49 protein-coding genes and 1 pseudogene (1 of these 50 running past the window's edge) are annotated in these 52,033 nt (G+C 37.2%); 15 read left to right on the top strand and 35 right to left on the bottom strand.

The genetic code is table 11. The annotated features are described in order from the left end of the window. The first annotated feature begins 133 nt into the window (after positions 1-133). Positions 134-1,039, top strand: coding sequence for a DUF6427 family protein (locus tag ACGHIN_RS04180; RefSeq protein ID WP_390451069.1), 906 nt, complete (start codon positions 134-136; stop codon positions 1,037-1,039). Between the two features lie 4 nt (positions 1,040-1,043). Continuing rightward, positions 1,044-1,628, top strand: a complete 585-nt coding sequence (locus ACGHIN_RS04175; RefSeq protein WP_390451068.1) for a DUF3109 family protein — start codon at positions 1,044-1,046, stop codon at positions 1,626-1,628. A 37-nt stretch (positions 1,629-1,665) separates the two neighbouring features. Here ACGHIN_RS04175 and ACGHIN_RS04170 read toward each other — a convergent pair whose 3' ends face one another. From ACGHIN_RS04170 to ACGHIN_RS04090, 17 genes are all read right to left on the bottom strand, one after another. Continuing rightward, entirely contained in the window at positions 1,666-2,499 is an 834-nt protein-coding gene (locus tag ACGHIN_RS04170) for a GLPGLI family protein (RefSeq protein WP_390451066.1), read from the bottom strand. Positions 2,500-2,503: 4 nt separating this feature from the next. Further along, positions 2,504-3,652 (bottom strand): carboxypeptidase-like regulatory domain-containing protein, encoded by a 1,149-nt coding sequence (locus ACGHIN_RS04165; RefSeq protein WP_390451064.1) that lies wholly within the window; start codon positions 3,650-3,652, stop codon positions 2,504-2,506. Positions 3,653-3,847: 195 nt separating this feature from the next. Then, entirely contained in the window at positions 3,848-6,703 is a 2,856-nt protein-coding gene (locus ACGHIN_RS04160; RefSeq protein WP_390451063.1) for a M16 family metallopeptidase, read from the bottom strand. 155 nt (positions 6,704-6,858) lie between these two features. Continuing rightward, on the bottom strand, positions 6,859-7,545 hold the full coding sequence (locus ACGHIN_RS04155) for a hypothetical protein (RefSeq protein WP_390451062.1): 687 nt from the start codon (positions 7,543-7,545) through the stop codon (positions 6,859-6,861). Positions 7,546-7,663: 118 nt separating this feature from the next. Next, on the bottom strand, positions 7,664-8,998 hold the full coding sequence (locus ACGHIN_RS04150; RefSeq protein WP_390451060.1) for a trigger factor: 1,335 nt from the start codon (positions 8,996-8,998) through the stop codon (positions 7,664-7,666). Between the two features lie 163 nt (positions 8,999-9,161). Next, complete coding sequence (locus ACGHIN_RS04145; RefSeq protein WP_390451058.1) at positions 9,162-9,725, bottom strand: hypothetical protein; 564 nt, start codon at positions 9,723-9,725, stop codon at positions 9,162-9,164. Positions 9,726-9,752: 27 nt separating this feature from the next. Next, entirely contained in the window at positions 9,753-12,137 is a 2,385-nt protein-coding gene (locus ACGHIN_RS04140; protein WP_390451056.1) for a TonB-dependent receptor, read from the bottom strand. 225 nt (positions 12,138-12,362) lie between these two features. After that, on the bottom strand, positions 12,363-12,695 hold the full coding sequence (locus tag ACGHIN_RS04135) for a hypothetical protein (protein ID WP_390451054.1): 333 nt from the start codon (positions 12,693-12,695) through the stop codon (positions 12,363-12,365). A 256-nt stretch (positions 12,696-12,951) separates the two neighbouring features. Next, positions 12,952-14,886 (bottom strand): ABC-F family ATP-binding cassette domain-containing protein, encoded by a 1,935-nt coding sequence (locus ACGHIN_RS04130; protein WP_390451053.1) that lies wholly within the window; start codon positions 14,884-14,886, stop codon positions 12,952-12,954. A gap of 146 nt (positions 14,887-15,032) precedes the next feature. Further along, positions 15,033-15,950: a hypothetical protein gene (locus ACGHIN_RS04125; protein WP_390451051.1), complete on the bottom strand. Its 918-nt coding sequence runs from the start codon at positions 15,948-15,950 to the stop codon at positions 15,033-15,035. Positions 15,951-15,988: 38 nt separating this feature from the next. Continuing rightward, entirely contained in the window at positions 15,989-16,237 is a 249-nt protein-coding gene (locus tag ACGHIN_RS04120) for a hypothetical protein (protein WP_390451049.1), read from the bottom strand. 210 nt (positions 16,238-16,447) lie between these two features. After that, a complete protein-coding gene (locus tag ACGHIN_RS04115) occupies positions 16,448-17,776 on the bottom strand; it encodes a T6SS phospholipase effector Tle1-like catalytic domain-containing protein (RefSeq protein WP_390451047.1) in 1,329 nt (442 codons plus the stop codon). Positions 17,777-17,929: 153 nt separating this feature from the next. Continuing rightward, positions 17,930-18,607, bottom strand: a complete 678-nt coding sequence (locus tag ACGHIN_RS04110) for a response regulator (protein WP_390451046.1) — start codon at positions 18,605-18,607, stop codon at positions 17,930-17,932. Continuing rightward, complete coding sequence (locus tag ACGHIN_RS04105; protein WP_390451044.1) at positions 18,576-19,205, bottom strand: sensor histidine kinase; 630 nt, start codon at positions 19,203-19,205, stop codon at positions 18,576-18,578. Before ACGHIN_RS04105 ends, ACGHIN_RS04110 begins: the two co-directional genes overlap by 32 nt. Before the next feature lie 149 nt (positions 19,206-19,354). Next, on the bottom strand, positions 19,355-19,972 hold the full coding sequence (locus ACGHIN_RS04100) for a hypothetical protein (RefSeq protein ID WP_390451043.1): 618 nt from the start codon (positions 19,970-19,972) through the stop codon (positions 19,355-19,357). A gap of 5 nt (positions 19,973-19,977) precedes the next feature. Continuing rightward, complete coding sequence (locus ACGHIN_RS04095) at positions 19,978-20,706, bottom strand: hypothetical protein (protein ID WP_390451041.1); 729 nt, start codon at positions 20,704-20,706, stop codon at positions 19,978-19,980. 82 nt (positions 20,707-20,788) lie between these two features. Next, positions 20,789-21,409, bottom strand: a complete 621-nt coding sequence (locus ACGHIN_RS04090; RefSeq protein ID WP_390451039.1) for a DUF5715 family protein — start codon at positions 21,407-21,409, stop codon at positions 20,789-20,791. Positions 21,410-21,626: 217 nt separating this feature from the next. On the opposite strand from ACGHIN_RS04090, the gene aqpZ reads away from it, so the two are divergent. Continuing rightward, the gene (gene aqpZ, locus ACGHIN_RS04085; protein WP_390451075.1) at positions 21,627-22,343 is read left to right on the top strand and encodes an aquaporin Z; all 717 of its coding nucleotides are present in this window, start codon (positions 21,627-21,629) and stop codon (positions 22,341-22,343) included. Positions 22,344-22,379: 36 nt separating this feature from the next. Here the strand turns inward: aqpZ and ACGHIN_RS04080 are convergent, their stop codons facing one another. The 7 genes from ACGHIN_RS04080 to aceB form a co-directional block, all read right to left on the bottom strand. After that, positions 22,380-22,925 (bottom strand): hypothetical protein, encoded by a 546-nt coding sequence (locus ACGHIN_RS04080; RefSeq protein ID WP_390451037.1) that lies wholly within the window; start codon positions 22,923-22,925, stop codon positions 22,380-22,382. 64 nt (positions 22,926-22,989) lie between these two features. Next, positions 22,990-23,979, bottom strand: coding sequence for a LuxE/PaaK family acyltransferase (locus ACGHIN_RS04075; protein WP_390451036.1), 990 nt, complete (start codon positions 23,977-23,979; stop codon positions 22,990-22,992). Positions 23,980-24,147: 168 nt separating this feature from the next. After that, positions 24,148-24,939 carry a UDP-2,3-diacylglucosamine diphosphatase gene (locus ACGHIN_RS04070; protein WP_390451034.1) on the bottom strand — a complete coding sequence of 264 codons (792 nt, stop codon included), beginning with the start codon at positions 24,937-24,939 and terminating at the stop codon, positions 24,148-24,150. Between the two features lie 24 nt (positions 24,940-24,963). Next, the gene (locus ACGHIN_RS04065) at positions 24,964-25,410 is read right to left on the bottom strand and encodes a 6-pyruvoyl trahydropterin synthase family protein (protein ID WP_390451033.1); all 447 of its coding nucleotides are present in this window, start codon (positions 25,408-25,410) and stop codon (positions 24,964-24,966) included. An 85-nt stretch (positions 25,411-25,495) separates the two neighbouring features. Further along, the gene (locus tag ACGHIN_RS04060) at positions 25,496-25,882 is read right to left on the bottom strand and encodes an acyl-CoA thioesterase (RefSeq protein WP_390451031.1); all 387 of its coding nucleotides are present in this window, start codon (positions 25,880-25,882) and stop codon (positions 25,496-25,498) included. Between the two features lie 88 nt (positions 25,883-25,970). Further along, entirely contained in the window at positions 25,971-27,251 is a 1,281-nt protein-coding gene (gene aceA, locus ACGHIN_RS04055) for an isocitrate lyase (RefSeq protein WP_390451030.1), read from the bottom strand. A gap of 95 nt (positions 27,252-27,346) precedes the next feature. Beyond that, on the bottom strand, positions 27,347-28,921 hold the full coding sequence (gene aceB, locus ACGHIN_RS04050; RefSeq protein WP_390451028.1) for a malate synthase A: 1,575 nt from the start codon (positions 28,919-28,921) through the stop codon (positions 27,347-27,349). Positions 28,922-29,047: 126 nt separating this feature from the next. Here aceB and ACGHIN_RS04045 point away from each other — a divergent pair, with 126 nt between their 5' ends. The 3 genes from ACGHIN_RS04045 (at position 29,048) to ACGHIN_RS04035 (ending at position 32,109) form a co-directional block, all read left to right on the top strand. Beyond that, positions 29,048-30,532 carry a helix-turn-helix domain-containing protein gene (locus ACGHIN_RS04045; RefSeq protein ID WP_390451027.1) on the top strand — a complete coding sequence of 495 codons (1,485 nt, stop codon included), beginning with the start codon at positions 29,048-29,050 and terminating at the stop codon, positions 30,530-30,532. Positions 30,533-30,597: 65 nt separating this feature from the next. Then, entirely contained in the window at positions 30,598-31,251 is a 654-nt protein-coding gene (locus tag ACGHIN_RS04040; protein ID WP_390451025.1) for a ComF family protein, read from the top strand. Positions 31,252-31,419: 168 nt separating this feature from the next. After that, the gene (locus ACGHIN_RS04035; protein WP_390451023.1) at positions 31,420-32,109 is read left to right on the top strand and encodes an alpha/beta fold hydrolase; all 690 of its coding nucleotides are present in this window, start codon (positions 31,420-31,422) and stop codon (positions 32,107-32,109) included. 2 nt (positions 32,110-32,111) lie between these two features. On the opposite strand, the gene upp is transcribed toward ACGHIN_RS04035, so the two are convergent. From upp to katG, 5 genes and pseudogenes are all read right to left on the bottom strand, one after another. Beyond that, positions 32,112-32,762: a uracil phosphoribosyltransferase gene (upp, locus tag ACGHIN_RS04030; RefSeq protein ID WP_390451022.1), complete on the bottom strand. Its 651-nt coding sequence runs from the start codon at positions 32,760-32,762 to the stop codon at positions 32,112-32,114. 52 nt (positions 32,763-32,814) lie between these two features. Then, positions 32,815-33,158: pseudogene (locus ACGHIN_RS04025) on the bottom strand (four helix bundle protein). 47 nt (positions 33,159-33,205) lie between these two features. Beyond that, positions 33,206-34,516: a ribosome biogenesis GTPase Der gene (gene der / locus ACGHIN_RS04020; RefSeq protein ID WP_390451020.1), complete on the bottom strand. Its 1,311-nt coding sequence runs from the start codon at positions 34,514-34,516 to the stop codon at positions 33,206-33,208. 209 nt (positions 34,517-34,725) lie between these two features. After that, the gene (locus tag ACGHIN_RS04015) at positions 34,726-35,979 is read right to left on the bottom strand and encodes a hypothetical protein (RefSeq protein ID WP_390451018.1); all 1,254 of its coding nucleotides are present in this window, start codon (positions 35,977-35,979) and stop codon (positions 34,726-34,728) included. Between the two features lie 143 nt (positions 35,980-36,122). After that, positions 36,123-38,402, bottom strand: a complete 2,280-nt coding sequence (gene katG, locus ACGHIN_RS04010; RefSeq protein WP_390451017.1) for a catalase/peroxidase HPI — start codon at positions 38,400-38,402, stop codon at positions 36,123-36,125. 262 nt (positions 38,403-38,664) lie between these two features. Between katG and ACGHIN_RS04005 the strand changes: the two genes are divergently transcribed. Beyond that, the gene (locus ACGHIN_RS04005; protein WP_390451016.1) at positions 38,665-39,126 is read left to right on the top strand and encodes a heme-binding domain-containing protein; all 462 of its coding nucleotides are present in this window, start codon (positions 38,665-38,667) and stop codon (positions 39,124-39,126) included. 12 nt (positions 39,127-39,138) lie between these two features. Further along, complete coding sequence (locus ACGHIN_RS04000; protein WP_390451014.1) at positions 39,139-39,555, top strand: thiol-disulfide oxidoreductase DCC family protein; 417 nt, start codon at positions 39,139-39,141, stop codon at positions 39,553-39,555. 31 nt (positions 39,556-39,586) lie between these two features. On the opposite strand, the gene ACGHIN_RS03995 is transcribed toward ACGHIN_RS04000, so the two are convergent. Next, complete coding sequence (locus tag ACGHIN_RS03995; protein WP_390451012.1) at positions 39,587-41,020, bottom strand: alpha-amylase; 1,434 nt, start codon at positions 41,018-41,020, stop codon at positions 39,587-39,589. A gap of 188 nt (positions 41,021-41,208) precedes the next feature. Here ACGHIN_RS03995 and ACGHIN_RS03990 point away from each other — a divergent pair, with 188 nt between their 5' ends. After that, positions 41,209-41,841: a DUF4290 domain-containing protein gene (locus tag ACGHIN_RS03990; RefSeq protein ID WP_390451010.1), complete on the top strand. Its 633-nt coding sequence runs from the start codon at positions 41,209-41,211 to the stop codon at positions 41,839-41,841. Next, positions 41,842-43,149: a UDP-N-acetylglucosamine 1-carboxyvinyltransferase gene (gene murA, locus ACGHIN_RS03985; RefSeq protein WP_121460155.1), complete on the top strand. Its 1,308-nt coding sequence runs from the start codon at positions 41,842-41,844 to the stop codon at positions 43,147-43,149. 78 nt (positions 43,150-43,227) lie between these two features. On the opposite strand, the gene ACGHIN_RS03980 is transcribed toward murA, so the two are convergent. From ACGHIN_RS03980 to ACGHIN_RS03965, 4 genes are all read right to left on the bottom strand, one after another. Further along, positions 43,228-43,539, bottom strand: coding sequence for an NIL domain-containing protein (locus ACGHIN_RS03980; protein WP_390451008.1), 312 nt, complete (start codon positions 43,537-43,539; stop codon positions 43,228-43,230). 150 nt (positions 43,540-43,689) lie between these two features. Beyond that, positions 43,690-44,337 carry a YiiX/YebB-like N1pC/P60 family cysteine hydrolase gene (locus tag ACGHIN_RS03975; RefSeq protein ID WP_390451006.1) on the bottom strand — a complete coding sequence of 216 codons (648 nt, stop codon included), beginning with the start codon at positions 44,335-44,337 and terminating at the stop codon, positions 43,690-43,692. Next, positions 44,315-44,770, bottom strand: a complete 456-nt coding sequence (locus ACGHIN_RS03970; protein ID WP_390451004.1) for a DUF1801 domain-containing protein — start codon at positions 44,768-44,770, stop codon at positions 44,315-44,317. Before ACGHIN_RS03970 ends, ACGHIN_RS03975 begins: the two co-directional genes overlap by 23 nt. A 121-nt stretch (positions 44,771-44,891) precedes the next feature. Further along, positions 44,892-47,483: a fibronectin type III domain-containing protein gene (locus ACGHIN_RS03965; RefSeq protein WP_390451002.1), complete on the bottom strand. Its 2,592-nt coding sequence runs from the start codon at positions 47,481-47,483 to the stop codon at positions 44,892-44,894. Positions 47,484-47,772: 289 nt separating this feature from the next. Between ACGHIN_RS03965 and ACGHIN_RS03960 the strand changes: the two genes are divergently transcribed. From ACGHIN_RS03960 to proC, 5 genes are all read left to right on the top strand, one after another. Further along, entirely contained in the window at positions 47,773-48,978 is a 1,206-nt protein-coding gene (locus tag ACGHIN_RS03960) for a pyridoxal phosphate-dependent aminotransferase (RefSeq protein ID WP_390451000.1), read from the top strand. 9 nt (positions 48,979-48,987) lie between these two features. After that, a complete protein-coding gene (locus ACGHIN_RS03955; RefSeq protein ID WP_390450998.1) occupies positions 48,988-49,470 on the top strand; it encodes a hypothetical protein in 483 nt (160 codons plus the stop codon). A gap of 3 nt (positions 49,471-49,473) precedes the next feature. Further along, entirely contained in the window at positions 49,474-50,487 is a 1,014-nt protein-coding gene (gene murB, locus ACGHIN_RS03950) for a UDP-N-acetylmuramate dehydrogenase (protein WP_390450997.1), read from the top strand. Positions 50,488-50,579: 92 nt separating this feature from the next. Then, on the top strand, positions 50,580-51,143 hold the full coding sequence (locus ACGHIN_RS03945) for a hypothetical protein (protein WP_390450995.1): 564 nt from the start codon (positions 50,580-50,582) through the stop codon (positions 51,141-51,143). A gap of 13 nt (positions 51,144-51,156) precedes the next feature. Next, the gene (gene proC / locus ACGHIN_RS03940) at positions 51,157-51,960 is read left to right on the top strand and encodes a pyrroline-5-carboxylate reductase (RefSeq protein ID WP_390450993.1); all 804 of its coding nucleotides are present in this window, start codon (positions 51,157-51,159) and stop codon (positions 51,958-51,960) included. Here proC and ACGHIN_RS03935 read toward each other — a convergent pair. Beyond that, on the bottom strand, positions 51,949-52,033 hold the 3' portion of the coding sequence (locus ACGHIN_RS03935; protein WP_390450991.1) for a VanZ family protein. The gene runs 332 nt beyond the window's last position; 85 of the gene's 417 nt are visible here — the last part of the coding sequence; its start codon lies off the right edge, out of view — the gene reads right to left on this strand; its stop codon occupies positions 51,949-51,951. The two genes, proC and ACGHIN_RS03935, sit on opposite strands and share 12 nt — an antisense overlap.

The following is a 52,033-nucleotide window of genomic DNA, read 5'->3' as shown; positions in this document are numbered from 1 at the left end:
ATAAAATCCAGTTTAGAACATTTCCAAAGGTATCAAAAAACCCGAAAGACCATTTGAAAACTTTACTTAAGAATAACCAGAAAGACGTCATTATTTTCCTTTTTTAAATTAACTTTGCACAAATTTATAAAAAATGTTTAAATTACTTTCAAAAGAAAGCAATATTTTTTCAATTCCTGTTTATATTGGTTTTCTTCTTTTAGTAGTTATAATATTTAACATACTGAATTTCAATACCTATGAAGCCATTATTGCCGGAATTACCTTTCTGGGAATTGCTTTGGCTTATTTTTGTTTTCACACCATAGCGCTTAATTATCAGACTCACCTGCCTTTGTTCTTATATACTGTTTTTGTATTTGGACTTTATCCCGGACATCTGGATATAGGTATCGCTGTGGCACTTCTCACCAATTCTTTTCTTTTGTTGATGTTAACAAGCACCAATGAAGACATTCGTAAGAAATCGTATGTATTGGTAGGTTCCATCGTAGCATTGAATTTTATTTTTCTTCCCACGACCTGGCCTATGGCCCTTTTTGTGATTATTCACGTAATTGCTACTTCAGAAAAAATCGCATTGAACCTTTTCAGATTCTTTTTAGGAATTATTCTCATCGCACTCAGCTATTTTTCTGTAATGTTCTTCCTAGGATTTACTTCTTGGAATTCTGACTACTTCCCGTTTGGGAAAATGGGCTTCGTTATGGATTACCGCAATATTTTTCCTTTAATCCCGATCGCTCTGATGTTGATTTATGCTGTTTATGACCATTTCAGAAATTACAATAAAAAAAGTCCGATAAGCCGATATAAATATACCTTTTTGCTTGTTTTTTCATTAGCTCAGCTGGTGATTATTATTCTTTACATGAATAAAAGTTATGAATATTTGCTGCTGTTGGCTTTTCCTTCAAGCATCATACTGAGCAGAATGCTGAGGTTTTTACCCAGATACTGGATGCAGGAAGTAAGCTTATGGCTGATTATTATTAGTTTAGTTACCTTTAAAGCAGGTACTTATTTTCAATTATTTTAAGATTATGATTCAGATAGATGATAAATTGATCTCTGAGGATATTTTTTCCGAAGAGTTTGTATGTAACCTTACAAAATGTAAGGGAGCGTGTTGTGTGGAAGGAGACGTAGGGGCCCCGCTGGATAAAGAGGAGCTTGAAATTTTAGATAATATTTTTGATAAAATAAAGCCCTATCTTACTCAGGAAGGCATTAAAGCTTTGGAAGAGCAGGGAACATGGACTACTGATCCTTCTGATGGAATGTATGTAACTCCTATGGTAGAAGACCGTGAATGCGCGTATGTAACTTTCGATGAAAAAGGAATTACCAAATGTGGTATTGAAAAGGCCTATGAAGATGGTGCGGTCGATTGGCAAAAACCAATTTCCTGCCACCTCTACCCGATCCGTGTTACAGAGTATTCTTCATTTACAGCTTTAAATTATCATGAATGGAATGTGTGCAGTGATGCTTGTACCTTAGGTAAAGAATTGCAGGTTCCGGTTTATAAATTCCTGAAAACCCCATTGATAAGAAAATACGGAGAAGAGTTTTATACTGTATTGAGCGAAGCCGCCGGGGAATGGAAAAAAGAATATGGCTCCTAAAAAGATAAAACCGAGGATTTCCCCGGTTTTTTTATTTTCAAAGTGGATAATGGATCGCCCTGTTCAGTTCAATAGGATTATTGTAGCGGATAATTGCATTCCTTAACCGTTCATTAATCTCACGGCTGTTCGACTGTTTAACCACCGTACCGTCATTGAGATAAAAATCATCACTTGACTTTAAACCACCATTCATATTCCTCAAAAAGCTGACAGGGGATTCAAAATATGTGAGTTTCGTGGATTGATATTTCTCCCAATTCACCGCCACACTCATCTCTCTGCTCATTTGTATAAACTGATTATGATAAGGCTCATTCATTTTCTGTGATTTTACGAGCTCAAATCTGTAATTATTTTTATCATCATACAGTTCAACAATCAACCCAGGAAGACCATGAAACTTATATGGTCCTTCCTGAAAAAGAATATCTGTCGTAAACCAGGCAATCCAGTTTCTGCCTCCCCAGTTTGTTGTCGCTTTCTGAAGATGAATCCCTTTTATAACCTTCTTTTCCTCACTTAAACTCCATTTCTGGGAATCTTTGGTCTGAAGTTTCAGAACCGTGCTTTCCATAATATCGTATTCCTCAAAATTATCAGTCCCTGTCGTATGAACTATGATGTTGGAAGTATTCAGTTTTCCTCCTTTCGGAAAAGGGAGGCGATTATTAATCAGGGAGTCTGCAATGAAAAAGTCTCTTGTGTAATATTGAGTTTCCTTAGCCCCAATATCCAGATGATAATTTTCTTTAGTAGTATTATTCTGGGTAGAATCTTTTTTATACGCTACGTCATAAATAAACCTGTGGATCTGAGATTCTGCATTAGTGGCAAAGAAACAGAACAGAGCAAAAAGTATAATTTTCATACTATTATTTTTGATTAAGGAATTCCTGTTCATCTGCCGAAAGAAGCAGTGTTATGTCTTTAGTTTCTTTTACCGGAACATTTTCCCATATGTCTTTGTTGAAATCCACTTTAGACTCAAGTCCTTTTTTATCTGATCTGGCAAATGTATTATACACCAATTCTCTATAGAATTTTTTTACATGTTTCTTACCATTATAATAAATAATAAAATTATCACCTTCTATTCTGTTCAGAGCAGGTATATATCCTTCATCTTTTTTGTAAAAATCGAACATAAGTGTTGCATCACCTAACTTAAATTCATACTCCCGTCCGTCTGTCGTTTTTCTTTTCATAAGTGGAAAATCAGTTTGAAGATAAGTTATCTCAAAATAAGTAATTACTTTATCAGCTTTATTGTATTTAAATGTCCCTTTCATCTTTGATGCGTTGTTGGTATTGATTTTAAAACTGATAACTTGTTCGTTTTTATTTTCAAAAACCAGCAGTCCGGAATATTTGGAATCTTTAACTTTCATATTAGCTAGAATCCTGTTAAGCTCAAAATTGAAAAAAAAGTTTCCTATATATTCATGAGAAAATTCATTGGAACGTCCTGTAAAAATACTGTCAGACTCTAGTGTTTTCAGATATTTTACATTATTAAGCTGCATCTGGATGATGTTGTCATACTTCTTATGATATCCGTCTTTAAAATTATATTGATTTGATTTACTCCAAAGCTTAGCTTCTGCAATCGTAAGGAAATGGAGCTTATTATTATCAATTTTTTTTTCTTTATATACCACATCATATAATGATGGCTGATTAAAATACCTCTTATCGTAGTTTTTGTCTATGTCTTCAAAAATCTTTCTGATGTCTACGCTCATCATGCTTACTTCCTCAATTTCTTTATAGACAGGAGCAAGTTTTATTAAAGATGTAAAGCTGTTTAACTTTTGAGTTTGAAAGCCTGAAGCCGAAACTTCAAAGTTGGCTTTGCCATGTTCTACCGGTGCAATTCCATCATCATTTGTATAGAGAATTTGATCGGATAAGACAATTCTGGCTCCTGAGATTGGGTCCCCATTTTCTGCATCAACAACTTTTATCTGTTGGGCTTGGAGAATGCCACTAAAAAAAAGGAGAAAGAAGTAGTAAATTTTCATAGTTTAATTTTATCGCAAATATATACTGAGAACATATACAATTCAATATGCTTTGAATTATTTAATACTATTTAAATGTTTTTAACTTTTCAAGATAAATTTTAGTAAAGTCCAATAAAAACTGGGAAATTTTAACAATTGGAAGAAAAAAAACCGCAGACTTCTCTGCGGTTTTTTTTAAGTTCAAACTTTTTACTAATTCGTAGCTCCTGCTTTAATAACGGCGGGTTTTGCTTCTTCTTTTTTAGCATTTTCCCATCCGTCTTCCGGCATTAAAGTCGCTACAATTCTTCCTTTTGTAAGGTATTTTTTAGCCACATCCTGAAGATCTTTCACGGTAAGTGCTTTTACCTTTTCCTCGTAGTTCAGGATTTCATACTTATCACTTCCATCCAATTGATTTTTAGCAATGGCATTCATCCAGTACATATTATCTTTCAGGCTTGTTTTGTGATCGTTATATTCTCCTTCCTTATATTTATCAAGATCTTTTTGTTCAGGGCCATTGGCAATTAACTTCTGAAGCTCAGCGATGGCACTTTTCGTTAGCTTTTCAGCATTTTCCGGTCCGCAAGGGAAGTTGATGCTGAAGCTGTATCCGCTGTAAGGTACTTTAGACATTCCTCCTCTTGCTCCACCGCCGTAAATTCCGCTTTCATCTTCTCTCAGTTTCTCGATTACTTTGATGGTTGCCACTTCTCCCAAAGCTTCCAGAGCTAATGCTTCTTTTTCATTATAAGGCGCTTCTCCGGTGTAAGAGATCGTTACCATACTTTTAGGATCTTTTCCTTTCTTGTAAATTTTAGTATAATCTCCCATAATCTGTCTGTAACCCGTATCTTTAAACGTAGAGGTTTTTCCGGTTGACGGAAGGCTTGCGATATATTGAAGAACCTCATTCTTGAATTTGGCTTCGTCAATATTTCCTACAAAATAAAAGTGGAAGTTTCCTGCGTTGGCAAATTTCTCTTTATAGATGTCATACGCTTTCTTATAATCGGTATTTGCCCACTCTTTTTCTAAAGGTACAATCCCAATGAATCTAGGATTCTTTTGGTTCATGAATTTAGCATGTTCGCTTGAAAAATAGAACTGTGGATTCGACAGCAGGTTATTCGTCATGGCAGACTGCTTCGTTTTATAAGCATTGAATGCTTCAGGGCTGTAATTTAACCCTGTGAAGTATGCGTTTACAAGTTCCAATGCCGTTCCCAAGTCTTTTTGAGTGGTTCTTCCGGAAATCCCCTCAGTCAATCCACCGATAAATGGGTTCACGCTTACCTGTTTTCCGGCAAGATAATTGGTCAGGTCAGATTTTGAGAAACCGTTCACTCCTGCTTCTGTCAACGCGGGGAAAGCAAATTGGGTTTTGTTAAAATCTGCATCAGGAATGATGGAATTTCCGCCTAAGCTTCTTGCAGTAAAGACAATTTCATCATCCTTATAATCCGTTTTCTTGAAAGTAACTTTCGCTCCGTTACTCAACGTCCAGGTGGTCGTTCCCAGTTTAGCATCTGTTTCTGTTTTGGCAATTTTACCTTCAGATTTGAAAGGCTTCACTAAGTTTTTAATGGTTGCTTTTTCTTCATAAGGCTTAAGGTCAGCCATTTTCACGCCCTCAAACGTATTTAAAACCATTGCTTCCGTAGGCATGGTTACATTATCTTTTTTAGGACCTGTAATGATTACTACTCTGCTGTCATCTTTTACAAATTTCTTAATGATTTCATTGGTCTGAGCTAACGTTACGGTAGGCAGGAATTTTTTTGCATCTTCATATTCCCAAGCAATTCCAGGCATCGGCTCATGCTCTAAGAAGTTTCTCACATACTCATCCACCAGCATCCCACTTTCCGTTTTGTCGCGGTTGTTGTATGACCTTTCATAATTAGATAAAATCTGAGCTTTTGCCCTGTCTAATTCCGTTTGGGTAAATCCGAATTTCTTAGCTCGTTCTGTTTCTTCCAAAAGAACTTTCAAAGCATTAAGCTGATCTCCTTCTTTAGTCATCGCAAACCCCTGGAAGGCTTCTTTACTTCTAGCATACGTTCCGCCATGGTAAACAGATCCGAATGTGAAAGGAGGATTATTAGAGTTGATCAATTCTCTTAATCTGTTATTCAACATGGTTGTAGCAAGACTTTTAACAAGGCTCTCATTATACTGTTCAATAGTGACATCCGGCTGATAGGCCTCAGAATCTTTCATAATGAACTGCACCATAGAATTGGTAGCATCAGGATCTGTTTCAATCGCTACCAGTGTTTCTTTGTGGTTTGGCAGATCAAAAGATTTTCTTTCCCTTGGCTTTGCCGGGTTTTTATATTTGCTGAAGTTATCTTTGATTTTCTTTTCAACTTCATCCACATTAATATCCCCTACTACCACAATAGCCATCAGATCCGGCCTGTACCAGTCCTGATGGAATTTTCTGATAACGTCCGGCTTGAAGTTCTGAAGGACCTCTTTGGTTCCAATAGGCAATCTGTTTGCATATTGTGAGTTATAAAGCATTTTAGGCAAATATTTATCCATCATTCTTTTATCCGCCCCTAATCCTAATCTTAATTCTTCCAGAACGACACCTCTTTCTTTATTGATCTGCTCATCAGAAAGTGTAGCATTAAATGCCCAGTCTTCCATCACCTTCAGACCTGCATCCAGATTTCCCGGTTTATCTAAAGGAACAGGAAGCATGTATACGGTTTCATCAAAGCTTGTATAGGCGTTAAGGTGTTGCCCGAATTTCACCCCGATCGACTGTAAAAAATCTACCAGTTTATTATCCGGGAAATTCTTGGTTCCGTTGAAGTTCATATGTTCCATAAAGTGAGCCAAACCTCTCTGGTTTTCATCTTCAAGGATGGATCCGGCATTAATAGCCAGTCTAAAGTCTACTTTTTTTTCAGGTAATGAGTTTTTTTTGATGTAGTACTTCATTCCGTTGGAAAGTGTACCCGTTCTTACAGAAGGATCCATTGGGATATTCTGTGCGAAAGCATTTGCTGATACTAAGAAGATCACTGCAAATGAGGATAGAATTTTTCTCATGTAATTTGATTTTATTTCCGGAACTAAAAATATCAATTATTCACCAAGCGTAGAAATGAAATCATTCACATTTTAGTTAAAATTGAGTTAAATTTATCACCAAACAAAAAACCGGGGCAATTGCCCCGGTTCTTTATCATTTAAAAAGATTTACATTATTTAAAATCAGCATCCGTAACTCCTGAATTCATCACTACTTTGCTCGTTTTGATCACTAGTTTCTGCCCGCTTCCCTCCGCTTCAATTTCAGATGGAAATTTGATTCCGTCTACCGTCATATAACTTTTAACGATGGCTGTTCCTTCTGGTGAATCAGACTTATACAATAACCCTGTAGAAGCATCAAAATAAAACTTTCCTTTATCCGATGATAATACATTATAATCTTTCCCGTCTACTTTTTCCACCGTTACTGTTTTAAAATTCGCTGCATCGTACCCTAGAGCGTCAATTACCTGGCTTTTTTTCAAATCAGCAATTTTATCGGCAGGAATATCCATTTTCTGTCCCATCTGGTCAAAATATCCTTTCTCACCGTCAAAAACCTGAACCATCTTTTGTCCCATAACAGATTGTTCGGATTTGAATTTATTTCCCATTTTTTTAGTGGTCATGGCAACCTGCATTCCCTGTACTTCTACTGTGTTATCAATAACAGTAGATTTCACAGCCTGTAATTTATCTTTTCCTCCTAAAGCTTTAAGATAATTATCAATCACCTCTTTAGGCGTTAGTTTCGATTGTGTAGCTTCCGTCTTTACTGAAGCTGCTGTTGTTTTCTGCGCAGCTACTGAACCAGTCAACAATACGACACAGAAAAATGGAAGGATGAACTTTTTCATATATTTAGTTTAGTTCGTAAATATAGGAATATTGGCCGATATATAATCCAGGAATATAATAATAAAAAAACCGCCAGTAAACTGGCGGTTTTCCTCAATATCCGATAAGAGAATATTGTTATTTTTTAAGCTCTTCTAAAAATTCGTCGTGAGAAATTTTAGTTTCTTTTTTGCTTGCTTTTTCAAGAATTACATCTTTCAATTTAGTCATCGCAACTTCTGAAGAGATTTGTCTTACCTGCTCCTGGTCTTTCAACATTTCAACCGCATATTTCTGGATTTCCTCATCCCCTAAGTGGTGGATTCCATAGATTGCCAATTGGTTTCTTACCAACTGCTCAGCTTGACCTAAAACATCAGCATAGTCTAAACTGATTTCGTTATCCGTCATTAATTTACCTTCAATGATCTGATATTTCAATTGGTTTTTCTCTGCTTCAAGGATTTCTTTAGCCTGCTCTTCAGACTGGATATTCTGGTTAGAGAATAGTAACCACTTCACCAGGAAAGATTCCGGAAGTTTTACTTCTTCTTTTTCAGAAACCTGCTCCAATACTTTATTCACAAAGTGAACATCAGCATTTTGCTGGAAATATTCATCTAATTCTGACTTTACTTTTTCTTTAAGCTCTTCTTCAGACTTGATATTTCCTTCTCCATATACTTTATCGAAAAGCTCCTGGTTAAGTTCAGCAAGGTTTAAAGAATAGAAATCTTTTACTTTCACCTCAACTTCAGCATGGTGTAAGTGCTCCACCTCTTCTTTGCTGAATCCTAATTCTTTAGCTAAATTTTCATCACCGGCAAGAGTTTCTTTAGATACTCTTACAGTTCCGTCCATTTTCAAAGATTTCACCAATTTGAAAGCATCTTTGTTTTCAGCTGTGATGGTAACGTTCTTTGGATGGTGGTGGTGCTCTCCTTCAGCATCTTCTTCCACTACCTGAGAAACTTCTAGGGCAATGTAAGAATCTTTAGTGATTTTATCCTGAGGAACCTGCTCAGCAAAACGCTTCTGCATGTTTTCGATGCTTTTGCTGATCTCTTTTTCAGAAGCTTCCACCTTATAGTGCGGTCCTTCATATTTAGCTAAATCTATAGTAAATTCAGGCTCGTATCCTACTTCAAAAGCAACTGACAATTGATCAGCATTGTAATCGAATTCGTTTACTGGCTGAGGAACAGGCTGACCAACTAATCTTAATTTATTCTCATTTACGTAGTTGTTCAAAGCATCAGAGACCTGCTTATTGATTTCTTCGAACGCAATACCTGCTTCATATTGTTTTCTAACCATACTTAAAGGCACTTTCCCTTTTCTGAAACCAGGAACTTGCGCATTTTTAGCATAATTAATCAATTGCTTCTCTACTTTGTCTTTGTAGTCAGATTTTTCCAATGTCACTGTAAGCAATGCACTTACATCATCATGGTTTTGTGCGGTAACCTTCATTATTGATTAAAATTTTAGGTTGCAAAAATATGAAATTTTTATGAAAATCACTCATTTAAAGTTAACTTAAAAGCTAAATAATGTTAAATAAAAAACCACCGGAAATTCCGGTGGTTTTTTTCTGAAAATTCGGAAATAACAGTACATTTCCTTTAGATATATATTATTGTACATCAATTAATGCGTCTACATCACTTTCTCCTCCGGTTACAGTACCCAACTGATTGGTAGCTGACGGAGAATTATCATTTACAGAAGTAGGAGCATGGATGAGTTTAATATTCACTTTGGCAGCGGCCGGTGCAGAGGTAACGCTCCATTCGGTTTTAAGACCTACTTTTTTCCCATCAGTTCTTACCAAATCATCAGCAGTTCTTATAACATTAACATTAACTCCTGCAAAATTGTAGGTAATGAAATGTTCATCCTTCTCTTCTGCAATTTCATCATTGGCACTGTGATAGTGATCATCATGCTTTACCTGGAAATCTAAACTTACCACATAGGTCTTTCCGTTCGCCAAAAGGATTTTTTTATCTGCCACTCCACCTATATAATTGATGATCTGCTCATCAGCCGGATTATTTTTATCCGAAACTTTCACTACGAGCTTTTCAATTTCTTCATGCTCATGGATATCTTCAGGAATATCATTATCATCATTTCTACAAGAGAATAATAAAATTGCTGCAAAAAGAACCAGTGTTATGTTGAATATTTTTTTCATGTTAAATTAAATTTGAATAATTAATAATTAAAAATTGTATTTAAGAGTAATGATAAAGTTTCTACCGGACTCCGGCATATAATATCTCAGTCTGTTAAGATATTCACGATACTCTGTATTAAAAATGTTATTGACTCTGAAATTCAGATTCAGTTTTTTGAAAAGGTCTGCTCCTATAGAAGCATTGAAAATAGAATAAGCGGCAGGAGTAGAACTGAAATCTATTTCTCTTGTCACCATTTCCCCATCCTGTATAAAATCTATATTCTGGTTTCGTACCGGGAATCGGTTTTGCTTGAATACATTCATATTTTCAAAGCTGATATAAAAGTTTTTAGGCTTATCAAGCTTTATTTCCAATGTATTCCTCAAATTGGCAGGCATCATTAGAATCAAAGGCTCATCATGAGTAAGATCATCACCTCTCAGTATACTGAAACCTGTATTCCATTTTATATTGTCCAGAATTTTAAGCTCCGCATCTGCATCAATTCCAAAAATCCTGGCCTTGATCTGCTGGTAATTCCAAACAGGGAAAACACCTCTGTTGGTAGATTGTATACCTACAGGAACCTGGTTGATAAAGCTATTGGAAAACATGATATACGGATTTGCTTCTATATGTAGTCCTTTCAGGATATTGAAGTGAGCGGACAAGGAAAGATTAGCATTATAAACCTCTTCTTTTTTGATCGTTAGGTCTCCTTTTTCCATTACTGCCGCTGAGTGGTGAAGACCATCTGCAAAAAGCTCTGCAGGATTAGGACTTCTGTCTGATCTCGACAGGTTCAATTTAAGCTCGAGGTTACTGACCGGCTTATAATTCAAACCGATATTTGCTGAAAAATTATGATAATCCAAAATAGGACGGGTTAGAACCCTGCTGTCATTTTTTTGGATGAAGAATTCGGGGAAAATTGTTGCATATTTATCATTCCACTCATCTTCGTCATAATATTTATAAGCATCATATCTGCTGAAATCATACCTGATTCCTGCTTCTGCATTCAGCTTTGAATTAAAATGATATTTGAATACGGAGAATGCTCCCGCATCGTATCGGTAATAATCCGGAATGAGACGTCTTGCTTTGGTGTCCGGATTAGGATAGTTATCCTGAAACGCTCCGGAAATACCACTTTCCAAACTCCAGTTTCCTCTTTCAATAAAATGGGTCAGACTTGCAGAGTGGGTAATCAGTCTTAAATCCATAGATGGCAGATCATTTAATTCGCCTCTCCTGATGTCAAACTCTTTACGACGGTTCAACTGAAAGCTGTATTGAAATGTTAATTTTCCAAAATCAGCAAAGCGTTTATACATGGAAACTTTAGCAATATGATGACTTACTTCCTGTTTAGGATTAGTAATATCATAGCTAAAGTCGTCCAGAAAGTAGGCTTGCCCGAAAGTCAGTGCATTATAGTAATCTAATGTACTTCCAAGATGCGCACCTTTATAAATTCCAAATTCCTGGTTGATTCCACTGTAAGAAACATCAAACCCCTGCATAAAGCTATGTTTTCCAAAAGAGAAATTAAAAGAATTTACTTCTGCTCCTGTATTTTGAAGGGTATGGTGAGGTATATACAGGTCTCCCAATTTCTTATAGCTTCCGCCTGTTCTTACAAACCATTGATTTTCCCAGGCTTTAGTAATATGGGCAGAAATTTCACCTCCCCTTCCGTTGGAAATTCCTGAAAGTTTCAGATTTCCCATTAATGTATCTCTTTTGGGCAATACTGAGGGTTCTAAAACCACAACTCCTCCTACTCCTTCATTACCATATTTTAAAGCCGAAGCTCCTTTAACGACATCTATATGTTCAAAATCATTAACATCCACATTCGGGGCATGTTCTACGCCCCATTCCTGTTCCGCCATTTTCACCCCGTTGTTCAGTATAGAAACACGACTTCCATACAAACCATGAATGACGGGTTTTGTAATATTATTACCTGTTTTTAATGCGGTAACACCAGATATCCTGGATAAAAGATTACCCAGATTTTCTGTAGAATTCCTCTCTATTTCAGATTTATCGAGTGTTTTAACAATTATGGAACCATTGCTTTTATGGCTTCCGTGTATGGTAACGGCTTGAATCTCTTCGCTATGATGTTCCAGAGTAACCGTTAAATGAAGATCCTGCTGAACTTCTATATTTTCAGTATAATCATTGCAGGCAGGATGCTTTGCCGTAAGTGTATAGGTTCCGGCCGGGATTTTATCAAATGAAAATTTCCCTTTTTTATCTGTCTTCGTGGCAAATTCACCGATTTTCACCTCAGCATTTTCCAGCCAGGTTTTATCATGAAAGTCTTGGACAGTTCCCTGAACAGCATACGTTTTCTGTGCATTCGTTAATGCCAATCCAAAAAAGATCAGCAATAAGCTATATATCAATTTCATTATAATAAATAGATAGATTGTGTACTTAAAAAGTACTTTTAAAAACCAAAAAAATGTTTGAATTGGATTTTTCGTACAAAGTAATCTGTACCATGTAGCTATGTAAATATTTACGTTCTGTTAATATTCTCATATACTTACAATGGTTTTAATGACTATAATTTCGCCATTAAAGAATCATTAAGCTGACAAGATCATTAAAAAATCCAATAAGATATCTATGAATTATGAAATTGCGGGTGGTCCCCTAAGCTGAAAGGTAAATTTGGTTTGAGACCATATTTTTTCCTGAATGGCAATGGTCTGCTTTACTTCATGAGTATAAACTTCAAAAGCAAAGCTGAATTCCTCCGGAACCAGTGTATGACCGCTTGTTAAGAAATGACAAGCCAAACAGTCACTGGCTTTTTCTTTAAAAATATTTTTTGAAACTGTATTCTCAGTTTTTTTGAAGTTTCCGCCTTTGAAATAATCAAAGGAATCGTGATGGTGTAAGCTTTGGGAAAACAGCGCAATAAAGTATATTCCAAACAAAAGTCTGGAAATAAAAGTCTTCATTTGTCTGCTTTCTTTACAAATCATTGCATCAAAAGTATGAAAATATTTTAAATTAGAAATTAAAGCTATCTAAATTAACATGAGTTAGGGATAAGAGTTTTACGACAGTCTAGCGTCACTTCGAGTAGGTTTTTGAAAAAAATCATATCGAGAAGTTAAGCCTGATCAAAGTTCTCGATACATTTTTCTTCATTTCATTACGAAAAACACTCGAACTGACGGAAATTCTCTAATCTAAAATTACATTCCAAAAATATTAATCCAATTGGGTTCCTAAATATTCCCATTCCTGCAAAGCCACATCTAAATCTTCTTTTGCTTTATTATATTTCTCCAATGTTTCATCGGAAGGATTTTCTTTCGTGAAAGAAGCTTCCATTTCTTCAATCAGAGTTTCAAGCTCAGAAATTTTTTCTTCTACTTTTTTTATTTTATTCTGGATATTTTTCTGTTCTTTGCTTACAATAGTTGAGGATTGATTATTATTAGGAGCTGGTTTTTCTTCAACCTTTGCCTTCACCTCAACTTTCTCTTCTTCTCCGTGGAGTTTTGCTTTTTCCGCAGAAATTTCCCTGATGGTTTCTTTTTGTCTGTATTCCAGATATTCATCAATATTTCCAAGGAATTCTTTCATTTTTCCGTCACGGAATTCGAAGATTTTATCACAAAGCCCCTGTAGGAATTCCCTGTCGTGCGAAATCACGATCAGAGTTCCTTCAAATTTCTGTAAAGCAAGCTTGATGATCTCTTTGGACTGAATATCCAGGTGGTTCGTAGGTTCGTCCATGATCAATGTATTGAAAGGACGTAATAATAACTTACAAAGTGCCAGACGGTTTCTTTCTCCCCCCGAAAGTACTTTTGTTTTCTTACTTACCGCTTCTCCCTGGAAAAGGAATGATCCTAATAGATCTCTTACTCTCGGTCTGGTTTCTTCGGTAGCGGCATCTTCAGCTTCTTCTAAAACCGTTTTATTGGGCGTTAAAACTTCTTCCTGATTCTGAGCAAAATATCCGATGTTCACATTATGTCCTAAATTCCATGTTCCGGAGTAGTCTTTAATATCTCCGGCAAGAATTTTAGCCAACGTGGTTTTCCCTTGTCCATTTTGTCCTAACAATGCAATTCTGTCTCCTCTCTGAACGAAGAAATCCACCTTATCAAAAACCTTTTTATTTCCGTAAGATTTCCCCAGGTTTTCGGCTTCAAAGATCACTTTCCCCGGTACAACAGACTGTACGAAACGGATGTTGAATTTGGAAACGTCTTCATTATCCACCTCAATACGTTCAATTTTATCCAGTTTTTTAATAAGCGACTGCGCAAAAGATGCTTTGGTAGCACTTGCTCGGAACTTATTAATGTTATCCTCCATCTGCTTGATCTCCGCATCCTGATTCTTTTTAGCCTGAATCAGCTTTTCACGGCGTTCTTCACGCATCACCAAATATTTGGAATAGTTGGCTTTATAATCGTCAACTTTTTTATTATTGATATCAAAAGTCCTGTTACAAACCGCAGTCATGAATTGTTTATCATGGCTCACCAGTACAATGGCTCCGGGATAATCTTTCAGGAAGTTTTCCAGCCAGATGATGGATTCCATATCCAGGTGATTGGTTGGCTCATCCAGAAGCATGATATCATTCTTTTGAAGAAGTAATTTGGCCAATTCGATTCTCATTCTCCATCCTCCGGAAAATTCATCAGTGATTTTCTGAAAATCGTCCGCTTTAAATCCTAAACCAAAAAGAACTTTTTCCATATCCCCTTCAAGGTTGTAGGCATCATGGTTCATAAGAAGGTCATTCAACTCGGTCATTCTGTTGATCAGATCCGTATAGGCATCACTTTCGTAATCGGTTCTTGTTGCCAATTGATGGTTTACCTCTTCCAGTTCATTTTTCCATGCATTGATCTGCTCGAAAGCCTGCATGGTTTCATTCCAAACGGTTCTTCCTTTTACGAAATCAAGATCCTGCTTTAGGAAACCAATGGTGATATTACCTTCAGGAACTACGTTTCCTTCATAAAAGGTAATTTCCCCGGAAAGCATTTTCAGCAGGGTGGATTTTCCCGCTCCGTTTTTACCTACCAAACCAACTTTATCATCCTTTTTAATGGTGAAATTGACATTTTGAAATAAATAATTTCCCGAATGATGTAGCCCTAAACCTTGAACCGAAAGCATGTAATGATATAATTAAGAATTAATACTGAATTTTCGGGTGCAAAAATACGGAAAAAGAAATGAACTGCCGAGAAATAAAAATGAGCTGCCCTTTCGGACAGCCCAAACTTAAGGATGATTGGATATGAATTAAAAAAAAGGATCCCTTAATAATAGCCGTTTTCAATACGGGAACGGTTTCTCTGCACTACCGAATTATAGATATCGCCCATTCCGGACAGCTTTTCTACCGCAGAAAGAACAATATTTTTATGATCTACAGATAATCCGGAGTCTTCGATTGACAATACTTCCGGAGTAACTCCTTTTGCCAGTTTCGCCGGCGGAGTTCCGTCTTTTACTCTTTTTTCAAGCTCAGCTGCTTTTTTGGCGTATTTATCATCTAATACCAAATACGATTCAAAGGTTATTTTACCGTCTGCAAGGGAATCTACCAATGCTGCCTGTAATGCGATGAATTTTTTATAGGTTTCCAGATCTGCCGCCACACGAATTCTTGTCGCATCTAAAGCCGCAGATAACTCCACATCTCTCGGGCTTTCCATTAATCTGTAATAGATAGCTGTAGTAGTTACCGCTTCGCTTCCGAAGGTTTCATCGTCCTGGATATTAATGGATGAAGCATACAGGAAGGCAATAGTTCCCGGGGCCAGTCTGTTCATGGAAAAAGCCATGCTTGCAGCTGAAGAGGAAGAGGATTTTGCGGCTTCGGCAATAGAGTTGACTACGTCTGCATAGGCATCAATAGCTTCCGGGCTTGTAGGAGCTTGCGGATATGCAGGATTGGTTGCCGCTTTTGCTGCTTTTAATGCCATTGTTACGACTCCGGCAATTTTATCTAAGCTGAATTCGCTTGTGTATTCTGTTTTAATATTAGACGTATAGGATATTTCTCTTGCATCAGTGAGCTTTGCACTGGCTAAATGCTCATCGATTTGCTTATAAAATCTGGTTTTATTGGCCGTTTCTTGAGATTCGATCATTGCTTGAAGTTTGTCAATCTGTTCTTTAGCTTTTACTGTTTTATCTGCTACTCTTTCCACAGATGCTGTTCTACATGCCATAATGTTAGTTTTTGGGTTGGTTTTTAGTTTTTATCATTCTATCCGGCGGTAAGAGGAGGGGTTTTCTGTCCTGCTTTTACCATCACGAACATTTCATCAAGGCTAAGTCTTGCCTCGTTATAGGTTACCTGCTTAATGCCGTGGTTTGAACCTATTGCGTGTTGCAGTTCATTTAAGGTAGTGGCCTGCAACATGGTGATCTTTGTACTTCCGTTTCCTGCCTGCTGTTCTTCTGCGCAGGTTTTATGAAGTTTACTCGCTTTTGCTATCCAAGCTGATACGGTCATAGTGATTGTTTTTTGAGATTAACGTCTGTTGATCCTTTTTCTTAAGCAGTTCAAAGTAACGATGAAAAAAGAGCAAATGATAGCGTAAAAACGCTCAAATTTCCTGTTCCGTATTTCTACGCAATCCTTTTAAACAATAAAAGAGCTGCCCTTACCAAGGACAGCTCCCGCCTAAACTTAAAACTGAAAAAAGTAACGAACTATTGTAAACTACCTGATCAGTATTGAACGGTTCCAGATATCATTGTTGGGAATATTGGTTCCATATGCATAATCGATCACCGAACTATCCTGTAAATAGGGAATTCCTTTTTGCTGAGAAGGAAGAACATGCGGTTCGTGTACCGTGGGATTTCCGGGAACGTTAAGACTATTGTTGATCAATTCAATATCTATTTCATTTCCGGACCGTAGAAGCAAAACGGCTTTATGTAATCCGAAATTGGCTGAAATATGGGTATAATCTACAAAATCTCTGTAATTATACCCGGGCTTCATTTCAGGTGAAAGGTCTTTTGCATATTTTTCCAACTCTTCTGAGAATTCAATTAAAAACGGATGCTTTTTAGAATCAATCTCAAAATCAGAAGCGGTAAAATGGATATTGAAAACCGGACTGATGGTATTGGTTTCCGCTACCATTAATTTTCCATATACTTTTGAAAGATCGGCATATACAAAGTCTCTTGCTACATAAGCTTGTGAAAAAAACGTTCCTTCATCCATCTGGTAATTGGCTAACAGCTCATTCCAAATATAATGACCTTCTGCGTCCTTTTTTGTATTTCTTACATGATCTACATAGGCTTCAACATCTGCTGTTTTTCTATAATCCGCCGAAATATAGACCGATTGTGGGCCTTCCAGATAACCTCCGCCTGCATCTGCGTGGGCTCCGGGAATGAAGATTTCTTTCCATATCGAGGTTCCTGTTTTAGTTTTTGTATCTTTCATATTATCTGAATCTTTAAAAAAACCGGTTAATGGAAAAAAATACCGGCATTCGTTCACTGCACAAAGGTGAAGGGCATTTTCAACACCGGATAACAGGCTTACATTATAATCATTGAAAGGCGTGGATTCTACCGTATCAAAAACTCCAAGGAATTTCACTTTTATATTCCCGTTAATTTTTGATCCCGCCTTTAATAATTCATAGCAAAATGTTCTTGCCAACATAGCGCCTCTGCTGAATCCATATATATAGAAATGATATTCCTTGGTCTTATCATTTATTTTTTCGTTGACGAAAGCAAGAGCTTTTTCCAGTTTATCATCAGAAGAATATCCTGTATATCTTGCCGGATTTTTACAGGTTGCCATGGCAAAATCGCTGTCTTCTTTCCCCGTTACTGTTCCTATTCCTTCAATATATACTTTCTCGTTTCCGGTAAATAATCCGAAAAGCCTGTAAATATTGGTCGTATTGCTGTAATAACTGCCATTATTTTTTGAAGGTTGAGAAGCAGAAGTTGCATTGAGCCCGTTATTTCCTGTTCCATCGAAAAAAATTCCAATGGAGATCTGATTCGTTTCCATGATCATGTGTTTTTAGAATACGCCTAATTGTGTTCAAGCTACCGGAATCATCAATGCATCAACATCACTGAAACACTTTTCAAAATAACAAGGAAAAGGAAATTCATGCTAGAGTAAAAAATACCAAATAAAAAATTCCGTATTTCTACGGAACTATATTTTTTCAAGAGAATGGATGTTGTTGATGATGGCGTAAATAACAATACCGACTGTATTTTTGGCGCCGATTTTATCGACGATTCTTTGTCTGTGGCTCTCGACGGTTCTTGGACTTATGAACAATTTTTCGGCAATTTCATTATTGGTATATTCCTGGCAAATAAGCTTAACCACTTCTTTCTCTCGTTCAGAAAGCTCATCATCCATTTCAAAAAGGGTCTTTTTCTTGGTGGAGCTGTTCATATATGAAAACAGCATCTGATGGTCTTCAGCAGTGAAGAATACTCCGTTTTTATAAACGGTAGTAATCGCATCAATAAATGTTTTTCTGTCTGAGTTTTTAGGTAAAAAAGCAGAAACGCCCAGTTTTACCATATAACCGAGGATAGAGGTTTTATAGTGGGAAGAAAGGATAATGATTTTGAGATCGGGGTATTTTTCTTTAAGGATTTCTACCAGCTCGAAACCGTTCATCGGCTGCATCTGGACATCCACCAGTGCAATATCGGGAAAATCTTTTGGGTTAAGTTGTTCCAGGCTTTCGATAAAGTGAGGCCCATTATTGGATGTGAAGGATACTGATATATTTTTTTCGTTTGACAATAACATTTTTACGCCTTCCAGGATTAGCTGCTCATCATCAATTAATGCTATTTTGATTTGGGGATTCATGGGTGATTGGTATTTTTATAATTAAACGGCTTCCGTGATTGGCAATATTTTTCCATTTGTGAAGGGCATTCATGGATTTGATTCTGGATTCGATATTTTTAATTCCCATCCCTTTTTTTACGGCTTCATAATCAAAACCCTGCCCGTTATCCGAGATCACCACAGCCATACTTTGTGAATGATCTCTAATATAGATCCAGATCCTCGTTGCTTCCGAATGTTTTAAAACATTGGTGGTAAATTCCTGGATGATCCTGTACAGCTGCACTTCTACAAAGATGCTTTTCTTCTGGTATTTTGGACTTACACTCAATGAAATATTGATCCTTTGTGAAAGATTGGCGATGAGTTCCTCTATATATAACACCAATCCCACCGATTCCAGGTTCACAGGATATAATGAGTGGGAAATACTTCTGGCAGAATCTATCAATGCAGACATTTGCCCTGAAATATTTTTTTTGATCATCTCATCTCCCTGCGTATCCAGATTGTTCAGCCATAAAGAAACAATGTTCAGCCTGTTCCCTATGTCATCATGAATCATCACGGCAATTCTCTTTCTTTCTTCTTCCTGAGCCTTAATATTTTCAAGCACCAGATTTTTCTGATGCAAAACTTCTGCCTCATGCTGGGCATTTTTTTCTTTAATAATCCTGTTGATAAAAGTCCTGTATCCTAAGAGAATAAAAAAGACGATAATTGCTATGGTAACAATTAACAGGATAATAAAATTGATATTTAAAGTTACTTCTTTAATCTTAAAAATCTATAAATTAATGCTCCATATACAACACTTGACAGGAGGTTATTGATTCCCCATATCAGACTCGCATTCTGTTGTGAAAGTACCGCCAATTGATGCTGAACAATAAAAGTGAAAACCGATACTGAATAATAGAAGAAAATACAGGCATCTACCAACAAAAAACGATTCACTGCTTCACTTCCTTTTATTTCCTGAATCAGGACATATCCGGACCAGCAAACGATAATGATGTTAGAAATTACTTTGGCATAGTCATTATCAATATGGAATCCCAAATATTGCGCAGCTATCAGGAAGATACCTGCTAATGCAGATAAAGGAATCAGCCCATATTTTGATACATTCAGTTTCTTTGTATATAAAAAATTCAAAATGAAAAATTCTCCTGCAATATATGCGGGATATAAAACAGGAATATTTTTGATTTCAAAAAGAATAAACAGTTTATTGATCAACTCAATAATGAAAAGAAAAATGATATAATATACATACCATTTTTCTTTTTTATCCAGATGTTTAAGCTTTATTATACCTAATATAAAGCATAATAACAGAAGTCCATTATTGAGATACAGTATAATTTTAAAGCCTAACATTTATTTTATAATTGACAGAATGGAGGACATGGCTGCGACCAATCATACGTGTTTGAAATGGTTTCTATACTTCCTTCATTGGTAAGATCATCATAAAAAGAAATGAAGATTATAGTCGGAAGCATTCTTTGATAAATATCAGAATATTTCAGACCGAATGAGCATACAAAACTATTTAAGCCAGCTTTTGGCGGCGTAAGATTATCAGCCGGAACATAAAACTTTTTAAATATTCTCGTTCCTTCATATTCGCTGCATTCATAAAAGAACCAGTTTACTCCTTCATTTCTCCACAATTCTATGGCATCAACCGCTTTGTCCTGCTCCATTAAAGGTTTATTGGCTACAGGAAAGAACATATCCGAGTCATTATCTATTTTTCTTAAATCTTTGGAAAGAACTGCATTGTTTATCACTGTATATTCCTGCGTTTCCACCAATCTAAGATCACCGATTAACTCCGTAAGGACGGCATAAGGATATTCATTGACATCTTTTCTATGTCCGGTTGTATCAAGAGCGACCAGAATCATAACCAGCTGGTTTTCATACACCCCCATTTCCACACAAAAGTCTTTGTACTGATTTTTGCCCTTCAGCCAGTTGATGTCATCAAGATTGAGATTGAAAATGTAGTTGGTGGGAATCAGGCTCTGCAGTCTTGAAAAGTTACTGCAACAGTTAGTCCATTCAGCGACAGCCAAGTCGTACTGTTCTCGGGTAAAATTATTCATGTCTTCAAGGTTAAATTTAGTTTCATAAAATTATGTAAACTAAACTTCCTGTGCAAATATCTCACCCATAATTGAATATATGTTAATAATTCCTTACCGTAATGTGGTAACAGCTTTGCTGTTTTTCTTTAATGTAATAAATTCTGCCCGCATTAGCATAATATTTTAAAACCTTTTCCAAAGCAGCTTCCATTTTAGGATTGTACTTTAAAACATTATTGAAACGGACATAGGAGATATCAAAAGAATTTCCGTAGTTGTGCGAACTAATCCCCAGTGAGGCGTTTGAATTCACTTTTCTCAGTCTGCATTGGTCTTCCAGCGTTCTTGTAATGGAAGAAACCGTAAAGGTATGCCCCTTCGTTTCTTTGCTGAATCTGCTTCCTATTTTCTCCAGAGTGATCTTAGCTTTGGAAACCAGATAAGCTCTGCTGTAATCAAGCTTCTGCACACGGTATCCCTTTGCTGTTTTTTTGACCTTATGAAACTTTCCGTTATTAATATATTTTTGAACGGTTTTGGAATCTTTTAGCAGTTTTATCCCAAAGCTCTTTGAAGCATCCAGATGTGGCTTATAGAGAGGTGTAGGTTCCACTTTCAATACCTCTGTCAGATCATAACATGGTAGTTTTTTTTTAGCGGCCTGGCAATAATAGAACTCAAAAACAAAAGACATGAAAATCAAACACAACAACTTTCTCATGAAGAATTTTTTAATTTGATAAACGAAAAATAAACATTTATGGTATATCATTCAACCCATAAAGCCCTATCAAAAAACATTCCTATTCATAAATCAGGCTATCAGATTGTTAAATTCGAAAACCACCCATTCACTGAAACATGAAATATATCATATTTTAACTTTTTATTTTGAAATTTAAATTTTAAATTTGGTTTACATTAAAATAAACAATATGATTAAAAAACTATTTGCTGAATTTTTTGGCACGTTCTGGCTAGTATTCGGCGGTTGCGGCAGTGCAGTTTTTGCCGCTGGTGTTCCCGACATCGGAATTGGACTTCTGGGTGTTTCCTTAGCTTTTGGTCTTACGGTTCTTACCATGGCTTATGCTGTAGGGCATATTTCCGGAGGACATTTCAATCCGGCTGTCTCTTTCGGGCTTTTGGCAGGAGGAAGATTTTCTGCAAAAGACCTTATTCCTTACATCGTGGCACAATGTATAGGAGCTATTGCAGCAGCAGGTGCTCTTTATATTATCCTTAACGGAGCAGGTGCTTTTTCTGCAGAAGGAGCAGGTGCTTTTGCCACTAATTTCTACGATATGCCCGGTTATAACAACAGGAGCTATTCTATGGGAGCAGCTTTCCTCGCTGAATTCCTATTAACCGCATTTTTCCTGATCATTATTCTGGGAGCTACAGATAAATGGGCTAACGGGAAATTTGCCGGAATTGCTATTGGTTTAGCATTAACGCTGATCCATTTAATTTCCATTCCGATCACTAATACTTCCGTAAACCCGGCAAGATCTTTATCTCAGGCTGTTTTTGTGGGAGGAGTTGCCTTATCACAGCTTTGGCTGTTCTGGGTCGCCCCAATTCTCGGAGGAATTGTTGGTGGTTTGATCTACAAGTTTTTACTCCAAAGAGACTCTGTGAAGTCTGATGATTAAATAAATGAAAAAGCCTGTCGTTTCCGACAGGCTTTTTTACTTTAATTTCCTGATGTCAAAAGGATTTTTAAAAATCAGTTCTTCATGTTTCCCTTTGATCTCCATTTTACGCTGGATTAAATTGAGCGCCATCTTCCGGATAAAAAGATCTTTATCTACCAGATTCCAGTAAGGGTCCTGATGCACCTTCCGTGGCGGACGAATTATATAAAACTCCGTTTTCCAATGATCTACATCATGATAAAACTCTATGATTCCGCAATGTTCGGGAATAGCAGAATGTTCGATCATTCCCATAGGTAAAAGAAAACTGAATGCATTGCAGATATAATCTCCACAGGAAATTTTATCATGTTTTAAAAATTTCTCTCCTGTGTTGGTATTGAGATAAGATTTTTTAAAATCATTTTTAAAATCACTTTTTGAAAGCTTGATTTCAATTTCATGGCTGAACCCTTCAAAATCAATAATCAGAATATCCGCCTCCCAATCCGCCTGGAAATAATTCGTCAGTACGATTTCCTTTTCAAAATCGCATTGAGCATGAATAAAGGCATGAACAAGTTCTTCGATCTTCAACATAGTTATGGTTGATAGTTGCAAAATTAATTAATCCATACGACTCATGATTTATAACTCCTAACTATTAACTCACAAGTAAGCTGCATCCTCTGATATCAGAATGATCAATTCTTCCGAGAATCTGAAAGACATCATCTGAAACCATTTTCCCCAAATCCTGTGTTGCAATAAATGAGCAGGAATGGATATTAGCCAGATCAATGATGTTCACAGCTCCCACTCTTCCTATCTTTTCGTAGCTGAAAGGGTCTTCCGCATTCCTTATCATGATTTTCATCCAGCCCGGACATTTATATTCATTATTACCCAATGAATATGCCTGAGAAAGAAGCTCTGTCATGGAATATTCTGAATATATTCTATCAGTTTTGAAACCTGTTTGTAAAATTTTCAAAAGTTCATCCTTGGTCATCTCCTCTTTTCTTCCTTTCATTCCGCCGGTTTCAATCACAATTAGATTTTCAAGAAAATTAAGCGATTTTTCACTTCGTTCAGAATGACAATAGTCTAAGAAATCCAAAAGGGCAAAAGAAACTCCGAAAAGAACTATTTTTTTATCCTTTACATTATTCAGCAGTTCAAACAAATCCGCATGATTATATAGAAAATACCCGTTTTCGGGTTGGGCCGATTTTTTCATCAGGTAGTCCACCATATAAATTAATGATGAGTTTTGTCTTTCCAGATAGCTTGGCAATAACCCTAAGAAAATAAAGTCTTCCGGTTTTCCGATAAATTGCTCAAAACTTTTATAAATACTTTCCTTATAAATATTTTCATCAGCAATAAAATGCTTTGACAGGTTTATTTGAGTAGTTCCTGAACTTTGAAAGTACAGGTCCGCTGTCATATTTTTGTCCAGAATCTGATGATTCTTAAACATCTCTATAGGCAAAAACGGAATTTTTGTCAGTTCGTCCACCTGTCTGGGGTCAATATTAAGATAATCTACAAAGCTTCTGTATATGTCAACGTTTTCATACTGATAACGGAATGTTTTCAATGAAGCATTCAGAAAATCCTGTTCTGTATGGATGTTGAATATATTTTCCAAGGTTTTATATATTTTTATTTCTCTATCCCATCAGCGTATAATAGGATTAGCATAGTTTATTTAATATTATTTTAATAAAATATCATCTAATTGGTAAAGATCTTGCTGTGATATTTCCCGGAATATGGATTAAAAACAGGATGATTCTTCATCCATCATGATTACCTCTTACAGAGGTAATTTTTTTGTGTCTGCTTCAAAAGTTTTTAATTCAAAATCTTCCTGGAAGACCCCATAAGTGAAATAAGAAATCCAGTCACCAAGATTAATATATTGAGCCTTCTGCTCCAATTCCAGTACCATAGGAAGATGGCGGTGTCCATAGATGAAGTAGTCTATTTTCTCCGTTTTCAGCTTTTCTTTGGAATAGATAATCAGAAATTCCTTGTCCTCTCCTAAAAATGCTTTATCTTCTTCACCGGAAATCATTTTATTTTTCTGCGACAGATATAATGCAATTTTCATGGCAATATCAGGATGAAGCCATTTAAACGCCCATTGTGCAATAGGATTGGTGAATAATTTCTTCATTCTTTTATATCCTTTGTCACCAGGCCCCAATCCGTCTCCATGAGCTAACAAAAACTGCTTTCCGCCCATTTCAAAATATTGTTTTTTATAGAAAACCGTACATCCGATTTCTTCTTCCAGATAATCTTTCATCCACAGATCATGGTTCCCTACAAAAAAATAGATATGAATTCCATGGTCTTTTAATTCTGCTATTTTTCCTAAGACGCGTACATATCCTTTGGGAATCACATACTTCCATTCATGCCAGAAATCAAACAGGTCACCCATCAGGAATACCACCTGCGCATCTGCTTTGATGGAATCCATCCAACGGATGAATTTTTCCTCCCGCACTTTGCTTTCTTTAGGATTAGGCGCACCAAAATGCTGATCCGAAGCGAAATACACTTTTTTTCCGGGTTCAAGATTGATGATTGTTTTTAACACTGTCTGAATTTTTGTTCCCTACAATTATCGATTATCTTCCGCAAACCATTCTCCATAAGAATTTTCCGTCTCATGAAGCTTAAGGTAAGCTAATGAAACCCCTTCCGGAAGCCTGGATTTTATTTTTGTCGCAATAGCATATAACATATTCTCGCAGGTAGGCTGGAAGCTACAATAGATCACTTTATGACCTTTCTGCTCAAGGTCTTCTCCCAGTTCTTTGTGTGGAGAAAGCGCATTGATAAGCACTGCATGATCCCATACATCCACAATTTCAGATTTAACGATGGTTTTGATATCGCCGAAATCCACCACCATCCCATTTTTAGGATTATTCAAATCATTGACAGGCTTTCCTTTTACTGTTACAAACAGTTTATAAGAATGCCCATGCATATTTTTACATTTTCCATCGTAATTGTACAGCACATGCGCCGTTTCGAATGTGAAAATTTTTGTAATACGTATCATGGTGCAAAGATAAGATAAACAAGACTAACTAAAAAAGTCTTAATAGTCAATTAATATGTAAGTTTTATCGCAATCTATTTGTTGATTATAATTTATCCAGCCAGTCACTTTCCAGCCTTTTAATTTTCTGTGTTTTTATATCAACCAGAACCCAAAGCGTACTTGAATCCACTACCAACTGATCATTACAATAAAATTCTACCTTTCTGGGTTGTTTAATTCCTTCTGGAGCTTTTGGATAAGTTTTGACTGTAATAACATCATGTAAATAGACTTGCTTCTTATATTGGATATGATGATCGAGAAGCATCCACGCCAATTCTGAAAATTCGGTTTTATGTTTCACAAAATCCCAATGCGCTCCGGCAATTTCTTCTACCCATTGAACATACTGAACATTGTTAACGTGATTATTTCCGTCAATATGGTCTTCCGTTACCTGTATTTGTTTTTCAAAAATCAAATGACTCATCTTCTTCAAATATTTTATTCAAAAATAAGACATAAAAAAACCTCCTCAACTGAGAAGGTTCCATAATCGTAAAAAATTTATAAATGATCTAGTGAAACTGTGCAGTTTCCGTAGAATCTTTCATAGCTACTGTTGCGGAGGCACCACTTGTTACAATGGTCTGAACCTCATCAAAATATCCTGTCCCTACAAAAGACTGATGCTTTACCGCTCTAAACCCTTGTTTCTGAAGGGCAAACTCACGTTCCTGAAGCTCTGAGTAACCAGCCATTCCTTTTTCTTTATAGGCTAAAGCCAGCTCAAACATGGCCGTATTCAAAGCATGGAAACCGGCTAACGTGATAAACTGGAATTTATAGCCTAGTTTTGCCAGTTCTTCACGGAAAGTTGTCATTTCTTCAACACTTAACCTCGCTGCCCAGTTAAAAGACGGAGAACAATTATAGGCTAACATTTTTCCCGGAAATTTGGCATGGATTCCTTCTGCAAATCTCTTGGCCTGTTCCAAATCCGGATTGGAAGTTTCCATCCAGATCAGGTCTGCATACGGAGCATAAGACAATCCACGATCGATTCCCTGCTCTACTCCGTTTTTCACTACATAGAAACCTTCTGAAGTCCTTTCTCCGGTTACAAATTTTTTATCTCTGTCATCAATATCTGAAGTCAGAAGATCGGCTGCATCCGCATCGGTTCTTGCAATAATGATGGATGGAACTCCGGTAACATCGGCTGCCAAACGGGCTGCAATCAATTTATTAATAGCTTCCTGAGTCGGCACCAAAACCTTTCCGCCTAAGTGTCCGCATTTTTTTGCAGAGGATAACTGGTCTTCGAAATGCACTGCAGCAGCTCCGGCCTCAATCATTTGCTTCATCAGTTCAAAAGCATTTAAATTGCCTCCGAATCCTGCTTCTGCATCCGCAATAATTGGAACCAGATATTCTTTATCTCCACCTCCGTTCACCGATTGAATCTGGTCTGCTCTCAACAAAGCATTATTGATTTTCTTTACCACGGACGGAACTGAATTGGCAGGATACAATGATTGATCTGGATACATTTCTCCGGATAAATTGGCATCTGCCGCAACCTGCCATCCTGAAAGATAAATAGCTTCTAATCCAGCATCCACTTCCTGTACTGCCTGATTTCCCGTTAAAGCTCCGAGCCCTGCCACATAATCCTGAGAATTCAGTTTATTCCAGAATTTTTTGGACATTTCAGTGGCAATAGTGTAGTCAATGGTATAGGAACCGCGAAGTTTCAATACATCTTCTGCGGTATAAGGCCTTTTTATTCCGTTCCAGCGAGGATTGGTCAGCCAATCATGTTCTATAGCCTGGATTTGTTCTTGTCTTGTTTTCATAATAAGTAATTTAGGGGTTAGGTGATTTGCGAGATTTTGGGTTCGAGACTTAGGCAGGAGTCAAATTTTGATCTTTTACTCTCCGAATCTCCGACTTAAATAAAAGGGTATGCCTTTAGGGTTAAAAATTCTTCAAAATTTTCAGAGAAGATCAGTTCATTGAAAAGTTCCTTAGCCAGATTGAATTTTCCGTTTCTGAAACGCTCTTCGCCAACATATTTTTCAATACGCTCCATTTCTTCGAATTCCCATTGAAGAATCATTTCTCTGGTTAACGTCCGGTCATCACTTAAAACAGCTTCATTTTTCAGCCATTGCCAGATCTGGGTTCTTGAAATCTCTGCGGTGGCCGCATCTTCCATCAAATGATAAATTGCGGCAGCTCCAATGCCGGACAGCCAGCTTTCAAGGTAAAGGATTCCGACATTGATATTTTTTCTGACTCCTTTTTCTGTGATTTCACCTTTTGGAATTTCCAGCAGGTTATTCTCCGTAATTTGGTAATCAAACTTTTTATCAATCTGGTTAGGAGAAGGCATATATTGATCAAAAACATCTTTCGCTACTGAGACCAGGGCCGGATGTGCCACCCAGGTTCCATCATGACCGTTTTTTACCTCTCTTTCTTTATCGCTTCTTACTTTTCCAAAAGCAATGCTATTGGCTTCATAATCATTTTTTATAGGAATCTGTGCCGCCATTCCACCGATGGCATGTACGTTTCTTTTATGACAGATTTCAATCACTCTCTTAGAGTATGCACTCATAAAAGGAGAAGTCATGGTCACCTGATCTCTGTCCGGAACAATAAACTCAGGAAGATTTCTGAATTTTTTGATGTAGGAAAAGATATAATCCCAGCGTCCGCAATTCAAACCTGCACTGTGCTCTTTTAATTCAAATAAAATTTCATCAATCTGAAATGAAGCCGTGATGGTCTCAATAAGAACTGTAGCTTTAATAGTTCCCTGTGGAATTTCAAGATAGTTTTGTACAAAGACAAATACTTCGTTCCACCAACGGGCTTCCAGGTAATGCTCCAATTTTGGAAGATAGAAATATGGACCGCTGCCATTTTCCAGCAGTGATTTGGCATTTCTGAAAAAGTATATTCCAAAATCAATTAAAGAGCCGGAAGCTTCTTCCCCATTAATTTCAATGTGCTTTTCCGGCAGATGCAGGCCTCTTGGGCGAACCAAAAGAACAGCCGTATTCTCATTGAGCTTATAAGATTTTCCATTTTCATTGGTGAAATCAATATTTTTATTAATCGCATCAGTAAGATTAATCTGTCCCTGCAGGCAGTTCTCCCAGGTCGGGGCGTTGCTGTCTTCAAAATCAGCCATAAAAGTCATAGCCTCTGAATTTAAAGCATTGATAATCATTTTGCGATCAACTGGTCCTGTAATTTCCACTCTCCTGTCAAGCAAATCTGCAGGAATAGGATTGCATACCCAGTTTTCATTTCTGATCTGTTCTGTTTCTTCTAAAAATGTCGGAAGAATTGCCGCATCAAATTCCTGCTGAGTTTTTTCTCTGCTTTCCAGTAACTCAAGTCTTTTAGGATTAAACTGCTGATGAAGCTCAACCAGAAAATCAATTAATTCCGGAGTAAAAACTTCTTCAAACTGTTTCTCTGACTTAATTTTCAATTGAGTTTTCGTTTCCATAATATTCTGATTTTGTGATTCGACCTTACAAACATAAATAAAAATTTTCACAATAAGCGAACGTTCGCTAAATTATTTTCAAAAATTATTATGCGAATAATCGCAATCAATTTTTATATTTGAGGCATGAATTCGGAAAGTGACTTTATTAAAACAGTTTTTGGGTTGAAACTGAAGCAACAGAGACAAAAGAAAAACTGGTCTCTGCAGGATCTTGCTGTAAAAACAGGTTTATCAAAATCCTACCTCAATGAAATCGAGAATGGTAAAAAATACCCGAAGCACGATAAGATCATCCAGCTTTCCGAGGCTTTGAATTGCACTTTTGATGATCTGGTTTCCACTAAACTAGATAAAAGCCTGGCTCCCTTCAATGAAATTCTTCAGTCGGATTTTTTTAAGGAAATTCCTCTGGGTCTTTTTGGGATTAATAAGAATAACCTGATCAGTATCATCAGTGATGCACCTAAGAAGGTAACCGCCTTTATCAATGCATTGATAGAAATCTCACAGAATTATAATCTGGGAAAAGAGCGTTTTTATTTTGCCGTATTGCGGTCTTTCCAAGAGTTATATGACAATTATTTTCCGGATATTGAGGAAAAAGTGCTTCATTTTGCACAGGAAAATCAGCTGGAAATCAGTAAAAATTTAAGGACAGAGGTTTTAGAACATATTCTTACTGAAAAGTTCAGGTATTCTATTCAGTCGGAAGATTTTGAAAAGTATGGAACTTTAGAGCATCTCCGATCTTTATATATTCCGGAGAAAAAATTACTGCTTCTCAACCATAAGCTTGAAAGGGATCAGAAAACTTTCATTCTTGCCAAAGAGATAGGCTTCAATGTACTGGAGCTTAAAAACCGGCCTCACACGTATTCATGGCTAGATTTTGGCAGCTTTGAAGAGATTCTGAATAATTTTTATGCGTCTTATTTTGCAGGCGCCCTACTGATTTCCAAAGATGAGATCATGGAAAAGGCTTCAGATTTTTTTCTACAGAATAATTGGGAACCTGAGGGTTTCGAAAGTCTTATCGAAAGTTTCACGAATTCACCGGAAACCTTCTATTATCGACTGACAAACGTTCTTTCTTCAGAGCTGGGAATTAAAGATCTTTTTTATTTATGCCTGGTGAAGAAAAAGGATTCTGATAAAATTCAGATCTTAAAAGAACTTCATCTGAATCACCAGCAGGCCCCACACGCCAACGCCACTAATGAACATTATTGCAGAAGGTGGATCGCGGTGAAAAACCTTCATCACCTGAAAGAAAATGAAACTTTGACCGATGCCCAGATTTCGCATTATAAAGATCAGGGGATAAGTTATCTGGTGATTTCAACGTCTCAAAAGAATCCGTTTTCAGACGGAAGCAACAGAAGCTACTGCCTTGGGATTTTACTGAATTCCCAGACCATCAAAAAAATCAATTTTATTAAATCTTCTTCATTAAAAACCATCAACGTAGGGGTAACCTGTGAAACATGCAGTATTGCGGACTGTGAAGTCAGACAAGCTCCTCCGGTCCGCCTGGAAAAAGAACATTTTAATCTCAATATGAAAAACTCTATTGACAGGATCAGGAAAGATATTGAGGCGGGAAAGTGAAAGTCAATGAAAACATTTGCTTCGAGTTGCAGCGAAAAGTCTATATTCGTATCTAAAACACAACAATGATTTTAGACTTACTTTTCCCGAACCGCTGCAGCAACTGCAACAGGATTATTGACAGCCATCTTCTTGTCTGCAATTTATGCTTCAACCAGATTCATTTTCCTCATTTTGATTTTGATGATGAAAACATACTCAAAGAAAGGTGCAAACTCTTGTTTCCAGTTGAACATGCTTATGCTTTAATGCAATTTGAGAAAGAAAGTATCAGCAGGAAAATCATTCATCAGCTCAAATATCAGGGAAGAGAAAAAATTGGGAAAATACTTGCAGAATGGACTTATGAACAAATTTCATTTAAGGATGAGAAACCTGATATGCTTGTTTCCGTGCCGCTCCATCCTAAAAAACAAAGGAAAAGGGGGTATAACCAACTGCACTTATATACGGAAACCTTATCTGAATTAAGTCATATTCCCTATTATCATAATCTCATCAAAAGAAATCATTATTCAAAAGCACAGGCTCTGAAAGACAAAAAGCACAGATTGGAAAGTCAAAATATTTTTTCCATTACCCAACCTGTTTCCAAACAACACATTTTACTGATTGATGATGTTTTTACTACCGGAAATACAGTTTCGATGATCGCCTGGGAGATTTTGAAATCAGGGAATAATAAAGTAAGTGTTTTAGTAATGGCGATGGATGAATAAATGCGGGATCTGAGATACGAGGTGCGGAGTGCCTGTTTCGGGTTATGAATTATGAGTATGATTTGTATTAGACTGACTAATTCCAGCCTCCAGCTTCCAAGTTCCAGCTTCTAAATCTAATTTCCGGTTCTCAATTGTTTTTTATATTTTTCGGGAAACTAATTATTTATGAAAAATCTGCTTTTACTACATGGAGCTTTAGGTCATAGTGATATTTTTGCACCCTACACAGAAGAATTGTCCCGATATTTCCAAATTCATACGCCTTTATTTTCCGGGCACGGAGCTATTGATCTTTCTGAAGACGGAATAACGATCGAGACATACACTGAAGAGTTAGCTGAATATTGTGAAAAGGAGAATTTAACGGATGTTTATATTTTCGGGCACAGTATGGGAGGTTATATTGCCCTTTGCTATGCTTTAGAGAATCCTGAAAGGATCAACTCCATTATGACACTGGGAACTAAATTTGACTGGACAGAGGAGCAGGCTTTAAAGGAAAGTAAAATGCTCAATCCGGGTGTTATCGTTGAAAAAGTACCCAAATATGCAGAGCAACTGGAATCTCAACATGGAGCAAAATGGGAGCAACTTCTTCCCGCAATCGCGAATATGATGGTTTCTTTAGGTAAAAATCCGGCTTTGAATCAGACAAATTTAGCAGAAATTACAGTTCCGGTTCAGATTATGATCGGCGATAAAGATCAAATGGTAAGTCTTGAGGAAAGTATTGGTGTTTATAAAAGCATTCCTAATGCAAAATTGGCCGTACTTCCGGATACCAGACATCCTATGGACAGAGTACGACCAAAATTATTGGTTGGTTTAATGAAAGACTTCTGGAATCTGTCTTAAAATTATCTTTGTAGTTTTTCTCCGTAGCTAAGATCTCCTGCGTCACCTAAGCCGGGAGTAATATAGCCTTTGGACGTTAATTGCTCATCCATCGCACCTATCCATATTTTAGCTTCGGGATAAGCTTTTTTTATCGTTTCCACTCCCTGCCTTGAAGCGATAGCTGCTACAATATGAAGCTGCGTTGGTTTTCCGTTCGTCAGGAGGTCTTTGATGGCTTCAATTAATGAAGCTCCGGTTGCCAACATAGGGTCTGCAACAATTAAAGGCCTTCCCTCAATGCTCGGACAAGTCAAATAATCCTGCTTGATGGAAAAATAATCATTAGCATCATGTTTTCTATAAGCAGCAACAAAACCACAATCGGCTCTGTCGAAATAATTCAAAATCCCCTGAAACAAGGGAACTCCTGCTCTTAAAATAGTGGTAATCACAGGTTGAACCGCTATTTCCTTTACCTGAATTCTATCTAAAGGAGTTTGAATTTCGATTTCTTTTTGCTCTAATTCTTTGCTGATCTCAAAAGCGGCAATTTCCCCGATACGCTCCATATTTCTACGGAATCTCATCCTGTCGTTCTGCACTTCAACATTTCGAAGTTCATTGATCCAGGAGTTTACCAATGAAAATTGTTCTGACAGTATTGTTACCATAAAATTTGACGATATGATGATTTGATAATGTGATTATTATATTTTTTTTGATTTAATATTTCTTTGCCGTTGCAATTATTTTAGACAATAACTTCTGAATACTGATCAATTGAAGTTTTAAACTGGAATCAAAATTATAATTTTCTGAATTCTCACATAAAAGCAGCCAATATTCGGTTTCTTTTGCTTCTTTATCTGCAATTTTCATTTTATGAATAAATCTGCTCTACTTTCTGAACTTTGCGCTTCAAACACATTAGCGCCAATTGATGTTCCAGACTTTAACAATTGATTTGCTATCACATATTTCCTATTACTCTCAAGTAATTCAGCATATTTGATAATAGCCAATGAAAATTTGATACTTAATTCTAAAATCTCATTCTTAACTTCCATATTGATGGCGTTAGCAAATCAACAAATTATCTTATCTACAAATCAGCTTACTTTTGTCTGAAATATACTTCAATCGGAACTCCGGTAAATCCGAATTCTTTTCTCAATTGATTTTCAGTAAATCTTTTATAAGGTTCTTTCACATATTGTGGAAGGTTACAGAAGAATACAAACTGCGGCGATGGCGTAGGAAGCTGAACACAATATTTGATTTTAATGTATTTTCCTTTATTGGCAGGTGGAGGCGTATTTTCAAAAATAGGAAGCATCACTTCATTCAATTTTGAAGTCTTGATTTTCTTTTTACGTGCTTCATATACTTCCATTGCCGTATCAACTGCTTTTAAAATTCTTTGTTTCGTTAATGCAGATACAAACAAAACCGGAATATCCTGGAACTGACCGATCTTATCTTTGATGGATTTTTCGAAATCACGCATCGTGTTGGTTTTCTTATCTTCAATAAGATCCCACTTGTTCACCAGAATCACAATTCCTTTTCTGTTTTTCTGGGCGATCCCGAAAATATTCATATCCTGAGCTTCCCATCCCTGGGTAGCATCCACCATAATAATCACTACATCAGAATTTTCAATTGCCCGTACGGAACGCATTACGGAATAGAATTCCAGATCCTCATTTACTTTAGATTTTTTACGCATTCCCGCCGTATCTACCAATACAAATTCATGTCCGAATTTATTATAAAGGCTCTGGATACTGTCTCTTGTAGTTCCTGCGATATCCGTTACAATATTTCTTTCGTTATCCAAAAGAGCATTGGTCATGGTAGATTTCCCTACGTTCGGACGGCCTGCAATGGTAATTTTAGGCAATCCTTCAAATGGATCTTTATAATCTGTGGTAGGAAATTCTTTAACGATATCATCTAATAAATCTCCTGTTCCTGAACCTGTTGCTGAGGAAAGAGTATAATACTTTTCAATTCCTAACTGGTAGAATTCTGTGGCCGGAAGTTCTTCTTTGGCAGAATCTACTTTATTGACAACAATATATACAGGTTTGTTCGATCTTCTTAATAATTGATAAATTTCATAATCCGTATCAGTAAGCCCTTCTTCTACGTTCATCATAAAGATGATGGAAGTTGCCTCATCTACCGCTAACTGCACCTGCTTTCTGATCTCTTCTTCAAAAATGTCATCCGTACCTACATCATAGCCTCCTGTATCAATTACGGTAAACTCTACTCCGTTCCAGTCTGACTTTCCGTAGTGACGGTCTCTGGTCACCCCTGCCGTAGAATCTACAATGGCTTCTCTTTTTTCCAGTAAACGATTAAACAGGGTGGATTTTCCTACGTTGGGACGCCCAACGATTGCGACAATATTCGACATAAAAAATGTTTAATAAGTTAATTATTAATGGGTTTCTCCAACTTTTGGAGCCCAATTTTTTTGCAAAGATAAGCTTTATTATTTTAGTAATAAAAAGCACAACTTTTACTGCTTTCTTATTAATTTGCGACTATTCGCACTTTTTCCGATCACGTCAAAAAAAAACCTGCCATTAAAAACAGCAGATTTATATTGTTTAAAAGCTATAATTAATATCTGGAGAGGAGAACCCAGGCTGAACCTGTACTCTGTACCACAATTCCCCTTCCCAAATCTGTATTATTTAAGCCATAATTAGAAAAATTTCCGCCATTGATTCTGAACGTTCCCGCAATTGTAACAGGGCCGCTGGTATCATTAATCAGATTATAAACCTTTCCCTGATTAGTTGCACTTGCCACCGGAAGAGAAATATTTCCTGTGATTAGAACAGTGTAATCATCGGCAGCAACTGTTCCCGAAGCTAAAGTAGTAATCTTTTGAGGCAGCGCAGAAACATCTTTCCATGAAAGCTGCGCATTGACTGCTCCGTCCGAAACCAAAACCTGATTGGCTGTTCCGTTTGTTCTCGGCAAGGTATAATTTCCTTCTATAGCACCTGAAGCATTATTATATGTAAAGGTAACCCCCTTTAGCTTTTCAAGGTTCACATTTGCAGACTCTGCACTTGTTCTGCCGTGTACCAGCCCCAAGCCACTTCCCGAAGCGTCGCTATATCCCGAAACGGAAGCATTAATAGTTTGGCTTGAATTACCGGCAACCAGCCCAAATGAACCTCCGCCGGAATTTGAAAATGTGGCTATACTACCGCCTCCCAGTCCGTAATTTGATTGCAGGCTGCTTATTCCGGGTCTTGTCATCACCAAACTCAAACTATTAGCAAGTGAAATATCAGTATTGTCGGAATAGTACATTCCGTTTCCTACACCCAAAAGGTTGGTATCTATTCCGAAATAGCCGGAACCGCTTCCGTGTTGCGCCTTCATATCTCCTTTTACCTCAAACTGTCTGTCGGAAATGGCGTCTGATGGTGTGAATCCTACTCCCACTTTTCCGTTCTGGTAGATATTCTGATTATTAGATGTTGCCGGAGTTGCCGTATTCTGTACATTCCATGGTTCCGGAGTCGCAGAAATTCCTGTGCTTAATTTGATCCATTTATTAATGGCCGTGTCTCCATTGAAATAATAGTATCCAGGCGAGGTCACCTCCAAAGTTTGTCCGCCTGGAGCAGAATCCGCCACAGTTACGTACACGAGAGCTCCGGTTTGTAATGAAGAATACGTTTTGGCTTTTAATTGGTCTCCGGTAATTCGGGGAGCAATAATTCCGTCATATTTGGTAATATCAGAAGGATTTCCCACCACATCAAAAGTGGCCTGCGGAGAGGTAGTATTCACCCCAACCTGAGCAAAAGCGAAAGAGCCTGTTAATAATACAACAGGAAATATTTTTTTCGTCATGTGTTTGTTTGTTTTTTTAACAAAAATATATTTTATTTTGAAAAAACAAAACAATTTCACAAATATTTGAAATACAAACACTGTTTTATTAAAAAAGACAGTCGCAATTGACTGTCTTTACAAATATTATGTTAATCGCCTGATTAGTTTAGATCAAACCTATCCAAATTCATTACTTTGGTCCATGCCGCTATAAAATCCTTAATGAATTTTTCCTGAGCATCGGAACTGGCATATACTTCTGCTATTGCTCTCAGCTCCGAATTAGATCCAAAAACCAGATCCGAACGTGTAGCAGTCCATTTTGGCTGACCTGTTGAACGGTCTGTACCTATATACAATTCTTTATCATCCGACATTGCTTTCCACTGGGTATTCATATCAAGAAGGTTAACAAAGAAATCATTGGTTAAAATCCCCGGACGTTGTGTAAATACTCCATGCTTAGAACCGTCAAAGTTGGTATCCAGTACGCGCATACCTCCCAACAATACCGTTAGTTCAGGAGCCGTAAGAGTTAATAGTTGGGCTTTATCAATTAATAAAGCTTCTGTAGGTATGGTAAATTTTCTTTTCAGGTAGTTACGGAATCCGTCAGCAACAGGTTCTAAATATCCTACAGATTCAACATCTGTCTGTTCTTGCGACGCATCCATTCTGCCTGCTACAAATGGTACTGTAAAATCATAACCTGCATTTTGTACAGCTTTTTCAACACCCACATTACCGGCTAATACAATAAGGTCTGCCAAAGAGATTTTTTTTCCTCCAGTCTGCGCATCGTTAAATTGCTTCTGAATATTTTCCAATACGTTTAAAACCTTCTGTAATTGAGCAGGATTATTCACCGGCCAGTCTTTCTGAGGTGCCAAACGTACTCTGGCTCCATTGGCCCCTCCTCTTTTATCACTTCCTCTGAATGTTGAAGCGGAAGCCCAGGCAGTTGACACCAGTTCTGATATATTCAATCCTGAATTTCGGATATTCTCCTTTAACGAATTGATATCTTCATTGGTTACCAACTCATGATTAAGTTCCGGAATAGGATCCTGCCAGATAAGTTCTTCTTGCGGAACTTCGGTCCCTAAATATCGGGTACGAGGTCCCATATCTCTGTGAGTAAGCTTAAACCAAGCACGTGCAAAGGCATCTGCGAAAGCATCAGGATTTTCATAAAAATGTCTTGATATCTTTTCATAAGCCGGATCAAGCTTTAAAGACAAGTCTGTAGTCAACATTGTAGGTCTGCGCTTTATGGAAGAATCAAAAGCGTCAGGAATTGTATTTTCCGCATTTTTGGCAATCCATTGATGTGCTCCCGCCGGACTTTTAATAAGCTCCCACTCGTTCTCAAAAAGGTTTTCAAAAAAGTTATTGCTCCATTGGGTAGGTGTTTTCGTCCATGTAACTTCCAATCCGCTTGAAATGGCGTCGTGACCTTTTCCAGTCTTGTAGCTGCTGCTCCATCCCAATCCCTGCTCTTCTATTCCCGCAGCTTCAGGCTCATGTCCTACATGGTCTGCAGGACCTGCTCCATGCGTTTTACCAAAAGTATGCCCTCCGGCAATTAGTGCTACGGTCTCCTCATCGTTCATTGCCATACGCCCGAATGTATCACGGATATCTTTTGCAGCTGCAATCGGATCCGGATTTCCATCCGGTCCTTCGGGATTCACGTAAATAAGCCCCATTTGTACCGCAGCCAAAGGTTTTTCCAGGTTTCGGGAATGAATATTTCCATCCGCATCATCATCAGAAGGAAGCACCGCTCCATTTTTTTCTACCCCTTCCGAACCGTGGGCATATCGAAGGTCTCCCCCCAACCAGGTTGTTTCTGATCCCCAGTAGACATCCATATCCGGTTCCCATACATCTTCTCTTCCCCCGGCAAATCCGAAAGTTTTAAAGCCCATAGATTCCAGGGCAACATTTCCTGTAAGAATCAAAAGGTCTGCCCAGGAAATTTTATTTCCATATTTCTGCTTGATAGGCCATAAAAGTCTTCTTGCCTTATCCAGATTAACGTTATCCGGCCAGCTGTTTAAGGGTGCAAAACGCTGTTGCCCTGCTCCTGCCCCTCCTCGTCCGTCGCCTACACGGTAGGTTCCGGCACTGTGCCACGCCATACGGATGAACAACGGCCCATAATGTCCAAAGTCTGCAGGCCACCAATCTTGTGAGTCCGTCATCAGATCATGAAGATCTTTTTTGACAGCTTCAAGGTCCAGGCTTTTGAAAGCTTCTGCATAATTAAAATCTTTATCCATTGGATCTGATAGTGATGAATGCTGACGCAGAATATCCACCCTCAATTGATTGGGCCACCAATCCTGGTTTTGAGTTCCGCCACCGGCTACACTTTGCTTTTTCATCGTACCGTTATGAAACGGACATTTACTGATGTCATTTAAATCTTTTTCCATTGTAGTTTAGATTTTTATGTTGTAATTAATATTTTAAACAAACTTACAATAGTTAAATTATAAATACAATCTATTAATATTTATAATTAACATAGTTAAAAACTATAATAAAATAACTGGGTCCTCGAAGTTTAAGTTACTATTTTTTTCCGATCAGATATCCTTATAATTAATATCTGTAATGATTCCAGATAAAGGCAAAAGCAAAGCATACTCCTTATTAAAAAAAATTGGCTATTTTTAATGCATAAAACTCTTTTGTATGAAAAAAGTACTGGTAGTTATTCTTGTAGCATTTATTATTATTCAGTTTTTCCCGATTGATAAGACAAACCCGCCTTTAAATCCCGGAATGGATTTTCTGAAAATTAAAAAAACACCACCGGAAATTGCTAAAATCATTAATACCTCATGTTATGATTGCCATTCTCATGAAACAAGGTATCCATGGTACTCGAGCATTGCCCCTTCGTCAAGGTTTTTAAAGAACCATATTGATGAGGGAAGAAAACATCTGAATTTTTCTATTTTTTCAACCTATGAGCCCAAAAGACAGGCACATAAATTGCAGGAATGTATAGAGATGATCGAAAAGGATGAGATGCCTTTGGAGTCTTATATTGTAGGACATCAGGATGCCAAATTGTCTCCTGAGCAGAAGCAGGCATTGATCAATTACTTTAAAAAAGTAAAAGAAGAAACGGAAAGAGCAATGGTATTTTAAAAAATTAACATCATGCGGGAAGATTGGGAAAGTAAACATATAGTTTTTTTTGACGGGGAGTGCGGTGTATGCAATTTTTGGGTGCAGTGGATCATGGAAAAGGATAAAAAGGATGAATTTTTATTTGCCTCCCTGCAATCAGATTTCGGCCAGAAATTCTTATCGGAAAGAGGATTGGAGAGAAAGCAATTCAAGACATTGTACTTATGGAAACCCCACCGGTATTATTTAACAAAATCCCGGGCTGTACTAAAAATTGCCCATATTTTAGGTGGACGTTACAAACTGTTAAGCTATTTCGGAAAACTGATGTTTCCTGCAGTGAGTGACAGAATTTATGATATAGTTGCCAGAAACAGAATGAAGATTGCCAATCAGAAGTGTTTCTTACCGACTCCACATCAGAGAAAAAAAATTATAGAAGTATAAATATAAAGGAGAGCAATGCTCTCCTTTGTTATTATTGATTTAATGACCAAACGGAATAACTGTTCGGCGGACACTGGATTTTCACCCATTTGTCTCCTTGTGTTGTAGGATACCAGGATGAATGCCCTGTAAAATCTTTGATCTGTTGGCTGCTCCAATTGGTTTCTATCCATCTTTCCTGCCAGCTTGACGAATTATTAATATAAACAACGAGCCCCGGGTTTCCGTTATATCCGTTTCTTCTTGCAATATATTCATCATTATCGGTATAAAGAATGGAAGTGTTTCCGGTTGCTTTATTATTATGAATCCAGATCAGATTATTCAGCCTTTCTTTATTTAACCATTCTTCATAGTCTCTGTAGAATATGGTCGGATACCCTTCATGAGTTAAAATATAAGCATAGGCCAACATTTTATTCCAGATAATATCGGTGTCATGATTAGTTACAAATGTAACGGCTTTGTACGGATTTCTTTTCCACATCATATCATCATTCAAAAGGTTTAAGTTTCCGTTATCGAAAGCTTCATCCATTTTATAATACGCTGCAAAATCAAAAACTGAACTATTGGCATTATTGGCCCACCACTCCAATGTATTGACATTGGAATCCCAAAGTTCACCTACTGAAAATCCTCCTACATTAGAATTCCAGGAATTTACTACCCAAGGGCCAAATCCTTTCACATAATCAAATCTCCACCCATCAAATTTCATTACATTTTTATAATATTTCCCTACAGAGTCATCTCTTCCCCAAAGCCAGTCTTGAACGTGCGGATTAGCGTGGCATAAATCCGGGAAACCGCCGAAAGCTCCTTCATCATTATTTCCATAAGAATTTTTATAAAAATCATTATAATTTCTTGTGAACTTGCCTGAAGCCACCCCTGAAAAGTTAGTCCAGGTATTTGTTCCTGTATATGGGTTCGCTTCAGATTGTCCGCCACTGTTATGATTGATCACGATATCAGCATACACCTGCATATTTTCTGCATGGGCCTGGGTGATCAATGCCTCTAACTCTGTCCTGGAGCCGAAACGCGTTTCTGTGCTTCCATTTTGATTATAATTCCCGAAGTCATAGTAGTCCGTAGGGTCATAGCCCATAGAATAAGCTCCGTTTTGCGCTTTTGAAGCAGGTGGCAGCCAGATGGCTCCTATTCCTGCATTTGACCAGGCGGTAACCTTATCTTTTACTGTATTCCACCATGTTCCACCGGATGGAACATCCCAATAGAACCCCTGCATCAGCACTCCACCACCCGGTCCGGAAACAAATTTTCCGTTTACCGAACTGCTCCCTGTGCTGAAAGGCTTTCCATCATGATGGGTTACCTGTACCGTTTTATCATGAACTTCCAGCTGCTGTGGAGTTTCATTAACAGCTTCTTCTGTAGTCTGACAGGAATTGATCAGCGCCAAGGCGAGGAAAGAAAGTAAGAATTGTGTTTTTTTCATAAAAAATGTTTTAATTGTTAAACTCATAACTAAATTACACTTTTATTAAACAATTCAATATAAATGTGGAATAATTTTCAATTCCATCGATAAACATCTCAAAATAGTGTCGTATATTTTCATTAAAAAATCATAAACTTTTCATATTTTAAATACAATTTTTCTTTTAATCCATATATTTGCATTCTATGGAATATAATACCCAAAAAACCCAGCTTCATATGCCGGAATACGGCAGAATCATACAACAGCTGGTTGAGCGTTGCAAAGAGCTTCCTTCTAAAGAAGAAAGGAATGAAATGGCAATGGCCATCATTGATTTTATGGGCCAAAGAAACCCTCAGCTTCGAGATGAAGAAAATTACAAACATAAACTTTGGGATCATCTTTTCATATTGGCAAATCATGATCTTGATGTAGATTCACCCTACCCTTTTCCCACTAAAGAACAGTTATCGGAAAAACCAAAAAAAATGGAGTATCCGAAACTTCAGGGTGATTTCAAATTTTATGGAAAAAGTATTCTGCAGCTTATAGAAAAAGCCATTGAGCTTAATTCAGGAGATGAAAAGGAAGCGCTGATAGAAGTGATTGCCAATAACATGAAAAAGTCTTACAACGTATATAATAAAGAGCATGTTACCGATGATGTAATTTTCCGACACCTGAAGGAATTATCTCAGAACAGGCTGGATCTGACCGGAATCGAGTCTCTGGAAAAAAGTAAGATCTATTACACAAGCAATAACCGAAGCAATAAAAATAACAGCAACAATAAAAACCAGTCTAAAAAAAGGCACAATTATAAAAACAAGAAATAAATGAGTGGAACGTTTCAAATAAGAGGAGGAAAAAGACTGCAAGGTGAAATTACTCCACAGGGAGCTAAAAATGAGGCTCTCCAGATTTTATGTGCAGTATTGTTAACAGATGAAGAGGTAAGAATTAAAAACATCCCTGACATCCATGACGTCAACAGGCTGATTGAAATTTTAGGTGACTTTGGTGTAAAAGTTACTAAAAACGGACAGGGTGATTACACTTTTAAAGCCGATAAGGTTAATTTCGATTACATCAAATCCGACGAATTTAAAAAAGACGGGGCAAAACTTCGGGGTTCCATTATGCTTATGGGCCCGATGTTAGCGAGATATGGCGAAGCTTATATGCCGACTCCGGGAGGTGACAAAATAGGAAGAAGAAGATTAGACACCCATTTCCAAGGTCTTGTGGAACTTGGTGCCGAGTTTAATTACGATGAGGACGAATATTTTTACTCTTTAAAAGCCACTGAACTTAACGGAAAGTTCATACTATTGGAAGAAGCTTCTGTAACCGGAACGGCCAATATTGTAATGGCTGCTGTTTTAGCAAAAGGAAAGACCAGAATTTACAACGCCGCATGCGAACCTTATCTGCAACAGCTTTGTAAAATGCTGAACAGAATGGGCGCTAATATTTCCGGGATCGGTTCCAACCTGTTAACAATTGAAGGGGTTGATTATCTTCGTGGTACCGAGCATACTATGCTTCCGGATATGGTAGAGATCGGATCATGGATTGGCCTTGCTGCCATGACCAAATCTGAGATCACCATTAAAAATGTTAACTGGAACCAGCTGGGTGTTATTCCCAATACATTCAGAAAGTTAGGGATCCAGCTTGAACAAAGCAATGATGATATTTATATTCCGGCACAGGAAAATTACAGAATCCAGAAATTTATAGACGGATCTATCCTTACGATTTCTGATGCTCCGTGGCCGGGTTTCACTCCGGATTTATTATCCATTATTCTGGTCGTTGCCACCCAGGCAAAAGGAAGCCTTCTGGTACATCAGAAAATGTTTGAATCCAGATTATTCTTCGTTGATAAACTGATTGATATGGGCGCCCAGATCATCCTTTGCGATCCACACAGAGCTACCGTTATCGGCTTGAACCAGGAAACTCCACTTAGAGGCACCACTATGATTTCTCCGGATATCAGGGCAGGAAACGCACTTCTTATCGCCGCTCTTTCTGCAGAAGGAAAATCAATCATCCACAACATCGAACAGATCGATAGAGGTTATGAAAACATCGACGGCAGATTAAAAGCTATTGGCGCAGATATTGAAAGAATCTAACATCAATTAATTAAACAGATAAAAGCGTTCAGTTACCTGAACGCTTTTTTTGTGTAATTAAAACTATATGAATCTCCCCTAAGAATATTTTCTGCAGATATACTCTACAGTTGTACTCAAAAGTTTATTGTTATTCAGATAATACTCCAGTTCTTCGTATTCTTCTGAATTGGCATTGATATATAACTGTACAGAACCAAAACTACGTCCTTCCACATATTCCACATTAGCCGATAACACCCTGTGACATATCCCGAACTGATTGTAAATAGTATTCATTAAATGTTCAAATTTCATTTTCCCATTCAATTCTATTTCCAATATCAATTCTTTTTTAGGCAGGCTGATCTTTGTCTGTAAAACCTGCAGATTAGGATTAGGTGTGATCATAACTAAATTATTTTTGATTGTACATCTTTTTAAGGCATCGGTTTGTTTTTCTTTGACAAAAATATAAAAAAATATTAGTCTACCAAATTAGTAGACTAATATTTTTAATTTAATCATTAAAAAAGAGAAGTTTTACAACTTCCCTTCATTTTATAATTCTTTTATTCTAACCAATTTATCGGAACCTGCCAAACCATTAGGGTTGCATCCCAGCTCACCTTCGGGAACTTTCAGGTTTTTATTTTTATAAAATTCTTCCCAGAATTCATTGGTTTTACCCGTTTTCGGATCAATAAACGTCATAGGTTCTAATTTGAAAATATGGTCATTTCTGAAAGAACGTTCTATAAAATCCGAGCAATAGTAGGAATTTTCGTCAAGGATATAATTAAAATTATAAGGTTTCCCCAACATGGATTCTGCCTTTTGAATGGCTGGTAGAATTGCACTTTGATACTCAGGTTTTAAACGGTAGACTATAACTTTCTGCCCTTCCCGAGCCTGATCTTTTATAAAATCTTTTAAAGCCTGTTTCTGTGATCCTCCTTTTGGCGCAGCATGCAGAACAAAAAAAGCATTGCCTTCCTTTGATAAAATCCCGATATGGTCAAAAGAAACATTCTTCTGTTTTTGTGTAACGTTATTAATAGCACCGGAAAGACCAGTTTCTTTGGCTGCCACAAAGAGTAAGTCTCCGTTTTTCAAATCTGAAGCAGGAATACTCTTACATCCTGAAACCAGATATAAAAGAAAAGAAACCGTTATTAATAAAAACCTACCTTTTAAGATTCTTTTCATAGCATTCAATCCATTCATCTACAGTCATTCTTTTGCTTAATTCAGCAATAAGATCTAAAGGAATATCATCTATCTTCTTAAAACGTACACAGGATTTTCCCATATCAAGCTTTCTTTTAGAATACTTTGGAAATTCAGAAACAAACCACTCCAAAAGCTCTGGTTTTGAATATATTCCCATATGATACAATGCAATAAAATTTTTCTGCGAAGCCAGTCCCATAAAGGGTAAAGGCGTACCCGGCGTGCAGTGGTATCCGGAGGGGTATGTTTCCAAAGGAACATCCCATCCTACCATTCCGTAACTTACTCCTTGCTTAAAACCTTTGGGTAAGTTATTATCTATAGTATCAAATAGCTTTTTAAAAATCTCCTGTCTTTCTTCAGGAATCTTTGAAATATAATCATTTACTGAAACTGCGGGAATTTGCATTGTAATTCATTTTTATAATTCCAAAATAACAAAATTTCTATGAATAACTGTTTAAATTTTTAAACAATAAAAAAGCAGCTATTCTTTCAAATAGCCGCCTTACATTTTATTTGACAGCAAACTACTGCTTAATCGCTTTTACTGTTGATTTTGAACCGTCTTTGAAGTTAATGGTTACTAAGTATAAACCTGCATTCAACTCTCCTAAGTAAAGTTGTTTTGAAGGATTATCAATAGTTTTCACCACTCTCCCTGTCACATCCGTAATAATTACAGATTTCATATCTTTCGTTTCAGCGATATTCAATATATCTTTGAACGGATTTGGATGGATTTTAATCTGTTTTTCATCAGCATTAACTTCAGAAGTACTCAAAGGTATTAGCTCTACTATAAAATTATCCACATAGAAGTTATAATCAGGTAAATCGTTCACCGATCCCTCACTGCCATAGAATGCGAATACAGTATTCGGGCTTATATTTCCGGTGAGGTTATATATATAAGTATTGGTAGAATTAGATGGCGTATTGTTAACATCCCAAGTCTGAAGTACAGTCCACGTTGTTCCACTATCATTAGAAACAAGGAATTGTACAACATCATCAGAGCCCATTGCTGAAGCAGTGGTTCCTGAGAAAGTAGTTACTCCATAATCGAATTTCACTCTATACCCCCCGGCAGACAAATTAAATGGTATAGTTTTCAACCACCCAACTCTTGTATTGCTGTAAAGCTCCATTCTTATTGCTCCGGTACTTCCTGAATTCAGGAATCCGTCCACAGCCCAATACGCAGTGTTTCCTGTAGGGCCCGTTGCAGGAGACCCGCCGGAAAGCGCATTTGTCCAGCAGGTACCCGGAATACTGCTAAAATCATTAGTATATGAAGGGACTACAGAGGCACAAGGCGTGGTAAATGTTGCCCCTAATGACCATTCGCTTACATCACTGGCAGAACATCTGGATCTCACCCAAACATAGTATACTGTTGTAGCAGATAACCCGTTCAACGATGCAGAAGTTGTAGTAGAAGTAGCAGAGTTGGTAGCATCTAAAATTGTAGCAGATGTAGGTGCCGTATTGGTTGTGCTATAATACACCTCATATCCCATTGCAGGTAGTGCAGCAGGTGCCGTCCAACCAATTGTTGCTGTATTTGCAGCAACGTTTGAAGATGTAACAGCAGTTGGCTCTACACAGCTAGGAATATCCTGAACCGTAATATTATCAAGATAAATTGAACGGCTGCTAGCACCCATGCCGTGCTTGAATGCCAGCTGTAGATCAGAACCTGCAGGAATATTAACGGTATATTGGGTATGCGTAGTGGTTAAAGCAATAGCGGAACCAATTTGTGTAAAAGAAGCAGGATCTGTAGGGTTTGATAAAGTGCCCACTAATAAGGTATAACCAGATCCTCCCGCCTTCGCGTAGAATCTTACACGTTTGGTACCGTCCGAAAGGTTTATAGTTGGAGGTGAAACTAACATTTGACTTCCCGTTGTACTAGACGAATTGTTTAGATAATAAGAATTAGGCGCCGAATAATTATTGGATGCAACCACGTATCCATATCCCGCAAATGACGCACTTTCCAAATAAGCCCAACAGCTCGGCGCATTAGGACTTGTTGAATTACCCGTACTGGTAGTATCAAAATTTTCAGTATACGGAACAGTAAAGGTAGAACAAGCCGTTTTAAACGTTCCTGCAAAAGACCATACACTTTGACCTGTTGCAGTACTACAGTTAGATCTTACCCAGTAATAATAGGTAGTATTTGAATTAAGACCTCCAATGGTCGTACTAGTACCCGTTACTCCCGGATAAGTGGGTGTTGTCGTACTTGTAGGTGTTGTGTTGGAAGTACTGTGATATACATCATAGCTTACAGCATTAGAGGAAGCGGTCCAAGAAACTAAAGCAGAATTAACCGTTATCCCTGAAACAGGCTGTAAAACAGGAGGTGCACAGTCTGAGTACACATCCGCTGAAAAAGCAAAAATATTAGGTATTCCGGTTCCCGCTGTTTTTGTAACCGTCACACTTTGGATAAGCTTCGTTTGATTAGTTGCATCTATTACCAGCTCGTTCTGATATAACCTTGGATTAGTACCTCCTTCAGGTGATGGAATATCGTCATTAGCAGTAGAAGGGGTAGTCGGTTTTTTAATTCTTCCGAATCCCTGAATCGCAATATTGGTACCGGTATACCAGTCAGCAATACTAATTCCGGTAAATTGCTGGCTCGTGCCATCTGAAAAATTTACAGTTACAGAAACTGTTGACCCACCACTACCACTGGTAGAAAGCATATACAATTTAGTAGCTGCCTTGGGAACAGTAAAAGTAAGAGTTCCGCTGTCGTTTGCAGCAGCCAGTCTCAATGAGTTATTCCCACTCAGATTTCCCAATGTATAGCTGAGCCCCGGAGTACTCGCAACAACAGAGTTGATAATGCCGTCAACAGGAATACCAAATGTAATAGGTGCACTCGTGGAAGTTAACTGGAAATCTCTGGCAACAAAGGCATAAGAAACTCCATCTACATCATTATTGGTAGAAACAGATGAAGAACCTACCCCGTTGGCAATTACATCAGCTGTGTATCCGGATTGCACCGGCATGGTCTGGAAATTTTGCGCCATGATAGCAGACGCAGAAAGAAGAGCTATAGCATTTAAAGCTCCAAAAAGTAGTTTTCGTTTCATTTCACTTAGTATTATCGTTGTAAATTAAAAAAAAATTAATATTAAAATATTTTTTATAAAAATAATTGAACGTTTTTATAAAATATAATAGAATTTAATCAAAATAATATAATTAATTGTCTTTTATAGAAATAAATAAAACCTAAGAAGAAATCAAGAATAATATCTTAAAATATTAAAAAAATTAAATAAACAACAATCCAAAAATACCGTTAACTTCAACTCATTTTCATACATATTTTAGTATTGAAAAATTAAATCTTATTTTTGCCATACAAATTTTTGAACAATGCCGAATATTTCAAACAGAGCACAGCACATGCCACCTTCTCCGGTGAGAAAGCTGGTTCCTTATGCTCTAAAAGCAAAACAGAAAGGAATAAAAGTATATCATTTAAATATCGGGCAGCCTGATATTGAAACTCCGGAAACGGCTTTGAATGCATTAAAAAATATTGATTTAAAAGTATTGGAATATGCTCTTTCAGAAGGCAATCTTGAGTATAGAAAAGCCCTTACGGATTATTATCATTCTTTAGATTTTAAAGATTTAACCCCTGATAATTTCATTGTAACCAATGGCGGATCAGAAGCATTGAATTTTGCCATTTCCACTCTTTGTGACGAAGGAGACGAAGTTATTATTCCAGAGCCTTATTATGCTAACTACAATGGCTTTACCAGCACATTCAATGTGAATGTAGTAGCCATCCCTTCTACTATTGATACCGGCTTTGCACTTCCTCCGATTGAAGAGTTCGAAAAGAAGATTACCGATAAAACGAGAGCAATTATCATCTGTAATCCGGGAAACCCAACCGGCTACCTTTATACCCGTGAAGAGCTTCAGCAATTGGCGGAAATTGCTTTAAAGCATGATATTGTTATTATTTCCGATGAAGTTTACAGAGAATATGTATACGATGGAAAACAACAGGTTTCCATGCTTGCATTTCCCGAATTGAGCGAAAATTGCATCATTATTGATTCTGAGTCCAAACGTTATTCCATGTGTGGGGTAAGAATCGGATGCATGATCACCCGTTCTAAAAAAATTCATGATGCAGCCATGCTTTTTGCACAGGCCAGACTAAGCCCGGTTCTTCTGGGACAGATTGCCGCTACTGCAGCACATCAGAATGACGGAGCCTACATTCGTGCCGTAAGAGAAGAATACACCCATAGAAGAAACACCCTGGTTGATTTATTAAATGCTATTCCCGGGGTAATCTGTCCTAAACCCAAAGGGGCATTCTATTGTGTTGCCGAACTTCCGGTAGACGATACGGAAAAGTTTGCACAATGGCTGCTGGAGAAATATTCCAATAAGAATGAAACCATTATGGTTGCTCCCGCAGGTGGCTTCTACAGCGATCCTGAATTAGGAAAAAAACAGGTTAGAATTGCCTATGTATTGAAAGAAGAAGATTTAAAAAGAAGTGCTGAAATTTTAAAAGAGGCACTGGAAAAATACAGATCCGAATTCAGCCTATAACCATATAAAATGTCAGCAATATCTACTTGTCACTTGAAAATAATCTTTTCAACATTTGTATTGCTGACATTTTTTTTCTGTCAAAAAAAAGAAGCCAAAACTCCTTCCAGTCCCACTACTGACACCATCACATGGATAAGCCTGTCATATATTGGCGGACATGCAGGAAGCTACAGAATTATTAAAATTACAAATGATTCTATTTTTGCCGAACGAGGGGCTACAGCTCATAAAACTCATCGACAAAAAAGCCTTCCGATAGATTACAAAGTATGGAAACAGCTTATTTCATCTATTAATATCAAAAGCTTAGATAAGATCGAAAGCTCCGCAAGTATTCAGTCTCTGAACGGAATTGATGAAACATTTCAGATCAGGACTCCAAAAAAATCCTATATTTATGTCAACTCCTATAATGACACCGTTCATTATGGACAGCTGCAAAGATTTAAAGATCAATTAGAAAAAATTCTTCCGAAAGAATATCAATAAACCATGCACGAAAATTTCTCTTTACAACCGTACAACACTTTTGGTGTAGAAGCAAAAGCAAAATATTTTACTGAAGTTCAAACTATTGACGAGCTGAAAGAAGCGCTGAATTTCTCAAAAACTCATGCACTCAGGCTTTTGTTACTTGGAGGCGGAAGTAATGTCTTGTTAACAAAAGATTTCGACGGACTTGTCATTAAAATAAATTTGAAGGGGATTTCCGAAGAAAATGCAGACGAAAATCATATTCTGATCACAGCAAAAGCAGGAGAAAACTGGCACAAGTTTGTAATGTACTGCCTTGAAAAAAACTACGGTGGCTTAGAAAACCTTTCTTTGATTCCCGGAAATGTTGGAACCTCTCCCATGCAGAATATTGGTGCTTACGGAACAGAAATAAAAGATGTTTTTGTGAGTTGTACCGTTTTGAACCTGGAAAACCAAGCGATTGAAACATTCGATCTTGAGCATTGCAGATTTGGTTACAGAGATTCCATTTTCAAGCAGGAGGGTAAAGGAAAATATATTATTTTGGATGTTACCTTTCTATTAACCAAAAAAGACCATCATATTAAAACCGAATACGGAGCCATTCAAAATGAACTGGAGAAGTCAGGAATCAGCACTCCTACTATTCAGGATGTTTCCAAAGCAGTCATCAGCATCAGACAAAGCAAACTTCCGGATCCGGAGAAAATTGGCAATGCAGGAAGTTTTTTCAAAAACCCAACCATTCCTTTGACTCAGTTTGAGAGTTTAAAGCAGCAGTTTGAAAACATCCAGGGATATCCTAATGGAGATCTGGTAAAAGTCCCGGCCGGATGGCTGATTGAACAATGCGGCTGGAAAGGAAAACAAATCGGGAACGTAGCCTCTCATCAACTACAATCTTTAGTCATCATCAATGCAACCGGAAATGCAACCGGTAAAGAAATATTCGATTTTTCTACTGAAATCATCAATTCTGTGAAAGAAAAGTTTGGTATTGAGCTTGAAAGAGAAGTCAATATTATTTAAATATTAATTTTCCATTCTTATCTTAACATTTACTTCAATACTTAATATAACGTATTGAAAAATAGATTATTTTAGCGTATCAAACCTTCAATATGGGAAAAAATTTATCTGACAACGAGTTTAGCAAACTGATTCAGAAACATATTGATAAAACTCATTTTGTTAAGATTTATCTTTCTGAAAAAAGCCCTGATGAGTGTATATTTGGATTCATTCTTAAAAAATCTGATGAATTTCTAATGGTGCAGGAAGTTTCAGATTTTATTTTAACCGGCATTAAGATTATCCCTCATGAACGAATATTGAGCATCAGATGCAATAAATATGACAAAACCCAGAAAAAGATCTTATCCGAAGAACACCTGATTCAATTTAACCACAAAGCTATTGGCAATACCTCACTTAAAAATCCTGAATCCCTATTTAAGTCATTAAAAAAACAGGATTTCCACTGCAGCATTGAAAGCAACAGAAAGAAAAAAGGCTTTTCAATAGGAGAAATTATGGATGTTAATGACACTTCAGTACTCATCCGCAACTATGACCCGACCGGAAAAGTTGATAAAAAACCTCATAAAATTTCTTTCAAAAAAATAGAAATGGTTACTTTTAACGATAATTATACCATAACTTTCAGAAAACATCTTAAAGAATAGAACAAAAAAACCAATGAAAATAGCCATTTTAGGTGCCGGAAATATGGGCTTATCTTTTTCAAAGTCCTTTTTGAAATATGAACTGATCAAACCTGAAAATCTGCACCTAATCACCAGAAATAAATCCAGAGTATCAAAAATAAAAGAAGAATTTCCTTACTCCAGCATTTCCGTTTTCCAGGATGTTGATGAAATAGATGCTGATCTCATTATTATTGCCGTTAAGCCTCAGGACTTTCAATCCGTCGCTGAAAATATCAGATTTACCTTAAAAGAAAATCAGATGATTTTATCCATCATGGCAGGAATAAAAATCGGAAAGATCCAAAAGCTTCTGCATCACCCTCTTGTTGTAAGAGCGATGCCTAATTCTCCTACCCTTTTAGGAATGGGAATTACCGGTTATACTGCGGCAGACGGCATTTCTTTCAGCCAGCTGATCCATATAGAAAGACTCCTGAACAGCACAGGAAGATCTGTCTACCTGGAAGAAGAAGATCTGCTGGACGGAGTAACAGCTCTTTCAGGGAGCGGACCTGCATATTTCTATTATATTATCGATGCCATGATTAAAGCCGGTGTAGAAATGGGCATTGAAGAAAACCTTTCTAAGCTCTTCGTAAAGCAAACCATGCTTGGTGCTTATCATCTGATCAACAATTCGGAAAAAAGCCTTGAAGAACTGATTAAGGACGTCGCATCGAAGGGAGGAACCACGGAAGCTGCTTTGAGAACGTTTGAAGAAAACCACTTCAAGGACATCCTGAAAAAAGGTATTTTAAATGCAGAGAAACGGGCACAGGAATTAAATGGCTAGTTTATTCTCCAATTGCTTACACATCAACCATCCTAAATAAACCCCAAAGGTATTGAGGATAATATCGTCTACT

Origin of the sequence: Chryseobacterium barbadense (assembly GCF_042849955.1) — a bacterium.
Taxonomy (GTDB): Bacteria; Bacteroidota; Bacteroidia; order Flavobacteriales; family Weeksellaceae; genus Chryseobacterium.
The sequence above is the reverse complement of the archived record's forward strand: the minus strand, read 5'-3'. Positions and strand labels throughout refer to the sequence as shown.

What these genes read in the sequence shown, in the direction of transcription:
- murA (WP_121460155.1), top strand. Translation starts at nt 41,842, where the DNA reads ATGAGTGGAACGTTTCAAATAAGAGGAGGAAAAAGACTGCAAGGTGAA.
- ACGHIN_RS04180 (WP_390451069.1), top strand. Translation starts at nt 134, where the DNA reads ATGTTTAAATTACTTTCAAAAGAAAGCAATATTTTTTCAATTCCTGTT.
- aceB (WP_390451028.1), bottom strand. Translation starts at nt 28,921, where the DNA reads ATGGAAACGAAAACTCAATTGAAAATTAAGTCAGAGAAACAGTTTGAA.
- ACGHIN_RS04045 (WP_390451027.1), top strand. Translation starts at nt 29,048, where the DNA reads ATGAATTCGGAAAGTGACTTTATTAAAACAGTTTTTGGGTTGAAACTG.
- ACGHIN_RS04140 (WP_390451056.1), bottom strand. Translation starts at nt 12,137, where the DNA reads ATGAAATTGATATATAGCTTATTGCTGATCTTTTTTGGATTGGCATTA.
- ACGHIN_RS03980 (WP_390451008.1), bottom strand. Translation starts at nt 43,539, where the DNA reads ATGATCACACCTAATCCTAATCTGCAGGTTTTACAGACAAAGATCAGC.
- ACGHIN_RS04035 (WP_390451023.1), top strand. Translation starts at nt 31,420, where the DNA reads ATGAAAAATCTGCTTTTACTACATGGAGCTTTAGGTCATAGTGATATT.
- murB (WP_390450997.1), top strand. Translation starts at nt 49,474, where the DNA reads ATGCACGAAAATTTCTCTTTACAACCGTACAACACTTTTGGTGTAGAA.
- ACGHIN_RS04060 (WP_390451031.1), bottom strand. Translation starts at nt 25,882, where the DNA reads ATGAGTCATTTGATTTTTGAAAAACAAATACAGGTAACGGAAGACCAT.
- ACGHIN_RS04005 (WP_390451016.1), top strand. Translation starts at nt 38,665, where the DNA reads ATGAAAAAAGTACTGGTAGTTATTCTTGTAGCATTTATTATTATTCAG.
- der (WP_390451020.1), bottom strand. Translation starts at nt 34,516, where the DNA reads ATGTCGAATATTGTCGCAATCGTTGGGCGTCCCAACGTAGGAAAATCC.
- proC (WP_390450993.1), top strand. Translation starts at nt 51,157, where the DNA reads ATGAAAATAGCCATTTTAGGTGCCGGAAATATGGGCTTATCTTTTTCA.
- ACGHIN_RS04110 (WP_390451046.1), bottom strand. Translation starts at nt 18,607, where the DNA reads ATGAATCCCCAAATCAAAATAGCATTAATTGATGATGAGCAGCTAATC.
- ACGHIN_RS04040 (WP_390451025.1), top strand. Translation starts at nt 30,598, where the DNA reads ATGATTTTAGACTTACTTTTCCCGAACCGCTGCAGCAACTGCAACAGG.
- ACGHIN_RS04165 (WP_390451064.1), bottom strand. Translation starts at nt 3,652, where the DNA reads ATGAAAATTTACTACTTCTTTCTCCTTTTTTTTAGTGGCATTCTCCAA.
- ACGHIN_RS04155 (WP_390451062.1), bottom strand. Translation starts at nt 7,545, where the DNA reads ATGAAAAAGTTCATCCTTCCATTTTTCTGTGTCGTATTGTTGACTGGT.
- aceA (WP_390451030.1), bottom strand. Translation starts at nt 27,251, where the DNA reads ATGAAAACAAGACAAGAACAAATCCAGGCTATAGAACATGATTGGCTG.
- ACGHIN_RS04000 (WP_390451014.1), top strand. Translation starts at nt 39,139, where the DNA reads ATGCGGGAAGATTGGGAAAGTAAACATATAGTTTTTTTTGACGGGGAG.
- ACGHIN_RS04080 (WP_390451037.1), bottom strand. Translation starts at nt 22,925, where the DNA reads ATGTTGAAGATCGAAGAACTTGTTCATGCCTTTATTCATGCTCAATGC.
- ACGHIN_RS04160 (WP_390451063.1), bottom strand. Translation starts at nt 6,703, where the DNA reads ATGAGAAAAATTCTATCCTCATTTGCAGTGATCTTCTTAGTATCAGCA.
- ACGHIN_RS04135 (WP_390451054.1), bottom strand. Translation starts at nt 12,695, where the DNA reads ATGAAGACTTTTATTTCCAGACTTTTGTTTGGAATATACTTTATTGCG.
- ACGHIN_RS04015 (WP_390451018.1), bottom strand. Translation starts at nt 35,979, where the DNA reads ATGACGAAAAAAATATTTCCTGTTGTATTATTAACAGGCTCTTTCGCT.
- ACGHIN_RS04145 (WP_390451058.1), bottom strand. Translation starts at nt 9,725, where the DNA reads ATGAAAAAAATATTCAACATAACACTGGTTCTTTTTGCAGCAATTTTA.
- ACGHIN_RS03960 (WP_390451000.1), top strand. Translation starts at nt 47,773, where the DNA reads ATGCCGAATATTTCAAACAGAGCACAGCACATGCCACCTTCTCCGGTG.
- ACGHIN_RS04090 (WP_390451039.1), bottom strand. Translation starts at nt 21,409, where the DNA reads ATGAGAAAGTTGTTGTGTTTGATTTTCATGTCTTTTGTTTTTGAGTTC.
- ACGHIN_RS03965 (WP_390451002.1), bottom strand. Translation starts at nt 47,483, where the DNA reads ATGAAACGAAAACTACTTTTTGGAGCTTTAAATGCTATAGCTCTTCTT.
- ACGHIN_RS03955 (WP_390450998.1), top strand. Translation starts at nt 48,988, where the DNA reads ATGTCAGCAATATCTACTTGTCACTTGAAAATAATCTTTTCAACATTT.
- ACGHIN_RS04170 (WP_390451066.1), bottom strand. Translation starts at nt 2,499, where the DNA reads ATGAAAATTATACTTTTTGCTCTGTTCTGTTTCTTTGCCACTAATGCA.
- ACGHIN_RS04115 (WP_390451047.1), bottom strand. Translation starts at nt 17,776, where the DNA reads ATGGAAACGAATCAGATCTCCATTGGAATTTTTTTCGATGGAACAGGA.
- ACGHIN_RS04100 (WP_390451043.1), bottom strand. Translation starts at nt 19,972, where the DNA reads ATGTTAGGCTTTAAAATTATACTGTATCTCAATAATGGACTTCTGTTA.
- upp (WP_390451022.1), bottom strand. Translation starts at nt 32,762, where the DNA reads ATGGTAACAATACTGTCAGAACAATTTTCATTGGTAAACTCCTGGATC.
- ACGHIN_RS03995 (WP_390451012.1), bottom strand. Translation starts at nt 41,020, where the DNA reads ATGAAAAAAACACAATTCTTACTTTCTTTCCTCGCCTTGGCGCTGATC.
- ACGHIN_RS04130 (WP_390451053.1), bottom strand. Translation starts at nt 14,886, where the DNA reads ATGCTTTCGGTTCAAGGTTTAGGGCTACATCATTCGGGAAATTATTTA.
- ACGHIN_RS04065 (WP_390451033.1), bottom strand. Translation starts at nt 25,410, where the DNA reads ATGATACGTATTACAAAAATTTTCACATTCGAAACGGCGCATGTGCTG.
- ACGHIN_RS03975 (WP_390451006.1), bottom strand. Translation starts at nt 44,337, where the DNA reads ATGAAAAGAATCTTAAAAGGTAGGTTTTTATTAATAACGGTTTCTTTT.
- ACGHIN_RS04150 (WP_390451060.1), bottom strand. Translation starts at nt 8,998, where the DNA reads ATGAAGGTTACCGCACAAAACCATGATGATGTAAGTGCATTGCTTACA.
- ACGHIN_RS04125 (WP_390451051.1), bottom strand. Translation starts at nt 15,950, where the DNA reads ATGGCATGTAGAACAGCATCTGTGGAAAGAGTAGCAGATAAAACAGTA.
- ACGHIN_RS04095 (WP_390451041.1), bottom strand. Translation starts at nt 20,706, where the DNA reads ATGAATAATTTTACCCGAGAACAGTACGACTTGGCTGTCGCTGAATGG.
- ACGHIN_RS04120 (WP_390451049.1), bottom strand. Translation starts at nt 16,237, where the DNA reads ATGACCGTATCAGCTTGGATAGCAAAAGCGAGTAAACTTCATAAAACC.
- ACGHIN_RS04175 (WP_390451068.1), top strand. Translation starts at nt 1,044, where the DNA reads ATGATTCAGATAGATGATAAATTGATCTCTGAGGATATTTTTTCCGAA.
- ACGHIN_RS03970 (WP_390451004.1), bottom strand. Translation starts at nt 44,770, where the DNA reads ATGCAAATTCCCGCAGTTTCAGTAAATGATTATATTTCAAAGATTCCT.
- ACGHIN_RS03990 (WP_390451010.1), top strand. Translation starts at nt 41,209, where the DNA reads ATGGAATATAATACCCAAAAAACCCAGCTTCATATGCCGGAATACGGC.
- katG (WP_390451017.1), bottom strand. Translation starts at nt 38,402, where the DNA reads ATGGAAAAAGATTTAAATGACATCAGTAAATGTCCGTTTCATAACGGT.
- ACGHIN_RS03945 (WP_390450995.1), top strand. Translation starts at nt 50,580, where the DNA reads ATGGGAAAAAATTTATCTGACAACGAGTTTAGCAAACTGATTCAGAAA.